53 protein-coding genes and 3 tRNA genes (1 of these 56 running past the window's edge) are annotated in these 57,671 nt (G+C 42.1%); 48 read left to right on the forward strand and 8 right to left on the reverse strand.

The features are described from left to right. The first annotated feature begins 100 nt into the window (after window positions 1-100). From ADH27_RS03875 to ADH27_RS03885, 3 genes are read left to right on the forward strand one after another with little or no spacing between them, the layout of a single operon-like run. Window positions 101-1,087 (forward strand): ABC transporter ATP-binding protein, encoded by a 987-nt coding sequence (locus ADH27_RS03875; protein ID WP_003010129.1) that lies wholly within the window; start codon window positions 101-103, stop codon window positions 1,085-1,087. Then, window positions 1,084-1,878 (forward strand): ABC transporter permease, encoded by a 795-nt coding sequence (locus tag ADH27_RS03880; RefSeq protein ID WP_003013825.1) that lies wholly within the window; start codon window positions 1,084-1,086, stop codon window positions 1,876-1,878. Before ADH27_RS03875 ends, ADH27_RS03880 begins: the two co-directional genes overlap by 4 nt. A gap of 1 nt (window position 1,879) precedes the next feature. Beyond that, window positions 1,880-2,665 carry an ABC transporter permease gene (locus ADH27_RS03885; RefSeq protein ID WP_003013947.1) on the forward strand — a complete coding sequence of 262 codons (786 nt, stop codon included), beginning with the start codon at window positions 1,880-1,882 and terminating at the stop codon, window positions 2,663-2,665. A gap of 514 nt (window positions 2,666-3,179) precedes the next feature. Here ADH27_RS03885 and ADH27_RS03890 read toward each other — a convergent pair. Further along, window positions 3,180-4,436 (reverse strand): MFS transporter, encoded by a 1,257-nt coding sequence (locus tag ADH27_RS03890; RefSeq protein ID WP_239681767.1) that lies wholly within the window; start codon window positions 4,434-4,436, stop codon window positions 3,180-3,182. A 686-nt stretch (window positions 4,437-5,122) separates the two neighbouring features. Between ADH27_RS03890 and ADH27_RS03895 the strand changes: the two genes are divergently transcribed. From ADH27_RS03895 to ADH27_RS03910, 3 genes are all read left to right on the forward strand, one after another. Next, window positions 5,123-5,743 carry a tetratricopeptide repeat protein gene (locus ADH27_RS03895; protein ID WP_048715856.1) on the forward strand — a complete coding sequence of 207 codons (621 nt, stop codon included), beginning with the start codon at window positions 5,123-5,125 and terminating at the stop codon, window positions 5,741-5,743. A 983-nt stretch (window positions 5,744-6,726) separates the two neighbouring features. Continuing rightward, a complete protein-coding gene (locus ADH27_RS03905) occupies window positions 6,727-7,014 on the forward strand; it encodes a hypothetical protein (RefSeq protein WP_239681768.1) in 288 nt (95 codons plus the stop codon). Between the two features lie 253 nt (window positions 7,015-7,267). Continuing rightward, window positions 7,268-8,080 (forward strand): PrsW family glutamic-type intramembrane protease, encoded by an 813-nt coding sequence (locus tag ADH27_RS03910; RefSeq protein ID WP_048715859.1) that lies wholly within the window; start codon window positions 7,268-7,270, stop codon window positions 8,078-8,080. A gap of 44 nt (window positions 8,081-8,124) precedes the next feature. Here ADH27_RS03910 and mnmE read toward each other — a convergent pair whose 3' ends face one another. Then, window positions 8,125-9,498, reverse strand: coding sequence for a tRNA uridine-5-carboxymethylaminomethyl(34) synthesis GTPase MnmE (gene mnmE, locus ADH27_RS03915; RefSeq protein WP_048715861.1), 1,374 nt, complete (start codon window positions 9,496-9,498; stop codon window positions 8,125-8,127). A 162-nt stretch (window positions 9,499-9,660) separates the two neighbouring features. Here mnmE and rpiA point away from each other — a divergent pair, with 162 nt between their 5' ends. From rpiA to ADH27_RS03960, 9 genes are all read left to right on the forward strand, one after another. After that, on the forward strand, window positions 9,661-10,338 hold the full coding sequence (gene rpiA / locus ADH27_RS03920) for a ribose-5-phosphate isomerase RpiA (RefSeq protein WP_040803071.1): 678 nt from the start codon (window positions 9,661-9,663) through the stop codon (window positions 10,336-10,338). Window positions 10,339-10,464: 126 nt separating this feature from the next. Next, the gene (locus tag ADH27_RS03925; RefSeq protein ID WP_048715862.1) at window positions 10,465-11,676 is read left to right on the forward strand and encodes a phosphopentomutase; all 1,212 of its coding nucleotides are present in this window, start codon (window positions 10,465-10,467) and stop codon (window positions 11,674-11,676) included. A 1-nt stretch (window position 11,677) separates the two neighbouring features. Next, the gene (locus tag ADH27_RS03930; RefSeq protein WP_048715863.1) at window positions 11,678-12,220 is read left to right on the forward strand and encodes a DUF1697 domain-containing protein; all 543 of its coding nucleotides are present in this window, start codon (window positions 11,678-11,680) and stop codon (window positions 12,218-12,220) included. A 13-nt stretch (window positions 12,221-12,233) separates the two neighbouring features. Then, entirely contained in the window at window positions 12,234-13,043 is an 810-nt protein-coding gene (locus tag ADH27_RS03935) for a purine-nucleoside phosphorylase (RefSeq protein ID WP_048715865.1), read from the forward strand. 17 nt (window positions 13,044-13,060) lie between these two features. Continuing rightward, complete coding sequence (locus ADH27_RS03940) at window positions 13,061-14,323, forward strand: chloride channel protein (protein ID WP_239681769.1); 1,263 nt, start codon at window positions 13,061-13,063, stop codon at window positions 14,321-14,323. Window positions 14,324-14,733: 410 nt separating this feature from the next. After that, entirely contained in the window at window positions 14,734-15,444 is a 711-nt protein-coding gene (gene deoD, locus ADH27_RS03945; protein WP_048716249.1) for a purine-nucleoside phosphorylase, read from the forward strand. Next, window positions 15,444-16,202 (forward strand): hypothetical protein, encoded by a 759-nt coding sequence (locus ADH27_RS03950; RefSeq protein WP_053091436.1) that lies wholly within the window; start codon window positions 15,444-15,446, stop codon window positions 16,200-16,202. The genes deoD and ADH27_RS03950 overlap by 1 nt, the downstream gene beginning before the upstream one ends. A 10-nt stretch (window positions 16,203-16,212) precedes the next feature. Continuing rightward, complete coding sequence (locus ADH27_RS03955; protein ID WP_048715869.1) at window positions 16,213-16,944, forward strand: NAD-dependent protein deacylase; 732 nt, start codon at window positions 16,213-16,215, stop codon at window positions 16,942-16,944. A gap of 126 nt (window positions 16,945-17,070) precedes the next feature. Further along, window positions 17,071-18,039 (forward strand): hypothetical protein, encoded by a 969-nt coding sequence (locus ADH27_RS03960; RefSeq protein ID WP_048715871.1) that lies wholly within the window; start codon window positions 17,071-17,073, stop codon window positions 18,037-18,039. Window positions 18,040-18,069: 30 nt separating this feature from the next. Here the strand turns inward: ADH27_RS03960 and ADH27_RS03965 are convergent, their stop codons facing one another. Further along, window positions 18,070-19,002 (reverse strand): hypothetical protein, encoded by a 933-nt coding sequence (locus ADH27_RS03965; protein ID WP_048715873.1) that lies wholly within the window; start codon window positions 19,000-19,002, stop codon window positions 18,070-18,072. Between the two features lie 9 nt (window positions 19,003-19,011). Further along, window positions 19,012-19,920 carry a LysR family transcriptional regulator gene (locus tag ADH27_RS03970; RefSeq protein ID WP_048689847.1) on the reverse strand — a complete coding sequence of 303 codons (909 nt, stop codon included), beginning with the start codon at window positions 19,918-19,920 and terminating at the stop codon, window positions 19,012-19,014. Window positions 19,921-20,061: 141 nt separating this feature from the next. Here ADH27_RS03970 and ADH27_RS03975 point away from each other — a divergent pair, with 141 nt between their 5' ends. From ADH27_RS03975 to ADH27_RS04060, 18 genes are all read left to right on the forward strand, one after another. Then, window positions 20,062-21,429, forward strand: coding sequence for a DUF6688 domain-containing protein (locus ADH27_RS03975; protein WP_048715875.1), 1,368 nt, complete (start codon window positions 20,062-20,064; stop codon window positions 21,427-21,429). A gap of 191 nt (window positions 21,430-21,620) precedes the next feature. After that, a complete protein-coding gene (locus ADH27_RS03980) occupies window positions 21,621-22,427 on the forward strand; it encodes a dihydroorotate dehydrogenase electron transfer subunit (RefSeq protein ID WP_048715876.1) in 807 nt (268 codons plus the stop codon). A 10-nt stretch (window positions 22,428-22,437) separates the two neighbouring features. Next, window positions 22,438-23,376, forward strand: coding sequence for a dihydroorotate dehydrogenase (locus ADH27_RS03985; protein ID WP_048715878.1), 939 nt, complete (start codon window positions 22,438-22,440; stop codon window positions 23,374-23,376). Window positions 23,377-23,751: 375 nt separating this feature from the next. Further along, a complete protein-coding gene (pyrF, locus tag ADH27_RS03990) occupies window positions 23,752-24,444 on the forward strand; it encodes an orotidine-5'-phosphate decarboxylase (RefSeq protein ID WP_023023089.1) in 693 nt (230 codons plus the stop codon). A 473-nt stretch (window positions 24,445-24,917) separates the two neighbouring features. Beyond that, a complete protein-coding gene (gene pyrE / locus ADH27_RS03995) occupies window positions 24,918-25,547 on the forward strand; it encodes an orotate phosphoribosyltransferase (protein WP_048715880.1) in 630 nt (209 codons plus the stop codon). 59 nt (window positions 25,548-25,606) lie between these two features. Then, window positions 25,607-26,476 (forward strand): GNAT family N-acetyltransferase, encoded by an 870-nt coding sequence (locus ADH27_RS04000; RefSeq protein WP_048715882.1) that lies wholly within the window; start codon window positions 25,607-25,609, stop codon window positions 26,474-26,476. Window positions 26,477-26,515: 39 nt separating this feature from the next. After that, window positions 26,516-28,027: a glycosyltransferase family 39 protein gene (locus ADH27_RS04005; RefSeq protein WP_048715884.1), complete on the forward strand. Its 1,512-nt coding sequence runs from the start codon at window positions 26,516-26,518 to the stop codon at window positions 28,025-28,027. Between the two features lie 25 nt (window positions 28,028-28,052). Beyond that, window positions 28,053-28,709: a uracil-DNA glycosylase gene (locus tag ADH27_RS04010; RefSeq protein WP_048715885.1), complete on the forward strand. Its 657-nt coding sequence runs from the start codon at window positions 28,053-28,055 to the stop codon at window positions 28,707-28,709. A 20-nt stretch (window positions 28,710-28,729) separates the two neighbouring features. Continuing rightward, a complete protein-coding gene (locus ADH27_RS04015) occupies window positions 28,730-29,194 on the forward strand; it encodes an NUDIX hydrolase (protein WP_006596439.1) in 465 nt (154 codons plus the stop codon). A gap of 11 nt (window positions 29,195-29,205) precedes the next feature. Then, a complete protein-coding gene (locus ADH27_RS04020) occupies window positions 29,206-30,474 on the forward strand; it encodes a dihydroorotase (protein ID WP_048715888.1) in 1,269 nt (422 codons plus the stop codon). A gap of 53 nt (window positions 30,475-30,527) precedes the next feature. Further along, entirely contained in the window at window positions 30,528-31,367 is an 840-nt protein-coding gene (locus ADH27_RS04025) for an SGNH/GDSL hydrolase family protein (protein ID WP_048715890.1), read from the forward strand. Then, window positions 31,339-31,995 carry a YpmS family protein gene (locus tag ADH27_RS04030; RefSeq protein ID WP_048715892.1) on the forward strand — a complete coding sequence of 219 codons (657 nt, stop codon included), beginning with the start codon at window positions 31,339-31,341 and terminating at the stop codon, window positions 31,993-31,995. Before ADH27_RS04025 ends, ADH27_RS04030 begins: the two co-directional genes overlap by 29 nt. Window positions 31,996-32,309: 314 nt before the next feature. Further along, window positions 32,310-33,872: a 2-isopropylmalate synthase gene (locus ADH27_RS04035; RefSeq protein ID WP_048715893.1), complete on the forward strand. Its 1,563-nt coding sequence runs from the start codon at window positions 32,310-32,312 to the stop codon at window positions 33,870-33,872. 11 nt (window positions 33,873-33,883) lie between these two features. Next, window positions 33,884-34,921 (forward strand): 3-isopropylmalate dehydrogenase, encoded by a 1,038-nt coding sequence (gene leuB / locus ADH27_RS04040; protein ID WP_048715895.1) that lies wholly within the window; start codon window positions 33,884-33,886, stop codon window positions 34,919-34,921. Beyond that, window positions 34,918-35,187, forward strand: a complete 270-nt coding sequence (locus tag ADH27_RS04045) for a DUF1294 domain-containing protein (protein ID WP_006596433.1) — start codon at window positions 34,918-34,920, stop codon at window positions 35,185-35,187. Before leuB ends, ADH27_RS04045 begins: the two co-directional genes overlap by 4 nt. A 2-nt stretch (window positions 35,188-35,189) precedes the next feature. After that, window positions 35,190-36,572, forward strand: coding sequence for a 3-isopropylmalate dehydratase large subunit (gene leuC, locus ADH27_RS04050; protein WP_048715897.1), 1,383 nt, complete (start codon window positions 35,190-35,192; stop codon window positions 36,570-36,572). A gap of 11 nt (window positions 36,573-36,583) precedes the next feature. Next, the gene (leuD, locus tag ADH27_RS04055; RefSeq protein WP_048715899.1) at window positions 36,584-37,174 is read left to right on the forward strand and encodes a 3-isopropylmalate dehydratase small subunit; all 591 of its coding nucleotides are present in this window, start codon (window positions 36,584-36,586) and stop codon (window positions 37,172-37,174) included. A 97-nt stretch (window positions 37,175-37,271) separates the two neighbouring features. Then, window positions 37,272-38,057 carry an L-threonylcarbamoyladenylate synthase gene (locus ADH27_RS04060; protein ID WP_006596430.1) on the forward strand — a complete coding sequence of 262 codons (786 nt, stop codon included), beginning with the start codon at window positions 37,272-37,274 and terminating at the stop codon, window positions 38,055-38,057. Between the two features lie 75 nt (window positions 38,058-38,132). Here ADH27_RS04060 and ADH27_RS04065 read toward each other — a convergent pair whose 3' ends face one another. After that, a complete protein-coding gene (locus tag ADH27_RS04065) occupies window positions 38,133-38,765 on the reverse strand; it encodes a DUF421 domain-containing protein (RefSeq protein ID WP_048715901.1) in 633 nt (210 codons plus the stop codon). Continuing rightward, window positions 38,762-39,214, reverse strand: a complete 453-nt coding sequence (locus ADH27_RS04070; protein ID WP_048715903.1) for a DUF3290 family protein — start codon at window positions 39,212-39,214, stop codon at window positions 38,762-38,764. Before ADH27_RS04070 ends, ADH27_RS04065 begins: the two co-directional genes overlap by 4 nt. Window positions 39,215-39,379: 165 nt before the next feature. On the opposite strand from ADH27_RS04070, the gene ADH27_RS04075 reads away from it, so the two are divergent. From ADH27_RS04075 to ADH27_RS04090, 4 genes are read left to right on the forward strand one after another with little or no spacing between them, the layout of a single operon-like run. After that, window positions 39,380-40,153 carry an SDR family NAD(P)-dependent oxidoreductase gene (locus ADH27_RS04075; protein WP_048716253.1) on the forward strand — a complete coding sequence of 258 codons (774 nt, stop codon included), beginning with the start codon at window positions 39,380-39,382 and terminating at the stop codon, window positions 40,151-40,153. Next, window positions 40,153-41,295, forward strand: coding sequence for a glycosyltransferase family 2 protein (locus ADH27_RS04080; RefSeq protein WP_048715905.1), 1,143 nt, complete (start codon window positions 40,153-40,155; stop codon window positions 41,293-41,295). The genes ADH27_RS04075 and ADH27_RS04080 overlap by 1 nt, the downstream gene beginning before the upstream one ends. After that, entirely contained in the window at window positions 41,288-41,944 is a 657-nt protein-coding gene (locus tag ADH27_RS04085) for a hypothetical protein (protein ID WP_048715906.1), read from the forward strand. Before ADH27_RS04080 ends, ADH27_RS04085 begins: the two co-directional genes overlap by 8 nt. Continuing rightward, window positions 41,904-43,187: a glycosyltransferase gene (locus tag ADH27_RS04090; RefSeq protein ID WP_048715909.1), complete on the forward strand. Its 1,284-nt coding sequence runs from the start codon at window positions 41,904-41,906 to the stop codon at window positions 43,185-43,187. Before ADH27_RS04085 ends, ADH27_RS04090 begins: the two co-directional genes overlap by 41 nt. A 358-nt stretch (window positions 43,188-43,545) precedes the next feature. Here the strand turns inward: ADH27_RS04090 and plsY are convergent, their stop codons facing one another. Then, complete coding sequence (gene plsY / locus ADH27_RS04095) at window positions 43,546-44,187, reverse strand: glycerol-3-phosphate 1-O-acyltransferase PlsY (RefSeq protein WP_193389720.1); 642 nt, start codon at window positions 44,185-44,187, stop codon at window positions 43,546-43,548. Between the two features lie 188 nt (window positions 44,188-44,375). On the opposite strand from plsY, the gene parE reads away from it, so the two are divergent. The 9 genes from parE to ADH27_RS04145 all read left to right on the forward strand — a co-directional run bounded on the left by parE (window position 44,376) and on the right by ADH27_RS04145 (window position 53,735). Beyond that, window positions 44,376-46,325, forward strand: a complete 1,950-nt coding sequence (gene parE / locus ADH27_RS04100) for a DNA topoisomerase IV subunit B (protein WP_048715913.1) — start codon at window positions 44,376-44,378, stop codon at window positions 46,323-46,325. Window positions 46,326-46,940: 615 nt separating this feature from the next. Continuing rightward, entirely contained in the window at window positions 46,941-47,783 is an 843-nt protein-coding gene (locus ADH27_RS04110; RefSeq protein ID WP_048715914.1) for an aminoglycoside 6-adenylyltransferase, read from the forward strand. A gap of 195 nt (window positions 47,784-47,978) precedes the next feature. Next, the gene (gene parC / locus ADH27_RS04115; protein ID WP_048715916.1) at window positions 47,979-50,432 is read left to right on the forward strand and encodes a DNA topoisomerase IV subunit A; all 2,454 of its coding nucleotides are present in this window, start codon (window positions 47,979-47,981) and stop codon (window positions 50,430-50,432) included. Between the two features lie 173 nt (window positions 50,433-50,605). Beyond that, on the forward strand, window positions 50,606-51,631 hold the full coding sequence (locus ADH27_RS04120) for a branched-chain amino acid aminotransferase (RefSeq protein WP_048715918.1): 1,026 nt from the start codon (window positions 50,606-50,608) through the stop codon (window positions 51,629-51,631). Between the two features lie 144 nt (window positions 51,632-51,775). Continuing rightward, entirely contained in the window at window positions 51,776-52,006 is a 231-nt protein-coding gene (locus ADH27_RS04125) for a DUF2969 domain-containing protein (protein WP_048715920.1), read from the forward strand. 52 nt (window positions 52,007-52,058) lie between these two features. Beyond that, window positions 52,059-52,139: transfer RNA gene (locus ADH27_RS04130), tRNA-Tyr, on the forward strand. Window positions 52,140-52,148: 9 nt separating this feature from the next. Beyond that, a tRNA-Gln gene (locus tag ADH27_RS04135) sits at window positions 52,149-52,220 on the forward strand. 167 nt (window positions 52,221-52,387) lie between these two features. Next, complete coding sequence (gene rpsA, locus ADH27_RS04140; RefSeq protein ID WP_006596419.1) at window positions 52,388-53,587, forward strand: 30S ribosomal protein S1; 1,200 nt, start codon at window positions 52,388-52,390, stop codon at window positions 53,585-53,587. A 76-nt stretch (window positions 53,588-53,663) separates the two neighbouring features. Next, window positions 53,664-53,735: transfer RNA gene (locus ADH27_RS04145), tRNA-Arg, on the forward strand. A gap of 161 nt (window positions 53,736-53,896) precedes the next feature. Here the strand turns inward: ADH27_RS04145 and ADH27_RS04150 are convergent. Then, complete coding sequence (locus tag ADH27_RS04150; RefSeq protein ID WP_048715922.1) at window positions 53,897-54,883, reverse strand: L-lactate dehydrogenase; 987 nt, start codon at window positions 54,881-54,883, stop codon at window positions 53,897-53,899. Between the two features lie 195 nt (window positions 54,884-55,078). Between ADH27_RS04150 and gyrA the strand changes: the two genes are divergently transcribed. Together gyrA and ADH27_RS04160 are read left to right on the forward strand one after the other, a co-directional pair. Continuing rightward, window positions 55,079-57,541, forward strand: a complete 2,463-nt coding sequence (gene gyrA, locus ADH27_RS04155; RefSeq protein WP_048715924.1) for a DNA gyrase subunit A — start codon at window positions 55,079-55,081, stop codon at window positions 57,539-57,541. 8 nt (window positions 57,542-57,549) lie between these two features. Beyond that, window positions 57,550-57,671 carry the beginning of a class A sortase gene (locus ADH27_RS04160; protein WP_048715926.1) on the forward strand. It continues 625 nt past the right edge of the window, so 122 of the gene's 747 nt are visible here — the first part of the coding sequence; it begins with the start codon at window positions 57,550-57,552; the stop codon falls past the right edge of the window.

Genomic DNA, 57,671 nt, shown 5'->3' on the forward strand with positions numbered 1-57,671 from the left:
TATTATTTTACCCATCCCGAAGATTTTAGCTCAATCTTTAGCATTTTGGTAAAGTATGGAAAAAGTACAAGTAAATATATTTTATCGAAAGGAGAGATATATGAGTGAAATAGTTATTAATGCTCAGAATTTATCTAAAAATTTTTATAATTTTGATTCAAGACTCCCATTTATCAAGAGATTTTTGAAACGTAATCAAATAACGATTCGAGCTGTTCAAGATATTAGTTTTACGATTAAGAGAGGGAGTATAGTTGGCTTTATTGGGAGTAATGGAGCTGGTAAATCCACAACGATTAAAATGTTGACTGGGACTCTTTATCCTAGTTCCGGAAAATTAGAAGTGAATGGAGAAATTCCATTTAAAAGAAGTATAAATTTTAGAAAAAAAATTTCAATAGTAGTAGGAAATAAATTACAGTTATTTCAAGATGTTTCGGCTATGGATTATTTTCAATTGATTGGTACTTTATATGAGGTAGAACCGGCGATTTTACAAGAACGAATTCAGGAATTAAGCAATTTGTTGAATGTAAAAGATCAGCTTTACCAGCAGGTCCGGACCCTCTCTCTTGGACAAAAAATGAAAATGGAGTTTATCGCGGCATCTTTAACAAGTCCGGAAATATTATTTTTAGACGAGCCTACTATAGGGTTAGATATACAGTCTAAAAAAGATATCAGAACATTTTTAAAGAAAATGAATGAAGAATGTCATACTACTATTATTTTAACGAGTCATGATATGGATGATATTTCGTCTGTTTGTGACGAATTAATCGTCATTGACAAAGGAAAAATTATTTTGCAGGAGTCAATGGATGTTATTTTATCTAAATTTTCTGATTTTAAATATTTAAAGATAAAAATGACATTAGATTTGGTACCAGAGTTATGCTCTGTTAAAGGAGTAGTAGTCATTTCTCAAACAAAATCGGAATGTATACTAAAAATACCTAGAGATTTTGTCTTTGAGACATTAGAATCAATCAATAAGCTTGTAGATATAGAAGATTTTGAAATATCAAATCTTTCTTTAGAAGAAATTATTTTACAAAACTATTTTACAAAAAAGGAGCACAATTGAAAAAAGAAATGTCTATTATTCTGATATCATTTCGATCTATTTTGAACTATAAATCAAGTGTACTATTGTTAATGTTACAGGCAAGTATACAAATTATGATATCAGTATTTTTATGGACGTATATATATCAGAGTAACCAGATAAATATAGCAGGATATGATTTTACCTCAATGGTTCAATACTATTTGGGGACTATAATTTTTTCATATTTTGTTTTTTATCCAGTTGATTGGGAAATCAATGACGATGTTCATTCAGGAAATTTTTTTAGCATATTAATAAAACCTGTTACTTTTTATAAGTATTATTTTTGTAAAATGCTTGGAGATAGGCTTGCTCATTTATTATTTATCATCATTCCTGTCATTTTATTCTCCAGTGTTTATTACAAGAATGAGTTATTAACCATTGAAATTCTTATTTTAGGAAGTATTGCAATTATTCTATCTATGGTTCTATGGTTTTTAATATCATGTTGTGTAGGTATGCTTTCTTTTTGGTTAGAAAATATATTTTTTGTCCTTACTGTTAAAGAAATAGTAATTCAGTTTTTATCAGGAATATTATTGCCTTTAAGTTTTTTTTCAAATAATTTTCGTCTGTTTTTAGATGTATTACCTTTTAAATACTTAGTATATGAACCGCTTCAGATGTTTAGTAATGATACATATAAATTAATAGACTATTTGAGAATTATTTGTATTCAATTGATTTGGTGCATCATTTTTTATATTATATCAAGATTCATATTGAGAAAAGGAGTGGAGCACTTCTCAAATGTGGGAGGATAAAATGTTTAGAATAAAAGTAATTTTTAGGCTACTTCATTTTGGTTTTAAATCTGATATGAATTTTCATTTTGACTTCTTTTGTGGTCTATTTTCGTCGATACTGTGGATTGGTTTACCTATTGTATTTTTTAGATTGATTTTCTTAAACATAGACTCTTTTAATGGTTGGGACTATTATCAAATTTTATTTTTGGTAGGTTCCTACACTATTGTAGATGGAGTTATGATGGGATTGTTAATTAGAAGTATGGGAATTTTAGAATCAGATATTTTGAGTGGTAACTTGGATCAAATTTTATTGAGGCCGTTTGATACTCAGTTGTTCTATATTTTTAGATCATTTAATTTAGTTCAATTCGTGAATACTTTTTTTGGTCTTGCGATCATTTTTATAAGTTATGGAAATTTAAATGTACATTTAAATTCATTAAAAATATTATTTTATATCCTTTCTTTAATGTGTGGTTGTATTATATATTATTCAATTTGGTTTCTAATAACGATTAGTTCATTTTGGTTCCCAACTAAATTTTCAAAAGTAGATGTATTTTTGAATTATATTGGAATTTCTAAGTATCCATATAATATTTTTACAGGTATTAACAGATTGATCACTATGTTATTTGTTCCCAATTTATTAATTGCCAATCCTGCAGTATTAATATTTTTAGGGAAAGATACATTGAACCTATTTTTCTATCAAATAGTTTTTACAGTTTTTTTGATTATTATCAGTCGTACAATTTTTAGAAAAGGATTGAAAAAATATGAAAGTGCAGGAAGATAAACAATGTTGTTCAGTTATATGTTTGACTAAAGGAAGTGATTCGCTGTACTTTCGGATATGAGCTTGAAGGTGGAATTGCCGGAGTGAGTTTGAAAAAAAGTAAGCGAAATTTTTGACCAAAAATTGACCAAGTAAGTTAGAAAAGCCTTTAAATCAAGGGTTTGAGTCCTGTTTTTCGATTCCTGCAGGGGACATGAACTTTTTATCCTTCGGATTTTCTGATTGAATAGAAATTTCTCTTTCGAGACTTTCCTTAGGTGTAGTTCTATTTAGTTTCTATATTTTTAGTATTCTAAAAGAGATAAAGGAATTAAAGCAAATAAAAGGTAAGTAAATAGATAGACGTAATCTAATTTGAATTGTCTTTATCTGGACTATACATCCGTATCTTGAACAGGTTACTAAAAAGGTGCTAAATTATGAAAAAAGTCCCATTGTTAGTATTTAAAAAAAGACAAGGTGTTTTATCCTTGTCTTTTTCATTTTACGTTTTAGTACTGCTTTTGTTTCAATATCAATAAATGTGTTCTTTTTGGAGTATTCTATATATTCGAGGTAACATTATCATGGTATAGATCAGGAGAGAAACACCTCCAAATATGAATATCAGACCTCCGTTTATGTCCTTTTGAAATAGATAAGTAAATACAATGGTACCTATCGGCATGATAGACGTATTTAGTGTGAACAAAGTACTCATTACTCTTCCTAAATAATTTGTTTCAATACTACTTTGAAGATAGGTCATGACGACAATATTTAGAATAACAAGAGTAAATGCTATAATTCCCATAAATAAACCGCCAACGGAAGAAATAATCACTTGGGTGTTAGTAGTTGCAAATGTAATACCCAAACCAACGATGGCGATGGTTAGAAGAAAAAGTGGAATGCGAATTCTATTAGAGAGAAGTGTGTTATTTTCTTTTTTGTCTGGCAGTAGTGACATCGACACACTGGCTAATAACATTCCAACTGCAGACATTGTTTCTAGGATACCTACTGTTGCATTATCTAATAAGAGTTGCTCTTTGACTACAAATGGTACTCCAATGCTAATGGAAGTATAGAAAAAATTCAGTACAACACTAACAAGAATAATATATTTGACAATCTGATTTTCTTTTAAGAATTGGATAATTTCTCTGACCCCGTGTTGATGCTTTTCATTCTGTTTAATCTTGACTTCTTGCTCTTCGTGTTCATAGAAGAATTTCATGGTAAGTAAGACACCTAAAGAAAGGAGGTTTGCAATGATTTCTATGAGAATAAAGCCTGAGAAGCCTAACCAATTATAAAGAATGACTCCAATAGCTGGGGAAAGCATGGTTGCGATAGCAATGGCAGCTTGTGTAACAGAGCTTAATCGTTGAATTTTTGTATCATTTACTAACTCGTGGATAGAGGCTGAATAACAAGTATCATTGATGTTAACTGTAATAGAGTGGAGTATGACAAACGGGATTACGAGGTATAAGATAGTAGATGAATTCGTTAAAAAATAAAAAGCATAAAACAGAAGAAAGATTATAAGCCTAAAGATAAAATTATAAATTAAGATCTTTTTATGACGGTATCGGTCTACTAAATTACCGATTGGAACCAAGAAAATCAAACTAACTAAAGGATAGATGATCATATTGATTCCAAAACTCATTGCCGATTTTGTTTGGTCCAGTAACATTAATCCTAAAGCGAAATTAAAAGCTTTTCCACTTAAAGAACTAATAAAACTACTAATAAAGTCTTTGATGATTTGTCTATTAGACATTTTATCACTTATTAAATTCTTAATATTAACCCCCTCCATTCGTGTCAACATTGATTCGTTTATCTAGTCCTATTCAATCAACCTGTCTTGTATGGTAATTGGAATATTAGATAGACTATAATTTTTGTTAATTAAGATTTTACCAATTATACTAATAAAAGTATATTAAAAAATGTAAAAATATAGTATTTATATTTACTAATTATATTTCTCTCTTGCTTTGACATTATCCAAATTGATAACTTTATACGTACCTCTTCTAAAATAGGATATATTTTACAATCGTTAAAGGATTTCAAAATGAAACAGATTGATTTATTTTGCTTTTTATAGGCTTTAAATTTATTCCAGATGTTGATACTATTTATCATAAAACTTGACACCGCTTTCAAGCGGGAGTACAATAATATTGAGGAAAAGATGGCTTATCTCTTTTATTTAGGAGGTGTCAGATATGCAAATCTATTTTATTTATTCTATTTTCTTTCTATTATCACTTGTAGTTCTAGCTTATCTTATTAAGTTACTCATAGCTCATTTAAAAAGAAACTAAGTAACATTTTGCCTAAATAGTAGTTATTTGGGCTTTTTGTTACACTTTAGCATAGTGGATTAAAGTGTTTAGCACATTCTTGTAGAGTGATTTTATTTTATGAAGGTTGTTTATAGTTGAAAGGGGAAAATAGATGGTCTCTAAAATTGATACAGCTTGGGACTTGTTTCTGGAGGGAAAAACATCAGAAGCTAAAAAGTTGGTTGAACAAGATTTTTCCATTGATACCTGTACAGATTTTAGCCTTTTAAATCTGATGGGGTATTTATTATTGGCAGAAAAAGACTATGCCTTGTGTACCCGTATCTTTGAGAAATACATTTTATTAGCTCAACAAAATGAAGATAAAGAACATGAACACATTGGATTACATCAATTAGCTATGATCTACAGAGATCAGGGTGTTTTTCATAAGGCTTTAAAGCTCATTGAAGATGAAGAGAAGATAATTGAAGAGTATTTTCCCAATGATAATCTAAAGAAAGCTGTGAATAACTACGAACAAGGTTATGTGAGATTGAAATTAAACAACCTTGATGAAGCTCTTACATTCATGAATCTGTCATTGGAACAATCTTTAGAGACTGATGATGTGATTTCTCAAGCTTGTAGCTATAGAGGGTTAGGTGAAATCTATTTAGCCTTGGAAGATACGGAATTATCCAATAGACATTTCAAACGAGCTATAGAACTTTTCGAAAGTGTTGGAGAGTTTGAAGGGATAAAGGAAATTGAGGAATTGATTAATCGATGATTTTGCATTTAGATTTTGTCATTAGTTTGCTTAAATAAAAAGTTTTAATATGCTATAAATCATGTATTTGATTAAGGGAGATAAGATGAGAGGTTGTGCTAGAAATGGAATTTCTATTTATTTTAATTATTTATATACCTTCTTTCTTTTATTTAAACTGGAAGGATAAGCCTAAACAAAAAAATAAGTCCTTTTGCTATCTTTATAAGTTTTACATGATTTACTTGTGGTTTATCCTCATAATTTCCATAATGGCTATCGGTATTTTTTCCCTTGGGGTACTAGCTGTTAGAGGCGAAATACTTACGTTAGGTTTCTTTGTTTTATCTTTTTTAGGTGTAGTTCTATTTAGTGTTTATATTTTTAGTATTCTAAAAGAGATACAGGACTTAAAGCAAATAAAAGGTAAGTAAAAATTAACTAAGAGAACTAGCTAAATAGCTTAAGTAAAATATAACACGGCTATGATTCATGAGCCGTGTTTTTGTATGAATGTACAATTGAAAAATTTTTAATTTTCACTTAAATAAAGTACATAATTGACAATGATTAGCACAAAAAAAATTTTTTGGTTACTAGAAATCGTAGAAGTTCCGTGACTAATTCTTGAGCCTAAGGCACTTTTTTCACAGCGGAAAGTCTCTACAGAAAATAAATTAGAAATGTTTTATAAAAAGGAGCTTATCCACCTTCTAAAGAAGCTCGTGAATGTGAGTTAATTTGTAAATTTAAAGTTAAAAATAGATGGAATGTCTCCACATAATGAATTGATTTTTGAAGAAGGAAGGAGTAAAATGTAGTTAATATAATGACTGGTTAGGGATAAATAAAACAAGGCACAAAAAGGCACCTAATCGGTGCACACTTTTTCAAGTTGGATACTGACAAAGCCTTATTTTAACTTGCTGTGTTGTTTCGAATGGTCACAAAACGTATTTTTTTGTATGATATAACAGAATATTTTAAAAATGAAAGGGTTTTCTATGGAAAGTGATGTGTTTTTTGATTATTACTTAAAATCACTTAGGTTTTATTTTCGTGATAGGTGTGAGGATATTGGATTTATAAAGTTTTTTAAAGATGAAAAGAATAGTTTTATTACCATAGAGGATTATGCTTTAGAAGCATTTGTAGTATTGTCAAATATTTTGAGTAAATATAGAATTGTGTTTTCTTGTGGAATTATTTATAGTAAGGGGGTAGTTACTGGAGTAGAAGTGTGTATGAATGTATCAGAGTTAGAAAGATTAAATAAATTATTTAAGATATAGTTTTGAAGAATATTAAAAAACATAAGGGAATTCGTTTACGTGGGATGTGTGGAGTGGTAGTATTAATGTTTCCTAGTTCTAGAGCTCTGTTGTTTTGAATGGTCCCAAAATGCCTTCAATAATTTGCAGTCACCAGCAATCTCTATTACCCGTAGCCATTTATTGTTTTTTTAAGCTTTTATTGTTACAATATCCATATAGACAAAAAGACTGGGATTCCAGCCTTTTTAATTGTTTTAAAGAAAGGTTTTTTATGAAACGCAAATCGATTTTGTTTCTATTCTTATTCTTGCTCTCGATTGGTCTAGCCTATGAGACGCAGTCTATCACAGCTGGTTGGATGACAGGCAGTCAGTATGGGATCATTGGTATCTCTGTCCTCTTGCTCCTAGTTTATGCGATTCCTGCTGTTTGGGCTCTCTTTCATTTCGCCAAGAAGTGGAAGTTGTCTTGGATTCCGGTTCTTTTTTCTCTCCTAGGTGGGGGCTTTATCGCAGGTTGGTTGTCTAGTTTTGCCAACACTTATTTCCACGAGATGATTCAAGCGGTAGCGCCCAATAGCGACTTTTGGAACCAGTATGAGAGTGCGATTGCAGGCCCCCTCTTTGAGGAACCCTTCAAGTTGATTCCGATCTTCTTTGTCCTCTACTTGTTCAATGTGCGTCGGATCAAATCTATCTTCCTTTTAGCGATTGCATCTGGTCTTGGTTTCCAGATTGTGGAGGACTTTGCCTATATCCGTCAAGACATGCCAGAAGGCTTTTCTTACGCAGTATCTGGTATCCTAGGTCGGATCATGAATGGGGTCGTATCACACTGGGTCTACACAGCCCTCTTCATGGTGGGTCTCTACTTGATCGTTCAAGCTACAAAAGGTCGCAAGGAGTTGATGCTGACGGGTTGGTTCTATTTTGTATCTGGTTTTGGCCTTCACTTTGTTGGCAATTCACCATTTGGCCAAATCGAGACAGAACTCCCTCTCGCCATTCCATTTTTGACAGCAGTCGGACTCTTCTTGGTCTACCAAGCCTACCTCACTGTTCAAAGTCTGGACCAAGGAAATTAAGAATAGAAAAATCGTATGTTTGCAACATACGATTTTTTTGATGGTTATTTTCCAAGACAGAACTGACTGAAGAGTTGGGTGATGAGCTCGTCTGGAGCGGCATCCCCTGTGATTTCGCCAAGGATTTCCCAAGTGCGGGTCAGATCGACTTGGAGCAGGTCCACTGGCATACCCATGGCCAGGCCTTCGTTGACTGCTTGGAGGCTTTCAACAGCTTTCTCAATGAGAGAGATGTGGCGGGCATTTGAGAGATAAGTAGCATCTTGCTCGACCAGGCCAGCATTTTCGAAGAAGAGGGCATTGATTCGGTCTTCGATCTGGTTGATATTTTGGTTTTTCAGAACGGAAATCTTGATATGATCGGCAGGAATCTCGTCCAACTCGATTTGCTGCGGGAGATCGACCTTGTTGAGGAGGATGATGCGGTTGCTATCTTGAGAGATTTCAAGGAGCTGGCGATCCTGATCGGTCAAGGGTTCACTGGCATTGAGGACCAGAAGGACCAGGTCGGCTTCTTTAAGGGCTTTGCGAGAGCGCTCCACACCAATGCGTTCGACGATGTCCTCGGTCTCGCGGATCCCAGCCGTATCGACCAGCTTGAGAGGAACACCGTTAATGTTGACGTATTCCTCGATGACGTCTCGGGTGGTCCCTTCGATATCGGTTACGATGGCTTTTTCCTCACGCAGGAGGTTGTTAAGAAGGCTAGACTTACCGACGTTTGGCCGGCCGATGATAGCAGTAGAGATCCCTTCGCGGAGGATCTTACCACGACGAGCTGTCTTGAGGAGATTGCTCAAGAGGGCTTCAAACTCAGTGGTCTTCTCACGGATGATCTCAGTCGTTGCTTCCTCGACATCGTCGTACTCAGGATAGTCGATGTTGACTTCGACCTGAGCCAGGGTATTGAGGATCTCTTGGCGCGTGTTGTTGATGAGATCAGAGAGGGATCCGTCCAACTGTTTGACAGCGATGTTCATAGCCTTGTCAGTCTTGGCGCGGATAATATCCATGACCGCCTCAGCCTGGGTCAAATCGACACGACCATTGAGGAAGGCCCGCTTGGTAAATTCACCTGGCTCAGCAAGACGTGCCCCCTCGCGGATCACCAATTGCAGGATTTCATTGGTCACCGCAATCCCACCGTGAGTATTGATCTCGATAATATCTTCGCGAGTGAAGGTCTTTGGTGAACGCATAGCTCCGATCATAACTTCGTCGAGGATCTCATCCTTATCTGGATCCACGATATGGCCGTAGTTGAGGGTATGGCTATCCACGCTGGTCAAGTCTTTTCCTTTAAAAATCTTTTGTGCGATTTTAAAGCTGTCTGTCCCGCTCAAGCGAACGATTCCGATAGCCCCCTCACCGAGCGGAGTCGAGATCGCAGCGATAGTATCAAATTCTCTAGTAATCATGTATCTTCTCTTTTCCTGTGTATTCTCTTCTATTCTATCGTAAACTAGCAAGAGGGGCAAGATATTGCTTTTAGAAGGAGAGGTTGAAAAGGTTTTCAGTTAACTAGTGAAATCTGTCGGCCAATATGCTATACTAAATATGAATAGAAATGGAGGTCTATGATGGTAAACCTAAAAGAACAGGTTGGCATTAAGGCGGCTGAGTTTGTTACTGACGGCATGATTGTCGGTCTTGGTACAGGGTCAACTGCTTATTATTTTGTGGCTGAATTGGGACGTCGCATCAAGGAGGAAGGCTTGAAGATTACTGCTGTAACGACCTCAAGCGTGACCTATGAACAGGCAGAAGGTTTGGGAATTCCTCTCAAAGCCATTGACGATGTAGAAGTGGTAGACTTGACCGTAGATGGTGCGGATGAAGTAGACCCAGCTTTGAACGGGATTAAAGGTGGGGGCGGTGCCCTCTTAATGGAGAAAATCGTTGCGACCAACTCAAAAGACTGCATCTGGATTGTCGATGAGTCTAAACAAGTGGAGACGCTTGGTGCCTTTAAACTGCCGGTAGAAGTGGTTCAATACGGAGCAGAGAATCTTTTCCGTCATTTTGAGAAGAAGGGTTATTCACCAGCTTATCGTGAGAAAGATGGCCAGCGCTTTGTGACCGACCAAGGCAACTTTATCATTGATTTGGATTTGAAAGTGATCCCAGATGCTGAAGCCTTAGCAGAAGAGTTGGACCGGACTGTCGGTGTTGTCGACCATGGTCTCTTCTTAGGAATGGTTTCTAAAGTCATCGTAGGGACACCAGAAGGTCCAAAAATCATTAGCAAATCACTTTAAAAAGGGCATTTTGTCCTTTTTTCTACGAATATGAAACTTATTTATAAAATTTTATATGAAAGCGTTACATTTTCAAAAATTTGTGTTATACTGTATTCAGTTTAAATTATAAAGGAGACATTCAAAATGCCAAAATTTAATCGTATGCATTTAGTTGTATTGGATTCAGTAGGGATCGGAGCAGCTCCAGATGCTAATAACTTTGTCAATGCCGGTGTACCTGATGGCGCATCTGACACACTTGGACACATCTCAAAAGCAGTTGGTTTGAATGTACCAAACATGGCAAAGCTAGGTCTTGGAAATATTCCGCGTGAACAACCTTTAAAGACTGTACCTGCTGAGAGCAATCCAACTGGTTACGCAACGAAGTTAGAAGAAGTCTCTCTTGGAAAAGATACTATGACAGGTCACTGGGAAATCATGGGCCTTAATATTACAGAACCGTTTGATACTTTCTGGAATGGATTCCCAGAAGAAATTATTACTAAGATTGAAGAATTCTCAGGTCGTAAGGTCATCCGCGAAGCTAACAAACCTTATTCTGGTACAGCGGTCATCGATGACTTCGGACCACGCCAAATGGAAACTGGCGAGTTGATCATTTATACATCAGCTGACCCAGTTCTTCAAATCGCAGCTCACGAAGACATCATTTCTTTGGATGAACTCTACCGTATCTGTGAATACGCTCGTTCTATTACATTGGAACGTCCTGCTCTTCTTGGACGTATCATTGCTCGCCCTTATGTAGGGGAGCCAGGAAACTTCACACGTACGGCCAACCGTCGTGACTTGGCTGTTTCACCATTTGCTCCAACTGTTTTGGACAAATTGAACGAAGCTGGTATCGATACTTACTCAGTTGGTAAGATCAGCGATATCTTCAACGGCGCTGGTATCAACCATGATATGGGCCACAACAAATCAAACAGCCACGGTATTGACAACTTGATCAAGGCTATGAACTCAGAAGACTTTAAACATGGCTTCTCGTTCACTAACTTGGTAGACTTCGATGCCCTTTATGGACACCGTCGTGATCCACACGGTTACCGTGATTGCTTGCATGAGTTTGACGAACGCTTGCCAGAAATCATCGCTGCTATGAAAGAAGATGATCTCTTGATGATCACGGCTGACCACGGAAATGACCCAACTTACGCTGGTACAGACCATACGCGTGAATACATCCCATTCTTGGCTTACAGCCCATCCTTCAAAGGAAGTGGCTTGCTCCCAGTTGGACACTTTGCAGATATCTCAGCTACAGTGGCGGACAACTTCGGTGTTGAGAAAGCCATGATCGGTGAAAGCTTCTTAGATAAATTGGTCTAAGATGACGCGTTTTGCCTTACTCGTAAGAGGAATCAATGTTGGCGGCAAGAATAAGGTAGCCATGGGGGATCTGCGTCAGCAATTGACGGATCTAGGCCTCGGCCAAGTGGAAACCTACATCAATAGTGGCAATATCTTCTTTACGACGGATCTTCCGCGGACTCAATTAGTGGATGGGCTGTCGACCTTCTTTGGGAACCATTATCCCTTTATTGAGCGCTTTTCTCTCCTGAGTCGAGAAGACTATGAAGCAGAATGTGCGAACTTACCGGAATGGTGGACAGAAGAGATGGCTCGTAAGGATGTCCTCTTTTACACCGAGGGTTTGGGTAGGGAATCCGTAGAAGAGAAGTTGCTGGCTTTAGATTTAGGAGAAGAAGTGCTCCACTTTGGCAAGCTAGCGGTTTTCTGGGGGAAATACTCAGAAGCAAGCTATGCTAAAACGGCCTACCACAAACATCTGATGAAGATGCCTTTCTATCGCCAGATGACTATTCGCAACGCCAACACCTTTGACAAAATCGGTGCATTACTTAAGAAATAATAGGAGGAACATAATGACATTATTAGCAAAAATCAATGAAACAGCAGCATTTTTGAAGGGCAAAGGAATCGAAGCTCCTGAGTTCGGTTTGATCCTTGGATCAGGTCTTGGAGAATTGGCTGAAGAAATCGAAAATGCAGTTGTAGTAGACTACTCCGAAATTCCAAACTGGGGTCAATCCACAGTAGTCGGACACGCTGGTAAATTGGTTTATGGTGATCTTGCTGGACGTAAAGTCTTGGCCCTTCAAGGACGTTTCCACTTCTACGAAGGAAACCCATTGGAAGTGGTGACTTTCCCAGTTCGTGTCATGAAAGTTTTGGGATGTGAAGGGGTTCTTGTCACCAACGCTGCTGGTGGTATCGGCTTCGGTCCTGGTACCTTGATGGCTATTACTGACCACATCAACATGACTGGTCAAAACCCATTGATCGGTGAAAACTTGGATGATTTTGGTCCACGTTTCCCTGATATGTCCAAAGCTTACACTCCAGAATACCGTGAGACTGCTCATCAAGTAGCAGACAAATTGGGTATCAAATTGGATGATGGGGTTTATATCGGTGTGACTGGTCCTACCTACGAAACTCCAGCTGAAATCCGTGCGTATAAGACTCTTGGAGCAGATGCTGTTGGTATGTCAACTGTTCCTGAAGTCATCATTGCGGCTCACTCTGGTTTGAAGGTTCTTGGTATTTCATGTATTACCAACTTTGCTGCTGGTTTCCAAGAAGAGCTCAACCACGAAGAAGTAGTAGAAGTGACAGAGCGCGTCAAAGGCGACTTCAAAGGATTGCTAAAAGCGATTCTTGCTGAATTGTAAGAACCTTGGAAAGAATTGTGAGATCTCTTCAAACAATTCCCTATAAACGAAGACTAGTCCTAGCAGCTTGTCTGCTAGGGCTCATTTCGGGTTTAGCGGGTATCTTTCTTCATTACCTATTAGAATTGGTGGAAGGATTGGTTTTTGGTCGTTCAGAGCACCAGTTTGGCTTTTTGACAGATGGAGTTCCGACTTCACGGATTTGGCTCAGTCTGTTTCTTGTTGGTGCCAGCTCAGCCTTGGTCTGGTATCTCCTACAGCGAAAGGGAAATATTCTCTCTGTTAAGGGCCAGATGAAGGAGGAATTTTCCCATCATCGTCTTCATTTCTGGAAACAGTTGCTCCATTCCACCTGGCAAATTATTGCCGTAGGAGCTGGTGCACCAGTAGGAAAAGAAGGAGCACCCCGGGAGATTGGGGCCTTGTTGGCGACTCCGCTTGGACGAGCACTAGACTTATCGTTTCAGGACCGCATGTTTCTGATTGCTTGCGGGGCTGGCGCAGGCTTGGCAGCGGTCTACCAAGTGCCACTTACCAGTGTCTTTTTTATCTTTGAAACCTTGGGGCTGGCATTTTCGATAAAACGCTTTGTCTTGGCTGGGATTACCACTTATGTGGCTGCTTATACGGCAGGTTGGGTCATTTCAGACAGAGCCCTCTATCAAGTGACTGAAATAACTTGCTCCCCTACTGTCTTATGGCATATGCTTATTGGAATAGTCATCCTTACTCCAGTCGCCTGGCTCTTTGCCCGTTTCACAAAGAAGGCATCCATTTATCGAATTAAGGACAAACGAATTTTCATCACTTTGCCATTAGCATTTGTTTTCCTAGCTGGTCTAGCAAGCTTTCAGCCCCACCTGCTTGGAAATGGGCGGATGATGGCTCAGGAGATTCTCAATGGGGCCACATGGCAGACGATTCTACTCCTGTTTACCCTAAAAGCTCTAGTCGTTCTGCTTACCTTTTGGGCAGGTGCCTATGGAGGGACTCTGACGCCTTCCTTTGCACTGGGAATGGCAGGAGCAGCCCTCATCTCTTTGGTACTTGGTGTTGGAAATACTCCAGCTTTCTTTCTCCTAGGTTCGGTTTGCTTTTTGTCAGTGACCTTAAAAGCTCCCTTATCTGCAACTGGCTTGGTCCTTGGGTTTACGGGACAAGGGTTAACAGCTCTACCCTATCTCTTGCTGACAGCTTTTCTAACTGTTGGTTTCTCCAAAGGATTGGATCATCTCATGGGGAAAAAAATCAAGGAGTCTCCAGTAGATAAGATTCAGTAGTTTTTATATAGGGGATTTATCCTACAAGCTAGATGAAACCTATCTTCTTATGGTATAATTTAACTAAGCATATAAGGAACCAGGCTTGTTGGGGCTGGAATAAACCTCACTTTTGATGCCTGGCCTCTATGATGAATCCAGAAAGCTAGAGTTTGTGTTGCGATGTAAACATGAGCGGAAAGCTTTTCAAAAAAATACACACAGAAAGGTAGAGCATGTGTTCTGATTTGAACACGAGCGGAAAGCTCTCCTAATTACTCAATAAAAAAAGAAAGGATGGGTTTACCGTATTCGCTGAACTGAATACGGGCGGAGAACTGTGTAAAAAAGATAAATCCTCCTAGATGCAGTGCATCTTTGTCGGATTTCCTATTTTTACTTTGTTCTCTGTCGCCCTTTATATCTTAATTATGTCTATCCATATTGCTGCTAAGCAAGGTGAAATTGCTGATAAAATTCTCCTTCCTGGAGATCCTCTTCGTGCGAAATTTATTGCTGAGAATTTCCTTGAAGATGCTGTTTGCTTCAACGAAGTTCGGAACATGTTTGGTTACACGGGTACCTACAAGGGTCACCGTGTATCTGTTATGGGTACTGGGATGGGGATGCCATCTATCTCGATTTATGCGCGCGAGTTGATCGTGGACTACGGCGTGAAGAAATTGATTCGTGTGGGGACAGCTGGTTCTTTGAATGGCGATGTTCACGTCCGTGAATTGGTCTTGGCACAAGCTGCCGCAACCAACTCAAACATCATCCGCAACGACTGGCCTCAATACGATTTCCCACAAATCGCTAGCTTTGATTTGCTAGATAAAGCCTACCACATTGCCAAGGACCTTGGCATGACCACTCACGTCGGTAATGTCTTGTCTTCTGATGTCTTCTATTCAAACTACTTTGAAAAGAACTTGGAGCTTGGTAAATGGGGCGTGAAAGCTGTGGAAATGGAAGCGGCGGCTCTTTACTATCTTGCTGCTCAACACCATGTGGATGCCCTTGCCATCATGACCATTTCTGATAGCTTGGTTAATCCAGATGAGGATACGACTGCAGAAGAACGTCAAAATACTTTCACAGATATGATGAAAGTTGGTCTTGAGACCTTGATAGCAGACTAATGACAGAATACCTTCATGATGAATGGCTCTACGACCTTCAGACCTACCAGTATAGTCGGGCCCTTCAGTCTGCTAAGAAGCAGCTAGGCGTGCCAGAGCTGGTCTTGACCTTATTGCAGTTAATGGCGGAGCGTCGAGAGCTCAATATCCAACCAATCATGAACCAAAAGTTGAGAACCGAGTTGCTAGATGCAACTGGTTTTCAGCTTTTTTGGCATGAGGACCCAGAAGAGGAACAGTTGGCGAACTACCTTTACGACTTAGAGGCCAAGCTTCGCAACAATCAGATCATCGACTTCATTCGCGCGGTGAGTCCTGCCATTTACCGAATTTTTATGCGCTTGATTGAGATGCAGATCCCAGATATTGCAGACTACATCCACAACTCAAAGGAGTCCAGCTATGACCATTGGAAGTTTGACAAGATCCGGGCCTCTGAAAATCCAGCCTTGCAACAATTCCATAGTGAGAGTGCGGTCAATTCGTCTAGTTTAACGGAGTTGATCTTGCTCTTGGACTTGCCGGATTCCACCAAGGATGCGGCTAAGCAACTGCGGGAGTTGGAAAAATCTGTCCGCAATCCTCTGGCCCACTTGATCAAACCCTTTGATGAAGAGGAACTCCACCGGACGACTGGTTTTTCTTCCCAGCATTTTATGGAACTCTTGGTGAGCTTGGCTAAGGAGACGGGGATTGTTTACCGGCGAGAACCTTTTTACTTTGACCAGGCCAATGCTGTTATCGAGGCACTCTTGTAAGGAGGAAGACATGGATAAACTGAAAGAGTTGCAAGAAATCATTGATCAGAGTCAACGGATTGTCTTTTTCGGTGGGGCAGGCGTCTCAACAGAGTCCAATATCCCTGATTTTCGGAGCTCTGATGGTGTTTATAGCGTCACCTTAGGGCGCCATTTTACAGCAGAGCAACTGGTCTCTCATACCATGTTTGAGCGCTATCCAGAAGACTTTTTCGACTTCTATAAGAAATACTTGCTCTATCCAGATGCCAAGCCCAATGCAGCCCATCGCTATCTGGCTTGGATGGAAGAAACTGGTAAACTCAAAGCAGTCGTGACGCAAAATATTGATAGTCTCCATGAAATGTCAGGGTCTAAAAAAGTCTTGAAACTCCATGGTAGTGCCGACCGTAATTACTGTACGAGTTGTCAGCGATTTTATGATTTAGAGTCCTTTCTAGCTTTGGAAGGGCCTGTTCCACTTTGCCTGGACTGTGGCAAGATCGTCAAGCCGGATGTAACCCTCTACGAGGAACCTCTCGATATGGACGTCTTTAGCCAAGCAGCCCAAGCCATCCATGAAGCTGATCTACTTATTATCGGTGGTACCTCCCTCGTCGTCTACCCAGCAGCCAGCCTGATCCAGTATTTCCAAGGGGAGAAGCTGGTCGTCATCAATAAGACCAGTATCCCACAGGACAAGCAGGCAGACCTGGTCATCGAAGGGAAAATTGGCCAAGTGTTTTCGAAATTAAGACAATAAAAGAACACCTGAGAGAAGTGGAAACCCACTTGTTACAGGTGTTTTTATTGATTATGCTCTCATTAGCAAGTCTATAATAATGAGGGTGATTATGATATAATGAAATAAATTTCCCAGGAGGCGAGTATGAAGAAGGTGAAGTTAAAAAAGAGATATATCGTCCTTAGTTTGATTGGTCTCTTAACGATGGGCTATTTCGCTTTTCGCTATTATATTAGACCGGATTGGTTTGATTCAAAGCACATCTATCATAAGGTTTATAATTATAAGGCCAGTGATGTCAAACCTCAAAAGAAGGTCATCCAAGATATTAACATCGAATTTATCTACGATAAAGATGTTGAGAAACCTTCTGATGGTCAGTGGGAAGAGTCCACAAGAACAGATGTAAGATTATATGATAATGATTCAGTATTACATGTAACCTTTACTGATAAAAGTAAAGCAACCATTCCAATCTTTACCTCTAGAAGCGGTCCGGCTTTTAGTAAGGAAAGTATCGATTCACGACTATTAAAAAAACTATCTTATCGCTTTCCTGAATTGCATGTGAATGAGAAAAGAAGTACGATTGAACTTGGCTCTGTCTTGATGCTCTACCAAGGCGATACCTTGTTTCAAATTCCTGAAGCAAGTACAGAGATTCAGTTTCAACTGAAGAATCCGAAGACAGGAAAATTGCAAACCTATTATCAGTATGGCGGTGCACCAGATTTTAATTATTTCCGCCCGGTATTTTTTCTACAGTATCAATCAAACTCAACAGCAGAGAATCAAGCATTCTTTGATGATTATGACCCTTCAAAAGAATTAAATTATTGGGATACACGCTATGATTTGGGTTCCAATACGCTAGATGTGAAGCAAGATTATTCTTTCTATAATTTATTTTATTCAAATCAATTCTCAAATCTTCCAGTCGGTATTAGTACAACCGGTGACACCTTTAAAACAACGATTACTGAAACCTATGTTATAGAGGATGTTTATGGAGGAGATAAGGCGGTCAAAGTTTTATCAAGGTCAAAAACCTATACGGACAAGATGACCTTTACCACTGAAGTTCTTGATAAAAAACTAAACAACTCCAGGTAGCCAATTGAGCTATCTGGAGTTGTTGTGCGTTTAAGGATATATTTCTTCAATTGTGTTAAGAATATCTTCCAACCCAATGATACTTAGTGTATCAGAAGTCTTGTCTAATGATGGAGAATCACGATTAAACCTTAAGGAAGCTGTCTGCTCTTCAGTTTCTTTCCGAGGTGTATCCTTGATCATTTCTGGCAGTTCTGAAACAACTGTTTTGAATACTTTTTTTGGATCATTCTTGAATTCTTTTTTTAGTTGGTCTTCACGATCATTTATTTTTTTGTTCAGCTCGTCCATATCTGGAGGTGACCATTTATAACGGATAAGAAAACGGAAAGCAGAAGCATCAGCTTGATAGAATTCCAGAGTATAGGTCATGGATGAGTCCCAATAGGCATCAGCAATGGCCTTTTTCTCCTCATCAGTTGGAGTATAATAAGGGGAAATATTGGTCCAGTTAGAATTTAGTTTACCATATATTTCTGTTTGGAGGTTCGTTTTCAGATAGTTAGCAAGTAGATTCTCTCCTTCTTTTCGAACTTCCTTAAATACAGTTCTATTTGAAGGTGTGGTGAAAGAAGATTCTGCTTTGGTATCTGAAAAACGATCTTTATAACTGAGTTTGTACTTGGTATTTGGTTTTCCCGCGAACCAGAGGGTGTTCTCTCCTTCTGAGTCGTTTTCAAATTTCAAAATACTTTGTTCCTTGTTATCTTGATCCAGGATTTTAATATCATCTAAAGATACTCGGTTGATTCCTTCGATACTAAATGTTAATGAATACCTATTTTCGGCTTCTTTATCTTCCTTTAATGGATACTCAGAATCAAAATAGCCATTAAAATCAGAACTCAAGGTAACTTGAGGGGGGATTTCGAATAGAGTCGGAATAGGATGAACATTAAAAAAAGCAATCAAACCAATAACAAGAGCTATACTGATAAAAATAAGGGTTTTCTTTACCTTCATAATCCCTCCTTATTTATCAAACTGGACTTCCTCAAGTAAGTATTCGATAAATTTTTCACCCATCTTAGAGAGGCTAGCTTTCTCATGTTGGATGTAGACCAGCTCGATCGGGTCATCGATATCTAGTGGGATGGAAACGATATTGTCTCCGTTGAGGTTGCTATTAAGGATCCCGGTCGCAATGGTGTAGCCGTCCAGACCAATCAAGAGATTGAAGAGGGTAGCACGGTCACTAACGACGATAGACTTCTTGTGATGCTCTTGGGAGAGGATTTCTTCTGAGAAGTAGAAGGAGTTGTGGGTCCCTTGGTCGTAGCTGAGATAAGGGAAGTCTTCTAGATCTTCTAATTTCACCACCTCTTTGTTAGCTAGAGGGTTGGTCTTGCTGACGAAGATATGAGGTTGGGCAGTGAAGAGGTGGGTTGCCTTAAGGTGGCTATCATCCAGCATTTTGGAGAGGACATCTCGGTTATAGCCGTTAAGGAAGAGGACACCAATCTCACTGCGGAAGTTCTTGACGTCATCGATGATTTCCCAGGTTCTGGTCTCCCGTAGGAAGAGCTCGTATTTCTCCATATCGCTTTTCTTGAGCAGAGAGACGAAGGCTTCGACTACGAAGGCATAGTGCTGGGAGGATACGCTAAAGAGCTCCCGGTTGGCTACTGGGTTTTTATAGCGTTCTTCTAAGAGTTGGGTCTGCTCGACGACTTGACGGGCATAAGAAAGGAACTCCATCCCATCCTTGGTCAAAGTGATTCCTTTGGGATTACGGATGAAGATATCAATTCCCATTTCTTTTTCCAAGTCCCGCACAGCATTGGACAAACTTGGTTGGGTGATGAAGAGTTGCTTGGACGCCTCATTCATAGAGCCTGTTTCGACGATTTTGATAATGTAATGTAATTGTTGGATTCTCATGCTTATATTTTAACATACTTTTGACAGAAAATCCCAGCTAGTATCAGTCTCTAGAAGGATTTTTCCCTATAAAACAGGTTTAGAATTGAAGGATTGATTGTAGCTTGATAGAATGATGACAAATAGTGCTTAGGAGGCTTTATGAAAAGAATTGCTCAATGGTACAAAAAATGGAATCAGGAACTGGAGACCAAATTTTTAGCCAGTTTAGTAAAGATAAACTTTATGACCAATTTACTGACCTTTCTTGGTTTGTACGTCTTTCTAATCCTTGGTAGCTTGCCAGGAAATATCCAATCTTTGGGTTTCTGGAATGCTATTTTTGGAGTCGCAATATACAGTGTTACAATTCTTGTTCATGCCCTAGTAGTTAGTTATTTTGTTCCCAATATCTTTGTGATTCTGTATGCTATTTCTCGTTGGTCTACGATACAGGCCCAGACCTTGGAAAAGGAAATGGTCGGTGTCTATGATGAGAAAGAAGAGGAAAAAATTAAACGAAGGGTCAATAATCGCAAGTACTTTGTAATACTTTGGATAGGAGTCTTTGGCTGTATCATGGAATCCTTCGTCATCTATCTAGTAAAGGATTTGACAAATTATGATTGGACCAAACAGCTCATCAATGAGCAGAAGCATACCATGATTTGGTCGGAGGCTCTCCCGACGATTCTTACTTTAGCACTGATTTCCTTCCTAGCTCTGGTCATCTATTCTTACCGAGATGCCAATTCCTTATCTCCACTTTTAAATATCTTTTGTATTAGTGGGATATTGATGGGATTGGTATTGTTAGGGGTGTTTGACATCCAGTTGCAAGTCATCGGTTGTCACACGGTCTTCTTGTTGGTTTTTTCTATTAGTCTCCTGCGGACCAGGATAAAGGAGTGGGAGGGAGCTGATCCCATTAAGGCCTATGACAATCCGATTCTCCAGCGCTTTCACCTGATCCTCCACCAATCCAAACACTGGCCTTGGTTGGCAGTCGTCTTTGCCCTCCCCTTGTTAGCGCTATTGGTCATGATCCTCATGCTCTTTGGTCAACGTCCTGATAGCTTGGTCAAGGCCTGGACCAATACGGCAGATTGGACCTTCTCGGAAAAGATCCCTCCTCAGAATCTCATCATGGATGAGCACTATCTCTGTACGGTTGCGGCTGGTGGCCATAAAAAGGTGGTCAAGCCCCAACGGATGGGAGTCCGGCATGGTCATCCTGTTGTGGTGAATCGCCAGCTCTGTATTGCCAATGCCTTTGAGCAGGTTCTAGAAGAAAAAACGCCACGTTTCCATCGCTTCCTGCGTCGTAATTATGACCGCTATGGCTACCCCTTTGCCAAACATATCAAGAAGAAATGGGCCATGGACCTGATCTATTACCTAATGAAGCCCCTGGAATGGATCTTCTTGTTGGTTCTCTACTTGGTTGATCGCAAGCCAGAAAATCGCATCGCTTTACAGTATATCCCACCGGTACCAGAAGGGTTTTCTCCTGAGACAGATGGGAAATGAGCGGAGCCATCGGGCTTCTACTTGACAAGCGACAAGGAGAGCGATATAATGAGACAAATTTAACCTTTAAGGGGTCCAGAGAGGCCTGCAAGGAAAGACAGAAAAAAGATCAGCGGACCGAGTCTAGCTGATCATTTGTAGGACCTTGCTTTTGCGAGGTCTTTTTTGCTGGAAGAAAGAAGAGGAAACCAATGGTCAGTGATAGCTGTAAAAAACGGTTTGGAAAAATCATGATGGAAGACATGGAGTTAATCGCTCAAGAAGAGATTGCGCCACGGATTTTTTCAATGATCTTGAAGGGGGAAATGGTGGAGCAGATGCTACCGGGGCAGTTTCTCCATATCCGTGTACCGGATGACTCTAAACTCCTCCGTCGTCCCATTTCCATCTCAGAGATTGATCCAGGCAGCCAGACCTGTCGCCTCATCTATCGGGTAGAAGGGGGAGGGACAGCCATCTTTTCTCACTTGCCTGTCGGTAGCTTCCTCAGTGTCATGGGTCCTCAAGGAAATGGCTTTGACCTAAAAGGTCTTGGTCAAGGGGCGCGTGCCTTGATCATCGGCGGCGGGATTGGAGTACCACCTTTGGTCCAAGTGGCTAAACAGCTACATGATCAGGGAGTAGAAGTCCATTCTGTCCTTGGATTTGCCAATAAAGAAGCGGTAATCCTGGAAGAAGAATTGAAGCAGTACGGCCAAGTCACCATTACAACAGACGATGGTTCTTATGGTACCAAGGGCTATGTTTCTACGGTCATTGATCAGATGGACCAGGAGTTTGACGCTATCTATTCTTGTGGAGCACCTGGCATGCTCAAATATGTCAATACCAAATTCCATGACCACCCTCGCGCCTACATTTCCATGGAATCGCGTATGGCCTGTGGGATGGGTGCCTGCTATGCCTGTGTGGTGCATTTAGAAAATGAAAGCCAAGCAGCCAATAAGCGCGTGTGTGAAGACGGTCCAGTCTTTGAAACTGGTACGATTGTGATGTAGGGAGGAAAGTATGACAAGTAATCGATTAGCTGTATCCTTACCAGGATTAGACTTGAAAAACCCCATCATTCCAGCTTCCGGCTGTTTTGGCTTTGGTCAGGAATATGCCAAATACTATGATTTAGACTTATTAGGATCCATTATGATCAAGGCGACAACTGCTAAGGCTCGCTTCGGAAATCCGACACCACGCGTTGCTGAGACGCCTGCAGGCATGCTCAATGCCATTGGGCTCCAAAATCCAGGGGTAGACGTGGTCCTAGCAGAGAAACTCCCTTGGTTGGCCCAGCATTATCCAAATCTACCGATTATCGCCAACGTAGCTGGCTTCTCTAATGAAGAGTATGCAACGGTATCGCGGAAGATCTCGCAAGCGCCAAATGTCAAGGCCATCGAGCTCAATATCTCTTGTCCAAACGTAGATCATGGCAACAATGGCCTCTTAATCGGACAGGTTCCAGAGTTGGCTTATGATGCAGTAAAAGCAGCGGTAGAAGCTTCCTCCGTCCCTGTCTATGTCAAATTAACACCTAGTGTGGCGGACATTACTCAAGTCGCCAAGGCTGCAGAAGATGCAGGAGCGAGTGGCTTGACCATGATCAACACGCTGGTCGGGATGCGCTTTGACCTCAAGACAGGCAAGCCCATCATTGCCAATGGCACCGGAGGTATGTCAGGACCAGCTATCTTCCCAGTAGCATTGAAACTCATCCGCCAAGTAGCCCAATCGACCAAACTGCCGATTATTGGAATGGGGGGCGTGGATTCAGCAGAAGCAGCCCTGGAGATGTTTATTGCTGGTGCCTCTGCAATCGGAGTCGGAACTGCTAACTTTACAGATCCATATGCTTGTCCGACCATTATCCAAGACTTACCAAAGGTCATGGATCAGTATGGAATAACTAGCTTGGAAGATTTGCGTCGGCATGTCCGAGAAAATCTATTATAAGGATCATCAAGAGAACAAAAAACGCCTGCTGGCTACAACTCCAACAGGCTACTGAGTAAGCTACAACTAAAACAACCCTTACTCAGCATACAAAAATTTTACAGGAAAATCGGATCTTCGTCAAGAATTTGACATGTTTGTGAATCTTCGCTAATCGAAAGATGAAAAAAACAGATTGAATCCGAACGTTTTATGATTATTTCTTGACTTTTCTTTCATATCGTACTACAATGTAGAAAAACCTTTAAAGTGGTCCAGAGAGGCTCCTAAGGTCTAGACGGTGAATCAGGGTAGATACTACCTAATTTTCGTGTAACCTTGCCTCGGGCAAGGTTTTTTTGTGGAAAAAATGTCAGCCATAAAAAGGAGAAACCCATGCGTGAAGAACGTCCCATCATCGCCCTTGACTTTCCAGCTTTTGAAGATGTCAAAAACTTTCTAGAACATTTCCCAGAAGATGAAAAACTTTTTGTAAAAATCGGAATGGAATTTTTCTATGCAGTCGGACCAGAAATTGTTCACTATCTGAAAGGTCGTGGCCACAGCATTTTCTTGGACCTAAAATTGCACGATATCCCAAATACGGTTAAGTCAGCCATGTCTGTCCTAGGCACATTTGGAGTGGATATGGTGACAGTTCATGCAGCCGGTGGTGTAGAGATGATGCGCGAAGCCAAAAAAGCACTTGGACCAGGAGCTAAGTTGGTGGCGGTGACTCAGTTGACTTCAACCAGTGAAGAAGACATGCGTGATTGCCAAAACATCCAAACCACTGTCCAAGAATCAGTTGTTAATTATGCTCGTAAGGCGCAAGAAGCTGGCTTGGACGGCGTTGTCTGCTCAGCCCATGAAGTAGATTTGATCAAGAAAGCCACATCAGAAGAGTTTGTCTGCGTCACCCCAGGGATCCGTCCTGCAGGAGCAGAAATTGGTGACCAAAAACGGGTCATGACCCCACAAGAAGCTCATGCCATCGGTTCAGACTACATCGTGGTTGGACGTCCGATCATCCAAGCAGAAAACCCATGGGATGCTTACCATGAAATTAAGAGACAATGGAATAGTTAAGAACGTCTAAGAAGCTGTGCTTCAAGACGTTCTACGGGAAGCCCGATAAGGCCTTCCCTAAACTATTCACTAGATTATGAGAATAAAAAGTATCGTTTTATTCTCATAATCGTCGGAACACTAATTGCTACTAAAAGTGAAACTTTTGTAGCTCTACGGGAAGTCCGATAGGACCTTCCCTAACGCATTCACTAGATCTCAGAAGAGAAAATGATCGTTTCTCTTCTGAGATCGTCGGAATAATAATCGCCAGTAAAAGTAAAACTTTTGTATCTCTACGGGAAGTCCGATAGGATCTTCCCTAACGCATTCACTAGATTAGCTAAGAGAAAAAATCGTTTCTCTTAGCTAATCGTCGGAATAAACAGAGACCGATAGGGCCTTCCCTAAACTATTCACTAACCTGTACAGTCATTTAAAAATCAATTATTGATTTAATTCGTATTCGATTAAAATCGTAAAAAGGAGTTATCATGTCATTAGCTAAAGATATTGCTAGCCATCTTCTAAAAATTGAAGCCGTTTATTTGAAACCAGAAGAGCCTTTTACTTGGGCGTCTGGGATCAAGTCCCCTATTTATACGGATAACCGCGTGACCCTCGCTTATCCAGAAACTCGTACCTTGATTGAAAATGGCTTCGTGGACAAAATCAAGGAAGCTTTCCCTGAAGTTGAAGTCATTGCTGGTACAGCAACTGCGGGGATTCCTCATGGTGCCATTATTGCGGACAAGATGAATTTGCCATTTGCCTACATCCGTAGCAAACCAAAAGACCATGGAGCTGGAAACCAAATCGAAGGTCGTGTACCACAAGGTCAAAAGATGGTTGTAGTGGAAGACTTGATTTCTACTGGTGGGTCTGTTTTGGAGGCTGTCGCAGCTGCGAAGCGTGAAGGAGCAGACGTCCTTGGTGTGGTGGCTATCTTCACCTACCAATTGGAGAAAGCCGATAAGAAATTTGCGGAAGCAGGCGTTCAACTTGAAACCTTGTCAAACTACACTGAATTGATTCATTTAGCTGAAGAACAGGGTTACATTACTTCTGAAGGTTTGGAACTGTTACGCCGTTTCAAGGAAAACCAAGAAACTTGGCAAGACTAAAGTATAATGGAGGAGGGCCAACGCTTGGCTCTCCTTTTCTTTTGTAAGGAAGGATAATAATGAAGCTTGAAAGACGCACTCGTCTGACTCTAGAAGAAAAAAAGCAGTGTGAACAGCTTGTAAGAGCCTGTCACCAAGTCGATCAAACCTATCGCTTGCCCTATTTGGATAATCTCTACAACGCTGATCCTACGATGCCAGCTTTTATCCTTGCATCGGTGGAGGGGCAGCTGGTTGGATTTTTGTCCATCTATGCGGATGAACCTAAGGAAGCAGAGGTACAGCTCTTTGTGACACCTTCTTTTCGTAGACAAGGGATTGCTCGTTCCTTATGGGAAGATTTTATGGACTTGGCCAAGGACTATCAGCTAGAAGACCGACTGTATGTGTCAGAGGTTCGGTTTTTGGATCAAAACACGGACTTACTTAGCCATTTTCATTTGGTGGAGGCAGAGGAGGAAGACCACGAACTGTGGTTGGAGGCAACTTGTCAGGTCACCGACCATGAGAAGAGAGAAGGGCTGATGGTGTTAGAAGCTCAGGAGTCCATGCTCCAAGAGATCGCGCATTTTCAATCCAAGGCTTTTGAGACAGATCTTGACTATGCCCTCAAATATGCGACCGAGTCTCTCGAGGGGCAGGATACCCGTCTCTTTGTCTTGCGTGACCAAGAGCAAGTACTTGCTTCTGTTACAGTGGATCTATCACAAGGTACGACCTATTTCTTTGGATTAGCCGTTGACCCGGATCATCTCCGCAAAGGGTACGCACGTTATCTCTTACGAAGTGTGATGAATCAGATGGCTACAGAAGTGGAGCAGCAATTTCAGATTGTCGTTGAAAAAGAGAATCAAGCAGCCCTGAGTCTATATCTAGGGCTTGGCTTCACCATCCAAACTGAGGTCCTCTATTTGATGGAGAGCCGATAGAATCCAGCGAAATCCCTATTTTTTTGCTATAATGGAGCTATGTTAGTAAAAAGTAAAAATGTCTTATTTGGATTGCTCCATCTGGTCATGTTGCTCCTGATGGTGCACTGGTTTGTCATTAGTGTCATCTACCTAAAAGATATTTCGGGATGGGGACTTGTAGTTGGGGGACTTGTCTTTCTCCTAGCTTATGTTGGTCGCTCCTATCTCAAAAGAGCCTTTGCCTGGTTGATGAAGCACAAGACTGGATTGATGCTGGGAGCGATTCTAGTTCAGATTGTTTTTATGCTGTCTGCAGAACTCTTTATCCGACGAGATGCTGCGGTGGTCTATACGGGAGCCTTTGGCCTTCTAAAAGAGTCCTCTATCTCTAGCTACCTGAGCCGGAATCCCAATAACCTTCCCTTGTTCTTGTACGAACGCTTTTTCTACCAACTCTTTGGTGGGGCAGGCCTCTGGGTCATGCAAGTCCTCAACATGGTCTTTGTGAATGCAGGAGCTATCCTCTTGTATCGTTTAGGGCTGAAACATTATGACCAAAAAGTAGCAGACTGGGTATATACCCTCTATGTGGTCTTAATCTGTTATTCCCCTTATTTTTACTCCATGTACACGGATATTCCGCCTCTTCCTCTCGTCGCCTTGCAATTAGGGCTAGCCTTGGATCTCTTAAAAGGGAGCAAGAGTAGTGCACAATGGAAGACATCCTTGTGGCTTGGCCTCTTATCAGGGCTTACTATGCTGATTCGTCCGACGACTATTATTGTCGTGATGGCCTTTTGGATGGTCCTCTTCTTTAAAGGGCAGTGGAAGGTCTTTGGAAAAGTCTTTGCTTTAACCCTTTTATCAACTGGTCTGGTCTTTGGAGCTCTGAATACAGCTGTCAAACACCAAACAGCTGTCCCTATTTTAAAAGGGGAAGGGCTGGCTAAAGGTCCGCTCTTGTTTATTAACTTGGGCTTGACGGATATTGGGCACAACCAAGCAGATATGAAAGAAGGGCTCTTGAAATATGTCGACGAAGATAAGCGAGACGAGTACAATAATGGGATGTTTAAGAACGAATATATCATGAAAGAAATCAAACGGCGCTTGAAGGAATATGGTCCGATTGGACTCCTGGGACATCTTTATACCAAGCAATCCTTGACGGTTGCAGAAGGGACACTTGGTTGGCTCTATCGGGATGTTGAATACGAAAAGACTCCGGTCATTAACCCTCTTTACGATCCTTATACCAAGGATTTACCAGTTGCCAAATGGATTCGTACCTACTTCTTAAGTACAGATCGTCCTCAGTATCGTTATTATGAGTTCGTCAAACAGTTGGTTTGGATTGTGATGGCCGCTGGCCTGGTCCTTGTCTATCTCAAGAAGAAGAACGATGACGAATTCCACTTCCTATCGCTTGCTGTTTTTGGTGGTCTTCTCTTTTTGACCATCTTTGAAGGTGGCAAGACTCGTTATCTGATCCAATTTCTACCACAAATTCTCTTGTTAGCCTCTATTGGCTTGGCTGCTGGTCCAAGGAAATCTCAAGAGAACGGTTAATTATTTTATGCTGTAAGGAGAAGCGATGGAACATTCAAGATGGCACCAATTGCTTAAGGAGCAGCTTCCAGAGGGCTACTTTAAGCAAATCAATCAATTTTTAGATCAGGTCTATGCATCAGGGACCATCTACCCACCTCGTGAAAAGGTTTTTCAGGCCTTAAAGACAACGAATCTGGAAGAGGTTAAGGTTGTGATTCTGGGTCAGGATCCCTATCACGGTCCTGGTCAAGCACAGGGGCTCAGCTTTTCTGTATCGGATGACATCCCAGCACCTCCATCCTTGCAAAACATTTTAAAGGAGTTGGCGGAAGATGTGGGGCTTAAGCTTTCCCATGATTTAACGCCTTGGGCAGAGCAAGGGGTTCTCTTACTCAATGCCTGTCTGACAGTCCCTGCTGGCCAAGCCAATGGGCACGCTGGCCTGATTTGGGAAGAGTTTACAGATGCAGTTATTCGCCTAGTCAGTCAAGAGGAGGAGCATGTCGTCTTTATTCTGTGGGGGGCCTATGCTCGGAAGAAGAAGTCTTTGATTGATGCAAGCAAACACTTGATTATTGAAAGTGCCCATCCCAGTCCCTTATCGGCCTATCGCGGTTTCTTTGGCTCCCATCCTTTTTCAAGGGCTAACGCTTATTTAACGGAGATGGGTCGCGAGCCGATTGATTGGTTGCGAAGTTAGGAAAATAGAAAGAAGAAATAATGCCACAGTTAGCTACAATTTGCTATATCGATAATGGAGAAGCATTTTTGATGCTTCATCGCAATAAAAAGCCCAATGATGTCCATGAAGGCAAATGGATCGGAGTTGGTGGAAAATTAGAACGCGGGGAAACTCCTCAAGAATGTGCTGCTAGAGAAATTCTTGAAGAAACGGGTCTAGTTGCTAAGCCAGTTCTAAAAGGAATTATCACCTTCCCTGAATTTACACCTGACCTGGACTGGTACACCTATGTCTTCAAGGTGACCGAATTTGAAGGGGAGCTCATCGAGTGTAACGAAGGGACACTGGAGTGGGTGCCTTATGATCAAGTCTTAAGTAAGCCAACTTGGGAGGGGGACCACACCTTTGTCGAGTGGCTCTTGGAGGATAAACCCTTCTTTTCAGCTATGTTCCGCTATGATGGGGATCGCTTGCTAGAGACCCATGTTGATTTCTATGAATAAAGGAGTAGAAGATGTTAGTCATTAAAAATGGTCGGGTAATGGACCCAAAAACTGGTTTGGACCAAGTATGTGATCTCTTAGTAGATCAGGGGAAAATTGTGGAAATAGGTCCATCTATTTCTTATGAAGGAGCCCAAGTTATCGATGCGAGTGGCAAGGTGGTAGCGCCAGGTTTGGTGGACATTCACGTTCACTTCCGTGAACCAGGTCAGACCCACAAGGAGGATATTCACACTGGGGCTCTTGCAGCTGCAGCTGGTGGTTTTACGACAGTCGTCATGATGGCCAATACCACTCCAACCATCTCGGATGTCGAGACCTTAAAAGAAGTCTTGGATTCTGCTGCTAAGGAAGCCATCCATGTTAAAACCGTTGCGACGGTTACCAAGAACTTTGATGGCCAACATCTCACCGACTTTGAAGGCTTGTTACAAGCTGGAGCTGTTGGTTTCTCAGATGATGGGATCCCGTTGCAAAGTACCAAGGTAGTCCGTCAGGCTTTGGAAGAAGCAAAACGTCTTGGGACCTTCATTAGTCTCCACGAAGAAGATCCAGAGTTGAACGGCATTCTGGGACTCAATGAGCACATTGCTCGGGAGCACTTCAAGGTTTGCGGAGCGACTGGTGTGGCAGAATATTCTATGGCAGCGCGTGATGCTATGATTGCTCACGCAACAGGTGGCCACCTCCACATCCAGCATCTCTCGAAAGCTGAGAGTGTCAAGGTAGTCGAGTTTGCCCAAGCGATAGGTGCTCCTGTTACAGCAGAAGTAGCTCCTCAGCATTTTTCTAAGACTGAAGACCTCTTGCTGTCTAAGGGAAGCAATGCCAAGATGAATCCGCCTCTTCGTCGGGAAGAAGACCGTCGTGCAGTCATCGAAGGCTTGAAGTCAGGAGTCATTACCGTAATCGCAACGGACCACGCGCCTCATCATGCGGATGAAAAGAACGTAGCTGATATCACCAAGGCTCCTTCCGGCATGACAGGATTAGAGACCTCTTTATCACTTGGTTTGACCTATTTGGTCCATGCAGGAGAGCTCAGCTTGATGGAACTCTTAGAAAAAATGACCTATAATCCTGCTAAATTATATAACTTTGAAGCGGGTTATTTGGAAGTCGGTGGACCAGCGGATATTGTGATCTTTGATCCGGATGCTGACCGTTTAGTGTCTGATCATTTTGCTTCTAAGGCAGCCAATTCACCGTTTGTTGGTGAATCCCTCAAGGGACAGGTAGCTTATACCATCTGCCAGGGCAAGATTGTCTACCAAGCCTAAATCTGAATAAAAAATAAGAAAGTCAAATTGAAAGCTGGACGAATGAGGAGTATATGAATAGAAGAAAAATACTAGAGATGATCTTGTATTGTTTGGTCACTTTTCTGGTCTGCTTTTTTCTGGTCAATTGGCTCCTTCCTTCGGCAGAACCAGTGATGACCAAACCGTCAACAAATGCCAAAAAGAAGGTAGTCACCTATGTAGCGATTGGGGATTCCTTGACCAAAGGCGTAGGAGATAGCACCAATCAAGGAGGTTTTGTCCCTCTGCTCGCTCAGAGTTTGACCAATGAAACAGGTCTTGAATTCAAAGCGATCAACTATGGTGTTTCTGGTAACACGAGCGGTCAAATTTTGTCACGTATGCAGGAAAAAAAGGAGATTCGAAAGGACCTGAAGAAGGCTCAGTTACTGACCATTACTGTCGGGGGCAATGACCTGCGGAAGGCCATTCTTGAGGATACCAGTAACTTAGATCTGGACCGCTTCGAAAAAGCATCGAAGACCTATGAGAAAAATCTCAAACAGATTATCGAATTGGCCCGCAAGGACAACCCTGATCTGCCTATTTACGTGGTGGGGATCTATAATCCCTTGTATCTCAATTTCCCCGATCTAATGGAATTGCAGACCCTTGTCGATCAGTGGAACCAAAGAACGGAGGAGACCCTCTCTGCCTATCAAGGCGTCTACTTTGTTCCAATCAATGACCTCCTCTATAAGGGCATTGATGGCAAGAGTGGGGTGACAGAATCCGAATTAGGAAAAGAGACTGTAACCAATGATGCCTTGTATGATGAGGATAGTTTCCATCCCAATAATACTGGTTATGAGATCATGAAAGAAGCCGTACTGGAGAAAATACATGCAACTGAGAAAAAATGGTTCGAGTGAAAAGAAGGTTAAGCCAGCAACCACAGGACCTCATTTTAAGGAGAGACGAGAAAAAACGCCGATTAACATCTGGAAATGGCTCTTTCTAGGCTTGGTCAGTTTCTTGCTGGCAACAAGTCTAGTCGTATGGACTCGTTTCTCAACGGTACGAGAGGATGTCCGGCAACTACAGACTCCTAGCCAAGGAGGAGATGTCAAGATTGGCAGTATGACCACAACTAGGGCTCAACTAAATGAAACCATCAAGGTCATGCTTAAAAGTTATCATTTGAGTGATTATCAACTGTATGCAGACAACCAACAGATGTTACTAGAGGGGAAGATGGACTTTTTAGGAAAGGAGTACCCGCTCTATATCTATTTCCAGCCAAGTAAGCTAGAGGATGGGAGTATCCTCCTGACCCTCAAGGATTTTTCAGTTGGGACCTTGAAACTTCCTAAGAAGACCGTGATGCAGGTGCTGTCTACAAATAAGGATCTACCTGACTTTGTAAAAATTGATAGCAAAGAAGCGACGATCAAGATCGAGCTTGCTAAGATTAAAAATGAGATGGATTTCTATGTCAAGGCCAATACCATTGATCTATACAATGATCAAATCATCTTTGATCTCTACAGGAAAAAATAAGAAGATCAGGCGAAAGTAAGAAAGCGACTTTCGCCTTTATTTTGTTTCTATTCAAAAAATTCAGAATATTGTAGAAAATTCTTGACATTCAATTTTCCCTATGCTAAAATACTAAACAAGACATCAATCAAAGGAGAAAGTCAAACATGAAAACAGCTAAGTTTATTCAATTTGCTTTGTTGTTGAGGTACTCGGGCTAGTGCAAAAGCATTAGTCCTGTTTGGCTTACCAAGCGGGAGTAACAAAACATCTCGCTTAGGTAACTGGCGAGATGTTTTTATTTTATTCACTATGTTTAGAAAAGAGGAGACCCTATGCGTAAAGTTGAATTTTTAGATACCAGTCTTCGGGATGGTGAACAGACTCCAGGAGTCAATTTCTCCATTAAAGAAAAGATTGCCATTGCCAAGCAATTGGAAAAATGGGGCATTTCTGCTATTGAAGCAGGTTTTCCTGCAGCTAGTCCGGATTCCTTCACTGCTGTGCAAGAGATTGCGAAGGTCTTGACCAAGACTGCTGTGACAGGTTTGGCTCGCTCCGTTAAATCCGATATCGATGCTTGCTATGAAGCCTTGAAAGACGCCAAGTATCCGCAAGTTCACGTCTTTATCGCAACGAGTCCCATTCACCGGGAGTTTAAACTCAACAAGACCAAGGAAGAAATTCTTGAAGCGATCAAGGAACACGTTTCTTATGCGCGTTCTAAGTTTGAAGTTGTTGAATTCTCGCCCGAAGATGCGACACGGACGGAGTTGGATTTCCTCTTGCAAGTTGTCCAGACTGCAGTCGATGCTGGCGCTAGCTACATCAATATTCCTGATACAGTCGGTTTCACGACACCAGCAGAGTACGGAGCTATTTTCAAATACTTGATTGACCATGTCAAGACGGATCGTGAGATTATTTATTCCCCTCATTGCCATGATGATCTAGGAATGGCGGTGGCTAATAGCCTCGCCGCTGTCAAAAATGGAGCTGGTCGGGTCGAAGGTACTATCAATGGGATCGGGGAACGGGCTGGAAATGCTGCCCTTGAAGAAGTAGCGGTCGCTCTTAATATTCGCGAAGACTATTTCCAAGTGGAGAGTCCGATTGTCCTTAATGAAACCATCAACACCTCTGAGTTGGTCTCTCGTTACTCTGGGATTCCAATTCCTAAAAACAAGGCGGTTGTTGGTGGTAATGCCTTCTCACACGAGTCTGGGATTCACCAAGATGGAGTTCTTAAAAATCCGCTTACTTATGAAATCATCACACCTGAGTTGGTGGGGGTTAAGAGCAATAGTCTCCCTCTTGGAAAATTGTCTGGTCGCCATGCCTTTGTTGAAAAACTGTATGAGTTGGGACTGGAATTCACAGAAGAAGACATCCAGCCATTGTTTGCTAAGTTCAAATCTCTGGCAGACAAGAAACACGAGATCACTGATGCCGATATCCGCGCCCTTGTTGCCGGTACAGCAGTGGAAAATCCAGAAGGCTTCCACTTTGATGATCTTCGTCTCACAACCAATGAAGATGAAAGCATCACTGCAGCAGTCAGTCTGAAAAATGAAAATGGTGAAATTCTTGAATACCTTGCCAAAGGTCAAGGTTCAGTGGAAGCAATCTTTAATGCTATTGATCAATTCTTCCATCAAGAAGTTCGTCTGACTTCCTACACTATTGATGCGGTGACAGATGGGATTGATGCCCAAGCGCGTGTACTGGTCACTGTTGAAAACGAAGCGACGGATACCATCTTTAATGCTTCTGGTTTAGACTTTGACGTATTGAAGGCGTCAGCGATTGCTTATATCAATGCCAATACCTTGGTGCAAAAAGAGAATGCTGGAGAGATCGGTCACATTGTATCCTATCGTGATCTACCAGATGCCTAAAGGAGAACACTATGACGAAGAAGATTGTCGCCCTAGCTGGAGACGGGATTGGACCAGAGATCATGGAGGCTGGCCTGTCCGTGCTGAAAGCAGTGGCAGAAAAAACAAATTTTGACTATTCAGTCCAAGATCATCCATTTGGGGGAGCAGGGATTGATGTGGCTGGTCATCCTCTACCAGCTTCTACTCTAGAAGCTACAAAGGAAGCGGATGCCATTCTCTTAGCGGCTATCGGAAGTCCTCAGTATGACCAATCACCGATTCGTCCGGAGCAAGGCTTGTTAGCTCTTCGTAAGGAGCTCAACCTTTATGCCAACATTCGTCCGGTCAAGATTTACGACTCCCTCAAGCACCTCTCTCCTTTGAAGGAGGAGCGCATTCATGGTGTGGACTTCGTAGTGGTTCGCGAGCTCACCGGCGGGATTTACTTTGGAGAGCATATCTTAGAAGAAAACCAAGCACGGGATATCAACGACTACTCGGTTGAAGAAGTGGAGCGAATTGTGCGGAAGGCTTTTGAGATTGCACGGGAACGTCGCAAGAAAGTCACTAGCATTGATAAACAAAATGTCCTCGCAACCTCCAAGCTTTGGAGAAGAGTAGCTGATCGAGTGGCTCAAGACTTCCCAGATGTTACCTTGGAGCACCAGTTGGTAGACTCAGCAGCCATGCTCATGATTACCAATCCATCTCGCTTTGATGTCATCGTGACGGAAAACCTCTTTGGTGATATCCTTTCAGACGAGTCCAGTGTCTTGTCTGGCACTCTTGGGGTTATGCCATCGGCTAGCCATTCAGAGTCAGGTCCAAGCATGTATGAGCCTATTCATGGATCAGCTCCAGATATTGCAGGTCAAGGCGTGGCGAATCCAGTCTCGATGATCCTCTCTGTTGCCATGATGATGCGAGAAAGTTTTGATCGAGAAGAAGATGCTAGCCGCATTGAAAAAGCAGTCGAAGCGACTCTTGCTGCAGGAATCTTTACGAGAGACCTAGGTGGCAGTGCTACGACAAAAGAAATGACAGAAGAGATTATAAAACGATTATGAGTGTAAAAGGAATGATTACTGGCTTGATCCTTCTATGGAATCTCTTCGTAGGGATTCTCTACGGAGTTGATAAGGAAAAGGCCAAAAGAAATGCCTGGCGGATACCAGAAAAGACCTTGCTCTTTTATGCTTTTGCAGTTGGAGGGCTAGGAGCCTGGATAGGAGGGCTACTCTTTCATCACAAGACACAGAAGTGGTATTTTAAGGTCACCTGGCTCTTAGGAACCCTTCTCACACTTTACACACTCTACGCTTTATGGAGGTAAGGATGGCAGGAAAATCAATTTTTGATAAAATCTGGGAACGGCATGTAGTGACCGGTGAGGAAGGCCAGCCCCAACTCATGTATGTGGACCAACACTATATCCACGAGGTGACCAGTCCCCAGGCTTTTCAAGGGCTTAGAGACACTGGTAGAAAGGTTCGGAGACCAGATTTAACCTTTGGAACCTTTGATCACAATGTCCCAACGGTTAATATTTATGATATTCGGGATGTGATTTCTAAGGCTCAGATTGATAAATTAGCTGAAAATGTTAAGGACTTTGGGATCGATCATGCAGGTCATGGTTCAGAAAAACAGGGAATTGTCCATATGGTTGGTCCTGAAACAGGACGTACCCAGCCTGGAAAGTTTATTGTCTGTGGAGACAGCCATACGGCGACCCATGGAGCTTTCGGCGCCATTGCCTTTGGAATTGGGACCAGTGAGGTGGAGCATGTCTTTGCGACTCAGACCATCTGGCAGGTCAAACCGAAGAAGCTCTTGGTCGAGTTTACTGGAAAGCCTCAGAAGGGGATTTATGCCAAGGACTATATTTTGGCCTTGATTGCTCGTTATGGCGTAGCCTGTGGGGTTGGCCATGTGGTCGAGTATAGAGGGGAAGCAATCGATAGCCTCACCATGGAAGAGCGGATGACCATCTGCAATATGTCCATTGAATTCGGCTCTAAGATGGGGATTATGAATCCAGATGAGACGACTTTTGACTATCTCCGTGGTCGTGAATGTGTGCCAAAAGATTTTGAAGCTGCAGTAGCCGATTGGCAGTCCCTGGTCAGTGACAACGATGCGACATATGATAGAGTCATCACCATCGATGTATCCCAGTTAGCACCCATGGTGACCTGGGGGACCAACCCTTCTATGGGAGTCGACGTGGAAACAGCCTTTCCAGAAATTCGGGATATGAATGATGAACGGGCCTATGCCTACATGGATCTCCAACCAGGTCAAAAGGCTTCAGACATCGAGTTGGGCTATATCTTTATCGGATCTTGTACCAATGCCAGACTCAGCGATTTGCAGCTGGCTGCCCGTTTCGTAGAAGGGAAGAAAATTGCCCCTAATTTAACCGCCATCGTAGTTCCAGGTTCCCGTCCTGTCAAACGAGCAGCGGAAAAAATGGGTTTGGATAAGATCTTTCTGGATGCTGGCTTTGAATGGCGTGATCCAGGATGCTCTATGTGTCTCGGGATGAATCCAGACAAGGTGCCGGATGGCGTCCACTGTGCCTCTACTAGCAACCGAAACTTTGAAGACCGCCAAGGATTTGGGGCTAAGACCCATCTCTGTAGCCCCGCAATGGCCGCTGCAGCAGCAATAGCCGGTCGCTTTGTCGATGTGCGCCAAATGCCAGAAGTTGAGTAAAAGGAGGAATCATGGAGAAATTTACCATTTATACGGGAACTACGGTTCCTTTGATGAACGATAATATCGATACCGACCAAATCCTCCCCAAGCAATTTTTAAAGCTGATTGATAAAAAAGGCTTTGGTAAATACCTCATGTACGCTTGGCGCTACTTGGATGGTCAATACACCGAGGATCCAGAATTTATCTTTAACAAACCAGAATACAGCAAGGCAACCATCTTGATTACTGGCGACAATTTTGGGGCTGGTTCTTCTCGGGAGCACGCAGCCTGGGCTTTAGCTGATTATGGCTTTAAAGTCGTTATCGCCGGCTCTTTTGGAGATATCCATTACAATAATGAACTCAATAATGGGATGCTACCAATAGTCCAGCCTTTAGAGGTTCGTCAAAAGCTGGCAAGCTTGAAGCCGACAGATGAGGTAACGGTGGATTTGGAAGAGCAGAAGATCATCTCGCCTGTTGGAGAATTTAGCTTTGAGATCGATGGGGATTGGAAGAACAAATTACTCAACGGTCTAGATGATATTGGGATTACCCTCCAATACGAGGACTTGATTGCTGCTTATGAGAAGAATCGACCCGCCTATTGGCAATAAAAATTGTATAGTTAATTAAGAATTTTCAGAAAATATATTGAAGCTTTTTGGGAATTTTGATAGAATAGAAAAAAAGAAATAGAAGAGGACGAAATTTATGACAAAACACATTCAATGGGACGGAACACTTTCACAAGAAGGATTTGACATTCTTAAAGGAGAGGGTGGCTGTATCGTCTGCCCTACCAAAGTCGGCTATATCATCATGACTAGCGACAAAGCTGGCTTGGAACGCAAGTTTGAAGCCAAAGAACGTAACCGCAACAAACCAGGTGTTGTTCTTTGCGGAAGTATGGATGAACTTCGTGCCCTTGCTCAATTGAATCCTGAAATCGAAGCCTTCTACCAAAAACATTGGGATGAAGATATCTTGCTTGGTTGTATCCTTCCTTGGCGTGAAGATGCTTATGCAAAATTACAAGCCTTCGGAGATGGACGCGAAGAACTCATGACAGACGTTCGTGGAACCAGCTGTTTTGTCATTAAATTTGGTAAAGCTGGTGAGCAAATCGCCAAAGAAATGTGGGAAAAAGAAGGCAAGATGGTTTACGCCTCTTCAGCCAATCCTTCAGGTAAAGGAAACCGTGGTAAGGTTGAAGGAATCGGTGAGCGCATTGAAGGTGCCGTAGACTTGGTCATCGAAGCCGATGATTATGTAGCCTCTATCCAACCAGACAAGACCATTGAAACGCGTTATGAACAAGGAGTGATGGTTTCGATGGTTGATGCAGAAGGAAAACTCATCCCAGAACAAGGAGCAGGTAGCCGTTCTGTCAATACTTGCCCAGTCGTGATCCGTAAGGGATTGGATATCGACAAGATCATGATGCACTTATCTGATCATTTCAACTCTTGGAACTACCGCCAAGGGGAGTACTATTAAAAGATAGAAAAAAGGTCGTTACAGTTCGTAACGACCTTTTACTTGTCTATTTTATCGAATAGCTGATTTCCAACTTTAATAAGTCACGACATTAATCTCACCCTTGTCGTACTCAGCGATAAAGATGTCATCGACATTTTCAAATCCTTTTTTATTCAGTTCGGCCATAAGCCATTCTTCAGTTTTACCGATGGTCTCTAAGATTTCTACTTGGACTACACCATCTGTAATGATTGGGTATTTGGGATTTTCATCTCCCATTCGAACGATTATGAGTTGGCCATTTTGTTCGATGACGGCTCTTTTGACTTCTTTCAATTGGAAGACCCCTTGAGAGCGCAACTTAAGAGCGACGTCAGAAGCAGAAAGGCCTTTTGAGCGACAAGCTTCTGGATCTAATTTTCCGTTTTTTATGATAATAGTTGGTTTTCCGTCAATCAGATGTTTGATGAAGTAAACATTGGTATTAAGCCATTTGAGTGACAGAATCAAAATCGTCCAGATGATGAGGATGACGACATATTGAAGGATGGTAATCGAGCTATTGTAGATGACCCCGCCGATAATACCCCCGAGAACAAAGTTCTGTATTTGGTCTACTGCAGAACTTGGCGCTAAATTTCCTTTTCCTGTTACGTTAATAACAAAAACAAGAGAAAGAAGCCCCCAGGCCAATTTAATTGCAATTGTAGCAAAAAAGCTTATCATTTTTCAACCTCCACCAGTTCTACATCTGTTTTATATAAGTCCATTTTTTCAATTAAATAGCTATCTGGGTCTGTTCCGCTAATCGCACGATAGAATTGCTTGTCTACCTTGATAATAGCTCCGTCGGTCGTATCCGAAGTATTGACATAGACATCTTCTTTATCTACACCTAATTCTTTTGAAACAACTTCGATAAAGTGTAGGGAAGAGCGGAATTGATTGTCATTAGACTGATTGTTTTGAAAATTTGAAATGCCAATCAAAACAACGGCTACTAAGATTAAGACAGAAATAATAGACAATTCACGGAACTTACTTCCACGTTTATCCTTATATGCCTTAAAGACAAAAAAAGCAGTTACCAACACTAAGAGAATGGACATAATCACCATAACCCAATTTTGCTGGCTAATCTGACTAAGTACATAGTCGTAGGAATAGAATTTCATAAAAACCCTCTCTTTTGTTAATTCAAGATATTATAAACCATTTCAATCCATACTTCAATAATTTAAAATGAAAATTCTATTTTTTTAAGGTTTGGATTGTACCTTAAAGGTTGGAGAATGGCAGTAGGAGTTTTCTATCTAATCGAAATTTGGTACACTAGTGCTATGAAGATGGAAGATACAATGAAAAAAGCGATCATTTTAGGGGCTACAGGGGGGATTGGCCGTCAGCTAGCGAAAGAATTGGCAAGAAGTCTGGATTATCTGGTCTTAGTAGGACGTGATCCAGACAAACTCTCCCAAGTCCAAGAGGAACTAACTGGGAGCAAGGCGCAGCTGTCAACCGTAATATTAGATATGCTAGATCAAAAGTCTCTAGAAGCTTTTGTAGAGGACCTAGATGCAGATCTTCTTGTCAATTGTGCGGGACTAGCCTATTTTTCCCGTGGAAGTGACCTTGATTCAGCTAGTGAGCAAAATCTCTGGCAAGTCAATTACCATGCTCCAGTCCAACTAATTAAGCAATTAGTGAAGAAGAATCAGAAGATCCACTTGGTCCAGCTGTCATCTCTGGCTGCTCTTTTTCCTCATCCCTATTTAGCAGCCTACAGTGCTAGTAAGGCTGCCTTGCAGACCTACACTCTTTCTCTTCAGGAGGAACTGAAGCAATCAGATTCACCGATTCAGCTAGATCTCTATATTCTTGGACCAGTTCAAACAGCTATTTTTCCTCCCAAACTAGTAGAAGCATTGGGTGGCGGTCGCTTGCAGATGAAGCCTGAGAAAGTCGCTCAGCAGTTGATCCGATTTATAGAAAGGGATACTTCCTATGCGATTATCGGGCTTCGCTATCGCTTGCTAGTTTGGCTAGGTAGCATGCTTCCCCAAAGGTGGATCATTCGTGTCCTCGCCAGGTATTTACGAAAGGGACTTAATTGATGAAATTTATATTTATATTTTTAGCTGTTGCTTATCTTCTCTTATTTATCATCCGTTGGTTGCTGTCCTTTACTTATTATAAAAGAGGTCAGGCTCATATTGCGGACTTCCCAGAAGAGCTTTTTACAGTGGTCCAACCCATCCTCTCAGGAGATCCTCGTTTAGAGAGTGATTTGCGGGCCAATCTCCAGCAAACAGAAGCAGTGGAATTCTACTGGTTGATTGACCAGTCTGATACAGAAGCCCAGCGAGTAGCAGATCAGATTTGCCAAGAGGCTTCCTTTGCCCAACGCATTCGAGTCTTTCTCATTGAAGACGTCCCTCAAGGGATTAATCCCAAGAGTTACAAGATTGAGCAGGTTGTAGAGGAGCTGACCCGGCCTTATCTGATTGTTTTGGACGATGATAGTGTGATCGATTTTTCTAAGATGGGGGAGCTGACTGCCTATTTGGGTCAAGAGGTCATTCTGACAGGTATTCCTTATAACCAGGAGAGAAGCAATTTCTGGTCCAAGCTGGTCGCAGCATTTGTAAATGGCAATTCTTTTATTACTTATTTTGCCATGGCAGAAGTTGAGGCGAATCACTCCATCAACGGGATGTTCTATATCCTACCGGTAGAACTTGCAAAAGACCAGGGGCTTTTCACAGCGATTAAGGATTATCTATGTGATGATTTAGCCGTAGCCGATTTTTTAAGGAGTAAAGGAGTATCCATTATCCAAACACGGGTCACCTGTAATGTTCGAACCACTATCAAGGACATCAAGCAATATCTGCTCCAGATGAAGCGTTGGCTTCTCTTTAGCTCTATCTATCTCAAAGAACACCTGGACTGGAAGGTCTTTTGCCTCATAGGTTTACCGAGTTTTCTGCCTCTTCCAGGTTTGATCTTAAGTCTTATTTTAGGGTGGCCTTATCTTCTTCTAGCCTTAAGCTTACTGGTATTCAAGGCAGTTTGGATGCTCCTCTATCGACAAAGCATTCTAACCAATCGCTTACACTTGGATGAAGTCACCTACGAAGTGCTGAATGATTTCCTGCTTCCTTGGCTGTTTATCTGTGTTCTAATGACTCCTCCTGTGATTAATTGGCGGGGGCGGAAGATTCGTGTGACGGATGGAAAAATTCGTTATGAGTAAGATGAAGTCCTATCTAGACCGTTTGTCTGCTTTATCTCTTGATCAGACCATGCTAAACTCTAATCGCTTGGTTCTCTTTCTCAGTGGGAGCAGTGATGTCACTTGTGCCGGGCTGACAGCTGGGCAGCTAGACCTCCTTCATGCGATTTGTCCATCAGGCTATAGAGTAGTAGAGAGTAATTTCCCCTTCAATCAAGATTTTGAACATATACAGTTTCCTCAAGTATCCCTAATGTCGGCTTCTGCATCCAATATCATCTACTATTGGCATACGATTTTGAACCCTGGTTTCCAAAAACTGTTACAGAAGCACTTGTCTCCCTTGTTGGAAGCGCAGGAGGTGGTTCTTGTTTGTAAGAGTTCAGGGGTCAATATGCTGACGCAGTGGCTAAGAAGCGTAGGGAAGGAGGTATCCTTGCCAAGGTTGCGCGTGATAGCGCTTGGCCCGGTTTCCCAGCTTCTCTTACGTCAAAAGGAGCTAGAACTACTGGTCATCAAAGGAAAGAAAGATCCTTATTCACGTATCCTGGATCACCATTCAGCGGATATTCAAGTGGATACGGATCATTATAGCTATGAATACAGAGAAGATGTGAAAGGAATCATCTATGACTGGATTAGAAAAAGTGATAAAAATCGATGTAATTAGCGTCCCCTTTAGTGGCCATTTATTTCCAACCTTGACTCTGGTAAAGCCCTTACTGGAGGATCCGCGTTTTCAGATCCGTGTCATTACAGGTTTTCAGAAAAAGGCATTGGTTGAGCAGATTGGTTTTGACTGTCTTGCCTTATTTCCTGATCGTCCGACAGTGATGGAAGATATAGCCAATACATCAAAGCAAGCAAATCTATTTATCATGTACCAACAATTAATGGCCAATAGCAGACTGGTCCCTGAAGTTTTTGACGAAATAAATCGAATTTGGGACTCTGAGGGAAGCCCTGACTTGGTTATTGCAGATTTTGTAGCAGCTCCTGCTGGAGTTTTAGCAGATCGTTTGGGCATTCCCTGGATTACGACCATTCCAAGTCCAGTAGCGATTGAAAGTCGAACGACAACGCCTGCTTATCTAGGTGGCTGGAAACCGCACCAGGGAACCTTCTACAAGTGGAGAGATGCTCTGGGTAGGCGAGTCATCCGTCTGGCAAAGAAAGTTGGACTTGCGCTGGTTAAGAAGAATCTCGATAGCCTAGAGAATTTCAAATTGTACCGTGAAGATGGGACAGAAGCCATCTATTCTCCCTATTCAATCTTGGCTCTGGGCATGAAAGAGTTGGAGTTTCGAGATGATTTTCCATCCCAGCTTAAATGGGTTGGTTATCGCTGTCTATCTTTTGATCGGCTTCCTCAAGAACATAAGCAGCATTTTACGAGTTCTAAAAAGCGGGTCCTCGTCACTTGCGGCACTCATTTAAAATGGGAAAAAGAGCGGATGGTGGAGTTGGCAAAGCTTTTGAGCCAAGAATATCCTGACTATGTCTTTTACGTAACCCTAGGCGACCCTAGTGGTTTGGAACATCCACCCAGGATGTTGTCGGAAAATCTTCTGGTCTTTGATTACCTCCCTTATTCAGATGTTCTGGATCAAATGGACTTTGCCATTCATCATGCAGGTGCAGGGATCCTGATGGGCTGTATTGATCATGGGATTCCAAGTCTGATATTGCCCCAGGACTATGACCAGTTTGACAATGCGGTTCGGGCTGAGTTATTCCAAATAGGATTGGTCTCTCGTAAAAAGACGGAATCCGAAGTTTTGCGCTTATTTAATGAATTGGTTTCTCGGGAAGATTGGTCGCACCTAAAGATCCTTGCTCAACAAAGCAAAGCCTACCAGCCAACAAAGATTCTTTATCAAGAAATAGAGAAACTCTTGAAAGTGAGGTTATAGAAGAAGTGGAGGGGGAGACTCCTGTTTGCTTTCTTCCAAAGCCCTTCTATTTTTAAACATAAAAAAACTAGAGTTTAGACTCTAGTCTCAGATTGTAGACAAAGTCATCTAAAAAACTTTCCTTAGGTGAGTACGGACGTCAGCGAACTTCGAAGAAGTTCCATGACTTAGTTTTGGACCCTAGGTTCCAAAACTCCCGAGTGCTAGAAACAATTTTGTTTCTAGCACTTTTCTCACGGCGGAAAGTTTCAGTAGATGATTGAATAATTCTAACGAATGAATTTTTTTATTTTTATAGAATTTATTTGATTTGTAAGGAAAAACAGATTATTTACGCTCTCAAACTAGAGTTTAGACTCTAGTCTTTTTGTTTTTGATGGGTGATGTTTTTTCCCCAATAGATAATATTTTCATTCTTGTTGAGGATGCGCTTGATATTGTCCTTGTGGCGGATGATGATCAAGGTCGCCAAAGCGAGGACAATAAGAGTGAAAATAAGGTCATAGCTTGGGAGGATCCAGCCAGTCAATGGGAGGAAAAGAACTCCGATACTAGCCAGAATAGCAACCGTTACACTTGAAAAAGAAATCATGCTGGTTAAATAGAGGCTAGCAAAGAAATAGATGGCTAAGAGGATGAGGAAAACGGGAGAGAATCCAATGAGAACCCCAGCACTGGTTGCGACTGCCTTGCCTCCTTTAAAGTTAGCAAAAATAGGGAAGGTGTGCCCAAGGACAGCGAGAAGACCAAAGATCATTGGCGAGATTCCTGTAACCCCAAAAATAGTCGGCAATAAAACAGCCAAGGTTCCTTTGAGGAAATCAACCGCAAAGACAACCAGACCCGCCTTCGTCCCTAGGATTCGGAAGGTATTGGTCGTCCCTGTATTTCCAGAACCGTGTTCACGTAGATTGATGTTAAAGAAGGCTTTTCCTATCCACAAACCAGAAGGGATAGAACCTAATAAGTATGCTAATACGAGTAAAAGAATTGTTTTCATCATAGTTTCATTATATCAAAAATGCTTTGAATGAAAAAGAAAATATCTAGCTGATTTGTCACATCGGATAGTTGGTTTGAATCAATCGCACTTAAATAGCCTAGTTAAAGGGGGAGAAGAAAGAAAAATTTTGCAAAATTTCCTAAAAAACTGTAATATAGAAAAGATGAACAAACAGGAGGTTCCTTGTGTCTAAAAAGGAAATCAACATTAATAATTATAATGACGATGCCATTCAGGTACTAGAAGGGTTGGATGCGGTCCGTAAACGTCCAGGGATGTATATCGGATCGACAGATGGAAATGGTCTCCACCATTTGGTCTGGGAAATTGTCGACAATGCGGTCGATGAAGCCCTATCTGGTTTTGGTTCTCAAATTGACGTTACGATTAACAAAGACGGTTCCCTAACTGTAGCGGACCAAGGTCGGGGGATGCCGACAGGGATGCATGCCATGGGTAAACCAACCGTTGAGGTCATCTTTACGATCCTCCACGCTGGAGGGAAGTTTGGTCAAGGGGGGTATAAGACCTCTGGTGGTCTCCACGGAGTGGGATCTTCGGTCGTAAACGCCCTCTCTAGCTGGCTTGAGGTTGAGATTACCCGTGATGGAGCAGTCTACAAGCAACGCTTTGAAGATGGTGGGAAACCAGTTACCACTCTTGAGAAGATAGGAACGGCTCCTAAGTCTAAGACTGGGACCAAGGTTACCTTCATGCCGGATCCAACCATCTTCTCAACGACCGATTTCAAGTTTAATACCATTGCGGAACGGATCAAGGAGTCGGCTTTCTTGCTCAAGGATGTGACGCTGACGTTGACAGATCTCCGTAAGGAAGAAGACAACTACGTCGCCTTCCATTACGAGAATGGGGTCCAGGATTTCGTTGAGTACTTGAACGAAGATAAGGAAACCTTGACGCCCGTTCTCTACTTTAATGGGGAATCAGAAGGCTTCCAAGTAGAAGTTGCTCTCCAATACAATGATGGCTACTCTGACAACATCTTGTCCTTCGTTAATAATGTCCGCACTAAAGATGGGGGAACCCACGAGACAGGACTGAAGACAGCTATTACCAAGGCCATGAACGACTATGCAAGAAAGACAGGACTTCTCAAAGAAAAAGACAAGAACCTAGAAGGATCCGACTATCGCGAAGGCTTGTCTGCTGTTCTTTCGATCTTGGTGCCAGAAGCTCATTTGCAGTTTGAAGGGCAGACTAAGGACAAGCTAGGAAGTCCACTTGCTCGACCTGTTGTTGACGGGATTGTTGCTGACAAGTTGACCTTCTTCCTCATGGAGAATGGGGAATTGGCTTCTAATCTGATACGCAAGGCTATCAAGGCCCGGGATGCGCGTGAAGCTGCTCGGAAGGCGCGGGATGAGAGTCGAAATGGCAAGAAGAACAAGAAGGATAAGGGGCTCTTGTCTGGTAAATTGACCCCAGCCCAGTCCAAGAATCCTGCCAAGAACGAACTCTATCTAGTCGAAGGAGACTCAGCCGGTGGTTCTGCTAAGCAAGGTCGAGACCGTAAGTTCCAAGCCATCCTTCCACTTCGAGGGAAGGTTCTTAATACCGAAAAGGCCAATATGAGTGACATCCTCAAAAACGAGGAAATCAACACCATGATCTACACCATCGGTGCTGGAGTTGGGGCTGACTTTACAATTGAAGATGCTAACTATGACAAGATTATCATCATGACCGATGCGGATACGGATGGGGCCCACATTCAAACCCTTCTCCTAACTTTCTTCTATCGCTATATGCGACCTTTGGTCGAAGCAGGACGTGTCTATATCGCCATGCCTCCTCTTTACAAGATGTCTAAGGGCAAAGGGAAGAAAGAAGAAGTGGCTTATGCCTGGACAGACAATGAATTGGAAGACCTACGCCGAACTTTTGGCCGTGGAGCAACCCTTCAACGGTACAAAGGGTTGGGTGAGATGAATGCGGACCAGCTTTGGGAAACCACCATGAACCCAGAAACCCGCACCTTGATTCGTGTCACGATTGATGATTTGGCGCGTGCAGAACGCCGTGTCTCAGTCCTCATGGGTGACAAGGCAGCCCCTCGCCGACAATGGATCGAAGACAATGTTAAGTTTACCCTGGAAGAAACGACCGCGTTTTAAGGAGTGCGAGTGATGGATAGTTCAGGACATTCGATTATATGGACTTACTTAGGTTTTATTCTCTTAGTCTCATCGCCCTCAGCTATTTTTGCATTCTTTATGAATCATCGGAAAAAAAGTTTACTAGGACTTTATGCACCGATCGTGTTTACTTTGTTCATGATCTTGATGCTTATTTTTAATATAGAGGGCTCAGAATCCGCTGCTTTAGGGGCGACCTTTATCATGTTTTTATTTGGCTTTCCTTTGATAATAGGAGCCTTAGTCTACACACTGATTCGTTTGTGTTTCGTTTATAGGAAGAATCTGCGGAAGGGACTTTTGATTTTCCTATCCTATATCTTAGGCCCCCTATTAATTGGTCTTCTTGGCTTGTGTGTGGTAATGATATTTCAGATTCATCAGTTCGTATTCATAGTCCTTATTTTGATGATTCTGGTTTCCTATCTGCCTCCTCTTTATCTCTATCATTTTGAGCGAGATCAGTAGGCTACGGGACACTTCCTTAATAATATCTTGTCGTTGATTGTATAGAAAATTCAGAAGTGATCAATAGTTTACTGCTCTATCCTGTTAAAATATAACCAATATCTTTAAGTGATGAAGGAGGGAAAGATGAGAACTGATACAGAAATGATGAATATGATTTTGCAAATAGCTGATACTCTAGAAGTAGAAGCAATTGCTTTATCCGGATCACGAACGAATCCTCAGGCATCCAAAGACGAGTTTCAAGATTACGATGTAGTCTATATTGTTGAGAATCTGAACGACTTGTTATCTGATTTATCTTGGCTAGACCAGTTTGGAATGCGTCTGATTGAACAGCACAATGTCCTTGGACACCGTCGTCTGTATCTCATGCTTTTTGAAGATGAGAATCGTATTGATTTAACCCTCTGCCCCAAGGAGTATATCCAAGAGTGGGTGGACAGCGAAGCAAATTTTGAAGTTATAAAAGACGACAAAGGCTTGTTTGAAGCCTATCAGCCTAATTCCAAGCGTTACTGGACCTGTCCGCCTACCGAAGAAGAATTTGCTGCATCCTGTAATGAATTTTGGTGGGTATCGGCTTATGTCGTCAAGGCCATTCGAAGAAATCAGCTCATCTATGCGACTGATCACCTCTATGGCATTTGCCAGCAAGAACTCCTCAAGGTCTTAGCTTGGCAGCTAGCAAGTGATAAGGGAGCAGTTAATATCGGTAAGAACTACAAGTACCTCTTTCACTATCTCCCAACTGAGAAAGAGAAGGAGTTCTCAGCTCTGCTAAATCTATCTAGTATAGAGAAGGTCAGCCAGTCCTTATTTGCTACCATGAATGTTTTTGATCGGGAAGCTAAAAGTTTAGCCCAAGAGATGGGATTTGCCTATGATCAGGAAGTGGCTGAGAAGATGATGAGATATGCTAAGGAAAAACTTCCTAATCACTCAGTAAATAAAGAACACAAATTATAATTTTAAACTACAGAAAGGATAGTTTAGTTACTTGTAGTAACTGAACACCTTCTTTTATAAAAATCTACTCAACATTCTTTGAAAGGAGTTGAACACGCCCTAAATACTGTGTGAAAAAGATAAATTCTCTTGTGAGTAGGCTCACTGCAAGAATTTCCTATTTTCACTTTGTATTTTACGGGCTTTGTATCCTATATGAGTAATATCCAAAATATGTCCTTAGAGGACATCATGGGAGAGCGCTTTGGTCGCTACTCCAAATACATTATTCAAGAACGGGCCCTTCCTGATATTCGGGATGGCTTGAAACCCGTCCAACGGCGGATTCTTTATTCGATGAATAAGGACGGCAATACCCATGACAAGGGCTACCGCAAGTCTGCCAAGTCTGTCGGGAATATCATGGGGAATTTCCACCCTCACGGGGATTCTTCTATCTATGATGCCATGGTCCGTATGTCTCAAGACTGGAAGAACCGCGAGATCCTTGTGGAAATGCACGGAAACAATGGTTCCATGGACGGTGATCCGCCAGCGGCCATGCGTTATACTGAAGCTCGTTTGTCTGAAATTGCTGGCTATCTTTTGCAAGATATCGAAAAGAACACAGTGCCATTTGCCTGGAACTTTGACGATACAGAAAAAGAGCCAACGGTTTTGCCGGCAGCCTTTCCAAACCTCTTGGTCAATGGTGCTACAGGGATTTCAGCTGGTTATGCGACAGATATTCCACCACACAACCTTGCTGAAGTCATCGATGCCGTGGTCTACATGATCGACCATCCATCTGCCAAGGTAGACAAACTCATGGAGTTTTTACCTGGACCTGATTTCCCAACTGGTGCCATTATCCAGGGACGGGATGAGATCAAGAAAGCCTATGAAACAGGTAAGGGCCGGGTGGTTGTTCGTTCTAAGACAGAAATCGAGCAACTCAAAGGCGGCAAGCAGCAAATCGTCATTACCGAAATTCCATATGAGATCAACAAGGCGGTCTTGGTCAAGAAAATCGACGATGTCCGTGTTAACAACAAGGTGGCTGGTATTGCGGAAGTCCGGGATGAGTCTGACCGAGATGGTCTTCGTATTGCCATTGAGTTGAAAAAAGATGCCAATGCTGATCTAATCTTGAACTACTTGTTCAAGTACACAGACTTGCAGGTCAACTACAACTTCAATATGGTGGCGATTGATAACTACACACCACGTCAGGTTGGGATCGTACCGATTCTCTCTAGCTACATTGCTCACCGTCGGGACATCATTGTCGCTCGCTCGCGCTTTGATAAGGAAAAGGCAGAACGACGCCTCCACATCGTAGAGGGCTTGATCCGCGTCATTTCTATCCTTGATGAAGTGATTGCCTTGATCAGAGCTTCTGATAACAAGGCAGATGCTAAGGAAAACCTCAAGGTCAGCTACGATTTCACGGAAGAACAAGCAGAAGCTATTGTCACCTTGCAATTGTACCGCTTGACCAATACGGATATCGTGACCTTGGAAGAAGAGCATGCTAGTCTCAAGGAGCAAATCGCGACCTTAGCAGCCATCATTGGGGATGAACGGACTATGTTTAACCTCATGAAGAAGGAATTGCGTGAAGTCAAGAAGCTTTTTGGCAATCCGCGTCGTAGTGAGTTGCAAGACACTGCTAAAACGATTGAGATTGATACAGCCAGTCTGATCGTTGAAGAGGAAACCTTCGTCAGCGTGACCCGTGCGGGTTACATTAAACGGACCTCGCCTCGTTCCTTCAATGCGTCAACAGTGGAAGAAGTCGGTAAGCGGGACGACGATGAGTTGATTTTCGTAGAGGCTGCTAAGACCACCCAGCATCTTTTGCTCTTTACCAACTTGGGAAATGCCATCTATCGACCTGTTCATGAATTGGCAGATACCAAGTGGAAGGATATCGGGGAGCACCTTAGTCAGACCTTGACCAATTTCGAGCAAGAAGAAGAGATTCTTTTTGCGGAGATTGTGGATCAGTTTGAAGGAGTGACCTACTTTGCAACTACCCAACAGGGCCAAATCAAGCGTTTTGAACGCAAGGAATTGAGCCCATGGCGGACTTATCGTTCTAAATCAACTAAGTACGCTAAACTGAAGGACCAAGAGGACCGTATCGTAGCGGTTGCACCAGTGGTCCTCGAGGACATCATGATCATTACTAAGAATGGTTATGGCCTCCGATTCAATATTGAAGAGGTCCCTGTCGTAGGGGCCAAAGCAGCAGGTGTTAAAGCCATTAACCTCAAAGACGGGGATCAAGTGGTAGCCGTCTTTAAGTCTACAACACCAAGTATGTACATTCTGACCCAGCGAGGCAGTCTTAAACGGATGTCCCAGGATGATATTCCAGTGACCAGCCGGGCCAAACGTGGCCTACAGGTCCTGCGTGAACTGAAGTCTAAACCACACCGCATCTTCAAGGCAGGTCCAGTCTTCACTGACCAGGGTGATTTTGATCTCTTTACGAGCCAGGAAGAAGTGGGAGAGCAGGATCAAATCCTTCAGATTACCTCGACAACAGGTCAGGTGACAGAAGTGGATGTTACCCAACTCAGCTTGTCAGAACGAACTAGCAATGGTTCTTTTGTCAACGATCAAATTTCTGATCAAGAAGTCTTTACTGCTAGAATTAAATAAAAACAAAATTAGCCAGTTTATGGCTAATCTTGTTGCTCGATAAATTTTCTGAAAATTGCAAATTTCACTTGAAATTCTCATGAAATGGTGTAAAATAGAGTACATGAATAAAGTCATCCTTTGTGGTGGCTCTTGCTATTTAGCAAGTCTTGAATGGAAGAAGGAAAACTGACATGACAGTATCACTTGATTGGGAAAATCTTGGATTTTCTTATATGAAATTACCTTACCGCTACATCGCCTATTATCGTAATGGTGCCTGGGAAAATGGAGAACTATCCGAAGATGCCACTCTTCATATTTCGGAATCTTCTCCAAGTTTGCACTATGGACAGCAAGCTTTCGAAGGTCTGAAAGCCTACCGGACAAAAAATGGCAGTATTCAATTGTTCCGTCCCGATGAAAATGCCAAACGTCTTCAACGGACTGCAGATCGTCTTTTGATGCCTCAAGTTCCAACGGATATGTTTGTTGAAGCTTGTAAAGCAGTAGTGCGTGCCAATGAAGAATATGTCCCACCATATGGAACAGGTGGAACCCTCTATCTTCGTCCATTGTTGATTGGGGTTGGAGATATCATTGGGGTGAAGCCAGCAGAGGAATACATCTTTACGATCTTTGCTATGCCCGTCGGAAACTACTTCAAGGGTGGCTTGGTTCCAACCAACTTCTTGATCCAAGACGACTATGACCGGGCAGCTCCCCATGGGACAGGTGCAGCGAAAGTCGGTGGAAACTATGCCGCTAGCCTCTTACCTGGTAAATTAGCTAAGTCTCGAAACTTCTCAGACGTGATCTACTTGGATCCTGCAACCCACACCAAGATTGAAGAAGTGGGATCTGCTAACTTCTTTGGGATCACAGCTGATAATGAGTTTGTGACGCCACTTAGCCCATCTATTCTGCCATCCATTACCAAGTATTCCTTGCTCTATCTCGCAGAGCACCGTCTTGGTTTGACACCAATCGAAGGGGATGTCCCAATCGATAACTTAGACCGATTTGTTGAAGCAGGTGCTTGTGGAACTGCCGCAGTTATTTCACCAATCGGAGGAGTTCAGCACGGAGATGACTTCCATGTCTTCTATTCAGAAACGGAAGTAGGGCCGGTTACCCGCAAGCTGTATGATGAATTAACGGACATCCAGTTTGGTGATATTGAAGCACCAGAAGGATGGATTTTCAAAGTAAACGATTAAAGGAATGATCAGAGGGAGAAGTACTCCCTCTTTTTTCTTAGGAAGCGATACTAGCAAATAAAAATAATTTAATCATGAAACATTTTCGGCTTGCAAGCATGTGAAAAATTTTGTAAAATAAAGGGGTTGAAATGAGGTAGAAGAATGAGTAAAAAAGATAAAAAAATCGAAATCCAAATCTCTGATAGCAAGGTAGTTGTAGGAAAAGATACCTTTGATGGCTACCAATTAGCGATTGGGAAGAAGGCTATTGCTGAGATTGCTGATATGGGGGCTCAGTTCGCTCTTGTGAAAAACGGAGCCGTAGAAAGTCTTTATAAATCACTGGAAAAAGCAGTGGAAAGTGCCATCGAAAATTACAATTTGAACAAATAAGGGGTTGCATTTTCATGAAATCAATGGTATAATTGTGTCTGTTGATTTGCTTGGAGAGATAGCGAAGAGGCTAAACGCGGCGGACTGTAAATCCGCTCCTTCGGGTTCGGGGGTTCGAATCCCTCTCTCTCCATTTCACTTTTGGGGTATAGCCAAGCGGTAAGGCAAGGGACTTTGACTCCCTCATGCGTTGGTTCGAATCCAGCTACCCCAGTTCTAGGTAATATCAGATAAGGTGGTAAAATATCTACTCAGGTATTTTATTTCTTTATATGAAGAAGTCGTTGTAGATCATTTTGATTTCGTTGCGAGTGCTTGCTTAGGAAAAATAATTATAAGTATGTCAAGTTTAGAAAACTTGATTGTTGGAGGATTTTTTAGATGAATGAATTTGAAGATTTGCTAAACAGTGTTAGCCAAGTTGAGCCAGGTGATGTTGTTACTGCTGAAGTTTTGACAGTTGACGCTACACAAGCTAACGTTGCAATCTCTGGAACTGGTGTCGAAGGTGTCTTGACTCTTCGCGAATTGACAAACGATCGTGATGCTGACATCAATGACTTGGTTAAACCAGGTGAAACACTTGAATTGCTTGTTCTTCGTCAAGTAGTTGGTAAAGATACTGATACAGTAACTTACCTTGTATCTAAAAAACGTTTGGAAGCTCGCAAAGCATGGGACAAATTGGTCGGACGTGAAGAAGAAGTTGTTACTGTTAAAGGAACTCGCGCTGTTAAGGGCGGACTTTCAGTAGAATTTGAAGGACTTCGTGGATTTATTCCAGCTTCAATGCTTGATACTCGTTTTGTACGTAACACTGAACGTTTCGTAGGTCAAGAATTTGATGCTAAAATCAAAGAAGTTGACGCAAAAGAAAACCGCTTCATCCTTTCTCGTCGTGAAGTTGTTGAAGCTGCATCAGCTGCAGCTCGCGCTGAAGTATTTGGTAAATTGAACGTTGGTGACGTTGTAACTGGTAAAGTTGCTCGTATCACTAGCTTCGGTGCTTTCATCGACCTTGGTGGTGTTGATGGATTGGTTCACTTGACTGAATTGTCACACGAACGCAACGTTTCACCTAAATCAGTTGTAACTGTTGGTGAAGAAATCGAAGTGAAAGTCCTTGACTTGAACGAAGAAGAAGGTCGCGTATCACTTTCATTGAAAGCTACAACACCTGGACCATGGGATGGCGTAGAACAAAAATTGGCTGCTGGTGATGTTATCGAAGGTACTGTTAAACGTTTAACTGACTTCGGTGCATTCGTTGAAGTATTGCCAGGTATCGATGGACTTGTACACATCTCACAAATTTCACACAAACGTGTTGAAAATCCAAAAGATGTTCTTAAAGTTGGACAAGAAGTAACTGTTAAAGTTCTTGAAGTAAATGCTGCTGATGAACGTGTATCACTTTCTATCAAAGCTCTTGAAGAACGTCCAGCTCAAGAAGAAGGCGAAAAACAAGAAAAACGTCAACAACGTCCACGTCGTCCAAAACAAGAAAAACGTGACTTTGAACTTCCAGAAACTCAAACTGGATTCTCAATGGCTGACTTGTTTGGTGATATTGAATTGTAATCAACATAAAAAGCTTGCTTTGGCAAGCTTTTTTTACTTGTAAAATGATCGATTTTTTGATATACTATCATAGTTGCCACCCTTAGTGTAATGGATATCACGTAAGATTCCGGTTCTTGAGATGGGAGTTCGATTCTCTCAGGGTGGATGACAATAGGAGAGCCTTGTGGCTCTCTTTTTTTATTTTTGGATGAAGAAGATAGCATTGAGTTTTTAAGAGCAGGATTGGGCTCTCAGGGCTCTCTAGGATTTCATTATAATGAGATCAAGAAAACACCATGTCCTAAGACATGGTGTTTAATGTTTTGTTTAGTTTTTAGAAGCTGCTTGGAATTCTGGGTTCTTCCATGCTTCATCGATAATTGCTTGTAATTCTTTTGCAGATGCTTGCATTTTTTGTGTTTCAGCGTCGTTCAATGGGATGTTTACTGGACGAACGATACCGTGCGCACCAACAATCGCTGGTTGACCGATAAAGACGTTCTCAACTCCGTATTGTCCTTCTTGGAAGACTGAAAGTGGAAGTACAGCATTTTCATCATCAAGGATGGCACGAGTAATACGAGCAAGGGCAACGGCGATACCGTAGTAAGTAGCCCCTTTTTTGTTGATGATTGAGTAAGCAGCATCACGGACAGAGATGAAGAGATCTACAAGGTCAGCTTCGTTCAAGTCACGGTTTGCTTGCAACCATTGTTCCAATTTCACACCGGCAACGTTGGCATGTGACCAAACAGCGAACTCTGAGTCACCGTGTTCACCCATGATGTAGGCATGAACTGAACGAGCGTCAACACCAATTTTTTCAGCAAGTGCTTGACGGAAACGAGCTGAGTCAAGAGAAGTACCTGAACCGATAACTCGTTCTTTAGGGAAACCTGAGAATTTCCAAGTAGAGTATGTCAAGACGTCAACTGGGTTAGCAGCTACAAGGAAGATACCGTTAAATCCTGAAGCAACAACTTGCTCAACGATTGATTTGTTGATGGCAAGGTTTTTACCAACAAGGTCAAGACGAGTTTCACCTGGTTTTTGAGGAGCACCCGCAGTAATAACAACGAGGTCAGCATCCGCACAGTCTTCGTACTTAGCAGCATAAATCTTCTTAGGAGAAGTGAAGGCAAGTGCGTGGCTAAGGTCTTCAGCATCACCAACCGCTTTTTCAAACAATTGAGGAATTTCAATGATACCTAATTCTTGTGCGATACCTTGAGTAACAAGTGCGAAAGCATAAGATGAACCTACAGCGCCGTCACCAACAAGGATAACTTTTTTATGTTGTTTAGTTAATGTCATTATTCTAAACGTCTCCTTCTATTTTTTGGGGTTTCCCCATTCGCATTTATTCTACCACTTTTACTTTTCTTTGTCACGGTTTTACGCCTAATTTTAACGATGTAAACGTTTTTACTCTTGTGTTCCGAAGGAGAAAAAAAGTCCTAAATGTGTTATAATAGTATGGTGAATTAATTAAAGAGAGGCATTGTTTTAATGCAGGATAATAACTTAGTTGATGTTAACTTAACATCGGAAATGAAGACCAGTTTCATCGATTACGCTATGAGTGTTATCGTGTCTCGGGCTCTTCCTGACGTGCGAGATGGTTTAAAGCCAGTTCATCGTCGGATCCTTTATGGAATGAATGAACTTGGAGTTACACCAGATAAACCACATAAGAAATCTGCCCGTATTACTGGGGATGTTATGGGTAAATACCATCCACACGGGGACTCTTCTATTTATGAGGCTATGGTTCGGATGGCTCAATGGTGGAGCTATCGTTACATGCTTGTAGATGGGCATGGGAACTTTGGTTCTATGGACGGTGATGGAGCCGCGGCCCAACGGTATACAGAAGCTCGTATGAGCAAGATTGCTCTTGAAATGCTTCGGGATATCAACAAGAATACAGTTGATTTCACGGATAACTACGATGCCAGTGAACGCGAACCAAACGTCCTTCCAGCTCGCTTCCCTAACTTGTTAGTCAATGGAGCGACAGGGATTGCGGTAGGGATGGCGACAAATATCCCTCCACACAACCTCGGTGAGTCTATTGATGCTGTCAAGCTAATGATGGACAATCCTGATGTGACCACACGTGAGCTGATGGAAGTCCTTCCTGGACCAGATTTCCCAACAGGGGCCTTGGTCATGGGCAAATCAGGTATTCATAAGGCCTATGAAACAGGAAAAGGCTCAATTGTCTTACGGTCTCGGACGGAAATTGAAGAGACTAAGACAGGGCGTGAACGCATTGTCGTTACAGAATTTCCTTATATGGTCAACAAGACCAAAGTGCATGAGCATATCGTTCGTTTGGTTCAAGAAAAACGAATCGATGGGATTACAGCAGTTCGGGATGAGTCTAACCGGGAAGGGGTTCGTTTCGTCATCGAAGTGCGCCGTGATGCCTCAGCTAATGTTATCTTAAACAACCTCTTCAAGATGACCCAAATGCAAACCAACTTTGGTTTCAACATGTTGGCTATCCAAAATGGTGTCCCTAAGATTCTCTCTCTTCGTGAGATTTTAGGATCTTATATTGAGCACCAAAAAGAAGTGGTGACTCGTCGGACCATCTTTGATAAAGAGAAGGCGGAAGCTCGTGCCCATATCTTGGAAGGTCTCTTAATCGCTCTTGATCACATCGATGAAGTGATTAAAATCATCCGTAATAGCCAGACAGATGCAGAAGCACAAGCAGAATTGATGAGTAAGTTCAAGCTTTCTGAGCGTCAAAGCCAAGCTATCTTGGATATGCGTCTTCGTCGTTTGACTGGTTTGGAACGTGACAAGATTCAAAGCGAATACGATGATCTCGTTGCCTTGATTGCTGACCTTGCTGATATTTTAGCCAAGCCAGAGCGTGTAGTTGCGATTATCAAGGAAGAATTGGACGAGGTCAAACGGAAGTTTGGAGATCCACGTCGGACAGAATTGATGGTAGGAGAAGTTCTATCACTAGAAGACGAAGATTTGATCGAAGAAAGCAATGTTTTGATCACTCTCTCTAACAAAGGTTACATCAAACGATTGGATCAAGATGAATTTACTGCTCAAAAACGTGGGGGACGTGGTGTTCAAGGTACAGGGGTCAAAGATGATGACTTTGTTCGTGAATTGGTTTCTACCAGCACACATGATCGTTTGCTCTTCTTTACCAATAAGGGACGGGTTTACCGTCTGAAAGGCTATGAAATCCCTGAATACGGCCGTACAGCTAAGGGACTTCCAATTGTCAACTTGCTCAAGTTAGATGACGGAGAGTCCATTCAGACCATTATTAACGTCGCTCAGGATCGTAGCGAAGACGCTTATCTCTTCTTTACAACCCGTTCAGGTTTGGTGAAACGGACCAGTGTAGCTGAGTTTGCCAATATTCGTCAAAATGGCTTGAAAGCTCTTAACCTTAAAGACGAGGATGAGCTGATTAACGTCTTCCTAACCGATGGAAATACGGACGTAATCATCGGGACCAAATTTGGTTATTCTGTTCGCTTCAAAGAGTCTGTTGTACGGAACATGGGTCGCTCGGCAACTGGTGTTCGAGGTGTCAACCTTCGCCCAGGCGATCAAGTGGTCGGTGCAAGTGTGATTACAGATCAAGATGAAGTATTGATCATCACTGAAAAGGGATACGGTAAACGCACGCGTGCAGATGAGTATCCAACAAAAGGACGTGGTGGTAAAGGGATTAAAACTGCTAATGTGGCTGATAAGAATGGTCCTCTGGCCGGTCTCATGACTGTCAAAGGAGATGAAGATTTGATGATTATCACCAATACAGGTGTCATGATTCGTACCAGCGTCGCCAATATTTCTCAAACTGGACGTTCGACCATGGGTGTGAAAGTGATGCGTCTGGATCAAGATGCCCAAATCGTAACCTTTACAACTGTTCAAGCTGACGAAAAAGATGAGTCAGAGACTGAAACTGAAAGTGAAGGGTAGGATAAATAATGGCTTCAAGAAGAAAAAAGAAGAAAACAAGCTTACGAAATCGCTTGATTAATATCTTTGCTACCTTACTAATCCTTTTGTCTATTGCCTTGATCTTTAATGCTCCGATTCGGAACATGAT

The organism is Streptococcus sp. 343_SSPC (genome assembly GCF_001072385.1).
GTDB lineage: Bacteria > Bacillota > Bacilli > Lactobacillales > Streptococcaceae > Streptococcus.

Bases quoted from the DNA above. Each gene is read 5' to 3' on its own strand.
- ADH27_RS03875 (WP_003010129.1), top strand. From the start codon at position 101: ATGAGTGAAATAGTTATTAATGCTCAGAATTTATCTAAAAATTTTTAT.
- ADH27_RS03885 (WP_003013947.1), top strand. From the start codon at position 1,880: ATGTTTAGAATAAAAGTAATTTTTAGGCTACTTCATTTTGGTTTTAAA.
- ADH27_RS03890 (WP_239681767.1), bottom strand. From the start codon at position 4,436: ATGTCTAATAGACAAATCATCAAAGACTTTATTAGTAGTTTTATTAGT.
- ADH27_RS03895 (WP_048715856.1), top strand. From the start codon at position 5,123: ATGGTCTCTAAAATTGATACAGCTTGGGACTTGTTTCTGGAGGGAAAA.
- ADH27_RS03905 (WP_239681768.1), top strand. From the start codon at position 6,727: ATGGAAAGTGATGTGTTTTTTGATTATTACTTAAAATCACTTAGGTTT.
- ADH27_RS03910 (WP_048715859.1), top strand. From the start codon at position 7,268: ATGAAACGCAAATCGATTTTGTTTCTATTCTTATTCTTGCTCTCGATT.
- mnmE (WP_048715861.1), bottom strand. From the start codon at position 9,498: ATGATTACTAGAGAATTTGATACTATCGCTGCGATCTCGACTCCGCTC.
- rpiA (WP_040803071.1), top strand. From the start codon at position 9,661: ATGGTAAACCTAAAAGAACAGGTTGGCATTAAGGCGGCTGAGTTTGTT.
- ADH27_RS03925 (WP_048715862.1), top strand. From the start codon at position 10,465: ATGCCAAAATTTAATCGTATGCATTTAGTTGTATTGGATTCAGTAGGG.
- ADH27_RS03930 (WP_048715863.1), top strand. From the start codon at position 11,678: ATGACGCGTTTTGCCTTACTCGTAAGAGGAATCAATGTTGGCGGCAAG.
- ADH27_RS03935 (WP_048715865.1), top strand. From the start codon at position 12,234: ATGACATTATTAGCAAAAATCAATGAAACAGCAGCATTTTTGAAGGGC.
- deoD (WP_048716249.1), top strand. From the start codon at position 14,734: ATGTCTATCCATATTGCTGCTAAGCAAGGTGAAATTGCTGATAAAATT.
- ADH27_RS03950 (WP_053091436.1), top strand. From the start codon at position 15,444: ATGACAGAATACCTTCATGATGAATGGCTCTACGACCTTCAGACCTAC.
- ADH27_RS03955 (WP_048715869.1), top strand. From the start codon at position 16,213: ATGGATAAACTGAAAGAGTTGCAAGAAATCATTGATCAGAGTCAACGG.
- ADH27_RS03960 (WP_048715871.1), top strand. From the start codon at position 17,071: ATGAAGAAGGTGAAGTTAAAAAAGAGATATATCGTCCTTAGTTTGATT.
- ADH27_RS03965 (WP_048715873.1), bottom strand. From the start codon at position 19,002: ATGAAGGTAAAGAAAACCCTTATTTTTATCAGTATAGCTCTTGTTATT.
- ADH27_RS03970 (WP_048689847.1), bottom strand. From the start codon at position 19,920: ATGAGAATCCAACAATTACATTACATTATCAAAATCGTCGAAACAGGC.
- ADH27_RS03975 (WP_048715875.1), top strand. From the start codon at position 20,062: ATGAAAAGAATTGCTCAATGGTACAAAAAATGGAATCAGGAACTGGAG.
- ADH27_RS03980 (WP_048715876.1), top strand. From the start codon at position 21,621: ATGGTCAGTGATAGCTGTAAAAAACGGTTTGGAAAAATCATGATGGAA.
- ADH27_RS03985 (WP_048715878.1), top strand. From the start codon at position 22,438: ATGACAAGTAATCGATTAGCTGTATCCTTACCAGGATTAGACTTGAAA.
- pyrF (WP_023023089.1), top strand. From the start codon at position 23,752: ATGCGTGAAGAACGTCCCATCATCGCCCTTGACTTTCCAGCTTTTGAA.
- pyrE (WP_048715880.1), top strand. From the start codon at position 24,918: ATGTCATTAGCTAAAGATATTGCTAGCCATCTTCTAAAAATTGAAGCC.
- ADH27_RS04000 (WP_048715882.1), top strand. From the start codon at position 25,607: ATGAAGCTTGAAAGACGCACTCGTCTGACTCTAGAAGAAAAAAAGCAG.
- ADH27_RS04005 (WP_048715884.1), top strand. From the start codon at position 26,516: ATGTTAGTAAAAAGTAAAAATGTCTTATTTGGATTGCTCCATCTGGTC.
- ADH27_RS04010 (WP_048715885.1), top strand. From the start codon at position 28,053: ATGGAACATTCAAGATGGCACCAATTGCTTAAGGAGCAGCTTCCAGAG.
- ADH27_RS04015 (WP_006596439.1), top strand. From the start codon at position 28,730: ATGCCACAGTTAGCTACAATTTGCTATATCGATAATGGAGAAGCATTT.
- ADH27_RS04020 (WP_048715888.1), top strand. From the start codon at position 29,206: ATGTTAGTCATTAAAAATGGTCGGGTAATGGACCCAAAAACTGGTTTG.
- ADH27_RS04025 (WP_048715890.1), top strand. From the start codon at position 30,528: ATGAATAGAAGAAAAATACTAGAGATGATCTTGTATTGTTTGGTCACT.
- ADH27_RS04030 (WP_048715892.1), top strand. From the start codon at position 31,339: ATGCAACTGAGAAAAAATGGTTCGAGTGAAAAGAAGGTTAAGCCAGCA.
- ADH27_RS04035 (WP_048715893.1), top strand. From the start codon at position 32,310: ATGCGTAAAGTTGAATTTTTAGATACCAGTCTTCGGGATGGTGAACAG.
- leuB (WP_048715895.1), top strand. From the start codon at position 33,884: ATGACGAAGAAGATTGTCGCCCTAGCTGGAGACGGGATTGGACCAGAG.
- ADH27_RS04045 (WP_006596433.1), top strand. From the start codon at position 34,918: ATGAGTGTAAAAGGAATGATTACTGGCTTGATCCTTCTATGGAATCTC.
- leuC (WP_048715897.1), top strand. From the start codon at position 35,190: ATGGCAGGAAAATCAATTTTTGATAAAATCTGGGAACGGCATGTAGTG.
- leuD (WP_048715899.1), top strand. From the start codon at position 36,584: ATGGAGAAATTTACCATTTATACGGGAACTACGGTTCCTTTGATGAAC.
- ADH27_RS04060 (WP_006596430.1), top strand. From the start codon at position 37,272: ATGACAAAACACATTCAATGGGACGGAACACTTTCACAAGAAGGATTT.
- ADH27_RS04065 (WP_048715901.1), bottom strand. From the start codon at position 38,765: ATGATAAGCTTTTTTGCTACAATTGCAATTAAATTGGCCTGGGGGCTT.
- ADH27_RS04070 (WP_048715903.1), bottom strand. From the start codon at position 39,214: ATGAAATTCTATTCCTACGACTATGTACTTAGTCAGATTAGCCAGCAA.
- ADH27_RS04075 (WP_048716253.1), top strand. From the start codon at position 39,380: ATGAAGATGGAAGATACAATGAAAAAAGCGATCATTTTAGGGGCTACA.
- ADH27_RS04080 (WP_048715905.1), top strand. From the start codon at position 40,153: ATGAAATTTATATTTATATTTTTAGCTGTTGCTTATCTTCTCTTATTT.
- ADH27_RS04085 (WP_048715906.1), top strand. From the start codon at position 41,288: ATGAGTAAGATGAAGTCCTATCTAGACCGTTTGTCTGCTTTATCTCTT.
- ADH27_RS04090 (WP_048715909.1), top strand. From the start codon at position 41,904: ATGACTGGATTAGAAAAAGTGATAAAAATCGATGTAATTAGCGTCCCC.
- plsY (WP_193389720.1), bottom strand. From the start codon at position 44,187: ATGAAAACAATTCTTTTACTCGTATTAGCATACTTATTAGGTTCTATC.
- ADH27_RS04110 (WP_048715914.1), top strand. From the start codon at position 46,941: ATGAGAACTGATACAGAAATGATGAATATGATTTTGCAAATAGCTGAT.
- parC (WP_048715916.1), top strand. From the start codon at position 47,979: ATGAGTAATATCCAAAATATGTCCTTAGAGGACATCATGGGAGAGCGC.
- ADH27_RS04120 (WP_048715918.1), top strand. From the start codon at position 50,606: ATGACAGTATCACTTGATTGGGAAAATCTTGGATTTTCTTATATGAAA.
- ADH27_RS04125 (WP_048715920.1), top strand. From the start codon at position 51,776: ATGAGTAAAAAAGATAAAAAAATCGAAATCCAAATCTCTGATAGCAAG.
- rpsA (WP_006596419.1), top strand. From the start codon at position 52,388: ATGAATGAATTTGAAGATTTGCTAAACAGTGTTAGCCAAGTTGAGCCA.
- ADH27_RS04150 (WP_048715922.1), bottom strand. From the start codon at position 54,883: ATGACATTAACTAAACAACATAAAAAAGTTATCCTTGTTGGTGACGGC.
- gyrA (WP_048715924.1), top strand. From the start codon at position 55,079: ATGCAGGATAATAACTTAGTTGATGTTAACTTAACATCGGAAATGAAG.